The following is a 56,743-nucleotide window of genomic DNA, read 5'->3' on the forward strand; positions in this document are numbered from 1 at the left end:
GACCGCCGGCACGACGTCCAACGGCCGGTACCTCTACGGACCCGCCGGCGGCTTCCCGACCAACAGCTGGCAGGCGGAGAACTACTTCGTCGACGTGGTTTTCACACGATCCGGCTAGAGAATTCGGTTTCACCGAACCCGCGGTGAAGCCTCGCATGACAGGCCCGTCACCCGAGCGGTCCTGAACGCCCACAACACCCTGGGGGTATCAGTGAACACGAAACTTCGAATCGCCGTCGTCGGCGCCGGATACTGGGGGCCGAACCTCGCCCGCAACTTCCGAGCTAACCCGGAATGGGACCTGGTCGCGATCTGTGACCTCGACAGGGACCGCGCCCAACGGGTCGCCGACGGTGTCGGCGGCGCCCGCGTGGTGACATCGCTCAAGGACCTGCTGGAATCCGATGACATCGATGCCGTGGCTATTGCCACGCCGGCCTCCACCCACCACGGCATCGCCAGGGCCGCCCTGAGCGCAGGCAAGCACGTGATGGTGGAGAAACCTCTCGCCGACACCGGGGTCAAGGGCCGGGACATGGTTCGAGTGGCCGCCGACAGGGGACTGGTCCTCATGGCCGACCACACCTACTGCTACACGCCCGCCGTACTGAAGATCCGGGAGCTTGTCGCGGAGGGAGCGCTCGGCGACATCCTGTTCATCGATTCGGTGCGCGTGAACCTCGGCCTGATCCAGCCCGACGTCGACGTTTTCTGGGACCTCGCCCCTCACGACCTGTCTATCATCGACTTCGTGCTTCCCGGCGGGCTGCGGCCGCTGTCGGTGTCGGCCCACGGCGCTGATCCGCTGGGGGCGGGTAAGGCGTGCGTGGGATACCTCGCGCTGCCGTTGGCGAACGGGGCGATGGCCCACGTGCACGTGAACTGGCTCAGCCCCACCAAGATTCGCCAGATGATCATCGGCGGCACCAAACGAACCCTGGTCTGGGACGACTTGAACCCGCAACAACGGGTCAGCGTCTACGACCGCGGCGTCGACCTGTCGCTGCAGGCCGTCGGCGGGGAGGCGCGTCGGGAGTCGACGATCTCCTATCGGTTGGGTGACACGTGGTCGCCCGCCCTCCCCGAACACGAGGCCCTCGGTGCGATGGCGACGGAGTTCGCCCGCAGTATCCGGGAGAAACGTCCCGCCAGGACCGACGGGGAGTCGGGACTGCGGGTACTGGCGGTGCTGGAGGCGGCGACCAGGAGCCTGGCGGCGGCCGAACTCGCACCCGTTGCCGACGTCCGTGCCAGTGCCGATGACCTGAGCCTGATCGGTGAGGCGTCATGAGCGCCCTGGTCGGAGCGACTGTCCTTGTCACCGGCGGCGCCGGCACCATCGGATCGGCTATCGTCGACCAGCTCCTTGATGCCGGTGCGGCGCACATTGACGTGCTCGACAACCTGGTCAGGGGCCGGCGCGACAACCTCGCCGGGGCCCTGGCGTCTGGCCGGGTGACTCTGGTGGAGGGCGACCTACGTGACCGTGACCTGGTCCATGACATCGTCGCGGGCAAGGACCTGGTCTTCCACGAGGCAGCACTCAGGATCACTCAGTGCGCCGAAGATCCGCGCCTGGCCCTCGAGGTGCTCGTCGACGGCACCTTCAACGTCTTCGAGGCGGCGGCCGACCGGGGCGTCGAGAAGCTCATCACCGCGTCCAGCGCTTCGGTGTACGGACTCGCGGAGCACTTCCCCACCTCGGAGCGCCACCACCACCACAACAACGACACCTTCTACGGTGCGGCGAAGTCGTTCAATGAGGGCATGCTGCGCAGCTTCAGAGCCATGCGCGGCCTCGACTTCGTGGCGCTGCGGTACTTCAACGTCTACGGTCCGAGGATGGACGTGCACGGCCTCTATACCGAAGTCCTGGTGCGGTGGATGGAGCGCATCATCGACGGGAAAGCACCGCTGATCTTCGGGGACGGCCGCCAAACCATGGACTTCGTGTTCACCGCCGACATCGCCAGGGCGAACCTGCTCGCTGCGACCAGTGACAGCCGTGACGGCGTGTACAACATCGCCAGCGGGGTGGAGACGAGCCTGCTCGAACTGGCTGAGCACCTCCTGCGAGCGATGGATTCGACGTTGCCGGTTGAGCACGGCCCCGACCGGGCAGTTAACGGAGTGGCGCGCCGACTTGCTGATGTCTCCGCAGCCCGGCGGGATCTCGGGTTCGAAGCCCGGGTCGGGCTCGATCAGGGGCTCCGGGAACTCGTCGCCTGGTGGGCACCCCTCCGCGAGGAAATCGCCGCCGGCCGAACGCTGGTGACCTCATGAGCCGCATCAATGTCATGAAGCCGTGGATCGGCGCCGACGAGATCCAGGCGGTCACCGAAGTGATCGAATCCGGCTGGGTCGCGCAGGGACCCCGGGTGGCCCGGTTCGAGGAGGAATTCGCGACGGCCATGGGCGCCGAGCACGCCGTGGCGACGTCGAACTGCACCACGGCCCTGCACCTGGCACTCGTCGTTGCGGGCGTCCAGGCCGGGGACGAGGTGATCGTCCCCTCCTTCTCGTTCATCGCGACCGCCAACGCGCCTACGTACGTCGGCGCCCGCCCGGTCTTCGCCGACGTGGACCTGGCGACGGGCAACCTCACCGCGGAGACCGTGTCCGCGGTCATCACCGATCGCACACGAGCGGTGATCGTGGTGGACCAGGGCGGGATCCCGGTTGACCTCGCCGCGATCCGTGCAGTGTGCGAACTGCGCGGGATCTTCGTCATCGAAGATGCGGCCTGCGGCGCCGGGTCCACCTACCGGGGGCGCCCGGTCGGTGCCGGGGCTGACATCGCCGCGTGGTCCTTCCACCCGCGCAAGCTCCTCACCACCGGCGAGGGCGGGATGCTGACCACGTCGACAACGGCGTGGGCGACCCGCGCCCGGCAGCTTCGGGAGCACTCGATGAGCCTCTCGGCCGCCAGCCGCCAGGCAAGTGTGCTTTCACCGGCCGAGGAATACCGGGAGATCGGATTCAACTACCGGATGACCGACCTTCAGGCCGCGATCGGGATCGTGCAACTCGGACGCTTGCCGGAAGTCGTGCGCAAGCGACGGGAGCTGGCGGAGCGGTACAGCATCGCCCTGGCCGCAGTGCCGGGTCTGCGCGTGGTCAGCGACCCGGAGTGGGGAACCTCGAACTTCCAGTCCTACTGGGTCGAAGTGCTCCCGGATTTTCCGACGGATCGAGAGGGCCTCGTCGAGGCGCTGGCGCATGCGGACATCTCGGCCCGCCGCGGCATCATGGCGGCACACCGCCAACCGGCCTACCGGGATTGGGTCGAGCACAACGTTCCGCTTCCGGTCACCGAGCGCCTGAACGACAACACGCTGATCCTGCCGCTCTATCACGAGCTGGCGGATGCTGAACAGGACCGTGTGATCGATGCCGTGGTGCAGGTCTCGTCCACCCGTCGCCGGGGCGCCGCATGAGAGACGTCATCCTGCTCGCCGCCAGCGGCCTGGCGAGAGAGGTCGTCTCGGCGGAACAGCGTGAATTCCGCTGGGTGGCAATTCTCGACGACGATGAGGAGCTGCACGGCAGCCGCGTGGCTGGAATCGACGTGATCGGCGGATTGGAACTCGCTGCGAGGCACCGGACCGGGCTGCTGATCTGCGTCGGCTCCGGCGCCGGGCGACGCCGGGTGGCTGACCGGCTGGCCGCCCTGGAGGTGCAACCGGAGCGGTATGTCACGGTCATCGACGCCTCGGCACGTGTCCCCGCCTCCTGCACCGTCGGCCGGGGCAGTGTGCTGCTTGCGCACACCGTGCTCACTGCCGACGTCAGAGTCGGCCGTCATGTCGTGGTCATGCCGCAGGCAACCCTCACGCACGACGTGGTCGTCGGTGACTTTGCCACTCTCACTGCCGGAGTCTCCCTCGCCGGGGGAGTCACAGTGCACGAGGGTGCCTACCTCGGCATGAACGCCACCGTTCGGCAGGGCGTCGTCGTCGGAGCCGGAGCGATCGTCGGGATGGGCGCCGCTGTCATCGCCGACGTGCCGGCCGGAGAAACCTGGGCCGGTGTCCCCGCCCGGTCCGTCTATCAGAGGAGCGCAGTGTGAAGACCACCGAACGAGTCCCGATGCTTGACCTGGCCGGGCAGCATCAGCAGATCGCCGACGTGGTTCGGCAGGGCTTCGACCGGGTCATCGCGGCGAGTTCCTTCATCCAGGGCCCCGACGTCGCCCGGTTCGAAGGGGAATACGCGGCCTACTGCACCAGCCGGCACGTGATCGGTGTCGGTAACGGCACCGACGCGCTCGAGCTCGCACTGCGCGCCAGCGGCATCGGCGCAGGCGACGAGGTCATCGTTCCCGCCAACACCTTCGTGGCGAGCGCCGAAGCCGTTCTGCGTGCCGGTGCGCGGGTGGTCTTCGCCGACTGCGACGAGAATTTCCTCCTCGACCCCGTGAGTGTGGGCGAGCGGATGACCGCCCAGACCCGAGCGGTCATCGCCGTGCACCTTTACGGTCAAGCCGCGCCGGTCGACGAACTCCGTCTGCTGGTCGGCCCCGACGTCGTCCTGGTCGAAGACGCGGCGCAGGCCCAGGGGGCGCGGTCCCATGGTCGGCGCGCCGGGTCCCTGGGAGACGTGGCCGGCACCAGCTTCTACCCCGGCAAGAACCTCGGCGCCTACGGTGACGCAGGTGCCGTGATCACATCCTCCGACGCGATCGCCGCCGAGGTGCGCGCGCTCAGTAACCACGGCGGAGTGCACAAGTACGAGCACCTCAGCGTGGGGACCAACTCCCGGCTCGACACCCTGCAGGCCGTGGTGCTTTCCGCCAAGCTCGCCCTGCTCGACGGGTGGAACGCCGAACGCCGACGCCTTGCCGCCCGGTACACCGCCCTGCTCGACGGGGCTCCCGGAGTGGTCACCCCCCGAACCGCGCCAGGGAACGAGCACGTGTTCCACCAATTCGTGGTGCGGGTGCCGGAACGGAACCGGACGTATCAGGACATGAGCGACGCGGGTATCGGCGTGGGCATCCATTACCCGGTCCCGGTGCATCAGCTCCCCGCCTTCGCTGAGGTGGCCAGGGGGCAGGGCACGTTCCCCGTCGCCGAACGCCTGAGCGGGGAGATCCTCTCGCTGCCGATCTACCCCGGCCTCACCGACGAGCAGCAGGATCGGGTGGTCGACACCCTGCAATCATGCCTGTGACCGACGCCTCACCCGGCTCGGTCCTCGGCGATCAGGTGCGTAGGGGGGCGCTCTGGTCGGCCGGCAGCACCCTGTTCCTGCGCTTCGCCAACATCGCGATCATGGCGGTCGTCGCCCGGATCGTGGCCCCGGAGGCGTTCGGGGTGTTCGCCCTGGCCATGGTCGTGCAGGGGGTCGTCGTCAGCCTCGCCGAACTCGGCATCTCTTCGGCGCTGCTCCGTAACGACCTCGACCCCGACCGCATCGCGCCGACGATCGCCACGGTCTCGATCATCACGAGCCTCGTGCTGGGCACCGCGATGGCCGTTTTCGCCGACCCTCTCGCTGCTGCCCTCGGCTCCCCGGATGCGGCAGGGCCGCTTCGGGTGATGGCGCTCTCGGTGGCACTCATCGGGCCGTTCGTGGTGCCGGGGGCGCTGATCCAACGCGACTTCCGGCAGGATGTGATCTTTCGAGCGGCAGCGATCGCGTTCGTTCCGAGCAGCGCGGTCCTCTTATTGGTGGCACTCGCCGGTGATGGGGCGTTGGCGTTCGCCTGGTCGCGGGTCGCGGCGCAGCTGGTCACCGGGGTGATCCTCACCATGAAGGTGAAAAAACGCTACTGGCCGGGATTTCGGCGGGATCAGATCGGAATGCTGATTCGCTTCGGACTGCCGCTCGCACTGGCCAACCTGCTCAGCCAGGCGTTGCTCAATGTGGATTACGTCTTCGTCGGCCGCACCCTGGGCGTTGAAGCCACCGGGCTCTACTCTCTGGCGTTCACCATCGCCGCCTGGTCCACCGCCGTGATCGGATCCGTTCTGAACGGCATCGTTCAACCCGCGTTCTCCCGAGTGCGTCATGAAGGCGGGGACCTTCGCGGCGCCCTGCTTCAGGCCTGCCGAACTGTCGCCCTGGTGGCCTGCGCGATCGGCGCACTCACCCTCGCACTCGCCGAGCCGTTGCTCACCACCATCTATGGAACCCAGTGGACGGGAGCCGCACCGGCCCTCGTCGTCCTCGCCGTTTACGGGGTCATCTTCGTGTTGGGCCTCCTCCTGGCGAACATCATCATCTCCACCGGCCGCACCGGCGGTCTGCTCCTCGTGCAGGTCGCCGCTCTCGCGGTGCTCCTGCCCGCCATGGCGGTCGGTGTCCGATACGGCGGTCTGGTGGGCGTGGGACTGGCCCACATTCTGGTGAGCGCGGGAGTCATCCTCCCGTTGTATCTCCTGATGCTGCGACGAACGATCCCTCGACCGTTCGGTGTGATGGTTCGGGCGATTGCCTGGCCGGTGTGTGCCGGCACCGCGGCCGGAGGGACAGCGTGGGCCGTGGCGATGCTGGTGTCAGCGGCTCCGGCGAAGTTTTTGCTCGGAGGGTTGGCCGGCGGCATCCTCTACCTGGTGCTGACCGCACCGCTGCTTCTCCCGCTTGTGCCGCCGTCGCTTCGCCGTTCCCGAACCTTCGGCCGGGTTCTGGCCGGCCTCGCCTGGCCGTCCAGCTGGCTGGCCCGGCGCATGACCGGGGGGCGCGCATGACGCTCGGGGTGCTCGTCTACCCGCACGACCTCGGGATCGGCGGGAGCCAGCTCAACGCGATTGAGATTGCGGCCGCGCTGCAGCGCCGTGGTCACCGGGTTATTGTCTTCGGCACCCCGGGTGCGCTTGTGCAGCGAATCGCCGATCTGGGTCTCGAATTCATCGCGGCTCCACGACCGGGCCGGCGCCCGTCACCCCGGGTGGCCCGTGCGCTCGCCGACCTCGTGGTGGAACGGAAGATCGATGTGCTGCACGGCTACGAGTGGCCACCGGCGCTGGAGTGCGTCCTCGCCAGCCGGCTGCAGCCATCCGCCGTCGCGGTGTCCACCGTGATGTCGATGGCTGTCGCACCGTTCCTTCCGAAGTGCATGCCACTCGCGGTCGGGACCGAGGCGATCGCCGCCGCCGAGCGTGCCTTCGGTCGCTCCTCGGTCAGCCTGCTGGAGCCGCCGGTCGACCTGACGGAGAATCATCCGGGTGCGGTGCCCGCCGGGGTCTTCGGAGCCGGCGACGACGGTCGGTTCACGGTTGGCATGGTGACCAGGTTCGCCCATCAGCTGAAGCTGGAGGGAATCCTCACGGCGATCGACACCGTCGGAGCCCTGGCCCGGCACGCGGCCATTCGGCTCGTCATCGCCGGGGACGGGCCCGCCCGCGAGGAGGTGGTCGCCCGTGCCGCGCACGTCAACGCGGACTCGGGTGCCGGCACCGTGGTCCTGCTGGGCGAGGTGACCGATCCCCGGCCCGTCTACGAGTCAGCCGATGTGATGCTCGGCATGGGCGGGTCTGCGTTGAAAGCGCTCGCCTTCGCGAAACCGCTGGTGGTGCAGGGGGAGGGCGGATACTGGGAGCTTCTCACCCCGGATACCCTGCCGGAATTCCTCTGGGCCGGGTGGTACGGGGTGGGAGAATCGGCCGAAACGGGTCCGGCCCGGTTGGAGGGCATCCTCCGGCAACTGCTCGTGGACGCCGGTCTTCGAGCGGAAGTCGGCGCGTTCGGCCTGGCAACCGTGCACGGGCGGTTCTCGGTGGAGGCCGCAGCCGTGACCCAGCTGGCCATCTATCGCAAAGCGCTCCAGCTGCGGGTCACGCGCGGGCAGCAGGTCCGGCACGATGCTGCGGCCCTGACCCGGTACGCCCGGTATTACGCGGGGAAACGTGTGCGTCGGTTGATCGGAATCGAGCAGACCGACGACTTCAACGCCCGTCCGGCGAGAGTCCGGCCCGGGAGCCTGCCGGTGACGACGGGAGCGGGCTCGTGACACTGCCGTACATCGTCTACATCGCCGGCGCCGAATGGGATGCCGTTCCGGGAACCGACCGGCGTCTCACGGCGGCGCTGGCCCGACGCATCCCGGTGCTCTGGGTTGACCCTCCGGTTGCGGTGCAGCGGACATTGCGCCGGAACTACCGCTGGCCGTTGCCTCAGCTTGTCTCCGAGGGCCCGAACATCGTTCGGCTGCGCAGCGTCACCGTGCCGTTCGCGTCGAAGCGGGCAATGCTCTCCATCGCGGGTGCCCTGGGCGCCTGGGCAGTCCGCTGGGCGGTCAGGAAGCTCAACGCCGACGTGACCGCTGTCGTGGTGGCGACTCCCCGGGCACGGTTCCCGAGACGGGTGCGGGGTAGTCGGCTGCTCTACCTCACCGACGACTGGGTGGCCGGCGCTGCCCTGCTGGATCTGCCCCAGTCTGGTATTTCCCGGATCCTCCGAAGGAATGTGTCCCGGGCAGACGTCGTCGCCGCGGTCACCCCGGAGCTCGCCGCAACAGTCAGTGGTCTGGCCGTAGACCGCCCGGTCGAGGTCCTGCCCAACGGCTGCGAACCCGTTGTGTCTGACGGCCGGCGTCAACCGGACCGCGGGGACCCGGAAGCCGCTGCCGCCCTGGTCGGACAACTCAATGAGCGATTGGACTTCGACGTGCTCGAAGCGGTGCTGGCGACCGGGGTGCCGATCCTGGTCGTCGGACCGCGTACTGAGCGTGATCCCCAGATCACGGTCCGCCTCGACGCGTTTCTCGCCGCAGAGACGGTGACCTGGCTCGGGGAGGTTCCGTTTGCGGAACTACCCGGTCATCTCGTGGGGGCGGCGGTCGGCCTGACGCCGTATCGCATCACGTCATTCAACCGAGCCAGCTTTCCCCTGAAAACCCTGGAATACCTGGCCAACGGGTTGCCGGTGGTGTCGACCGATCTGCCGGCAGTCCAGTGGTTGAACACCGACCTGATCAACGTCGGGACTGATCCGCGGCACTTCGCTGAGCACGTGCAGCGAATCGTTTCCGATCCGGCACGCGGCGCGGAGGCTGAGACCGACCGCCGACGCCGGATCGAATTTGCGGCATCCCACAGCTGGGACGTCCGGGCGGGGCGGCTCCTGGACCTCGTCGTCCCCGCGGGCAGCTCAGGTGTCCCCGCGACGCCACGATCACGACCCGCAGCATCCGGCGCGCTCACCTGAGCACCCGGCAGTTCGGCCATCGCGAGGGAGCAGCACATGCCATCGGAACAGACCACCGTCATCACGGCGAGCCGCCGGCGGTGGGCGGTGATCGTCGCAGCGGGCGTCGTGGTCGTTGTGGCCGCACTGTCGCTGGTGGCCGGCGTCGCAGGACAGGCACGGGCAGAAGCCAACATCTTCGGTTCACCGACCCCCACTGTGGCCGCAGCATCGGACGATGCGTCGGTGGAAGTGGGCGTCCGCTTCACCAGCACCCGGGATGGCTGGGTGACCGGTCTCCGGTTTTACAAGGGCACAGGCAACACCGGACCACACCTGGGAACTCTGTGGGACGGTGACGGGAACCCGCTGACTCGGGTGGAATTCACCCGAGAATCCTCCAGCGGATGGCAGGAAGCCACCTTCGCCGAACCGGTGCCGGTTCACCGTGGCCACAGCTATGTCGCCTCCTACTTCGCGCCACGGGGTCACTACGCCTCGGATGCCGGCGCGCTCGCCGACCCGCATACCAACGGCGCGCTGTCGGTTCCGGCCGGCGGCGGCGTCTTCCGCTACGGGTCCGGAGGCTTCCCGACCGCGTCGTTCGAGGACACCAACTATTACGTCGACGTCAGGTTCCGCCCCGCCGCCCCGGGTGAAACGGTGCCGGAAGACCACCCGCGGGCCGCTAGTCCCTCGGCCCCGGCCGAGTCGGCCTCCACCCCGACCCCAGCTGCGCCCGACCCGATCACGGTGCCCCCGAGCGACACCGGGACCACGCTGGCCCTTCCGCGGATTCCCTGGGAAGGCGGGCCGGCCTACTGGAAACAGTTCAGCAAGGCCGACGCGGCCGGTTGGGACGACCCGACGTTTTTCCCTATCGTCTCCTGGTTCGGCAACTTCAGCACCGATGACGAGGTCGTCTACGACAAGTCACTCGGCATCAACACGTACAGCGGCATGTGGGATGGCACGCCGTACCGGCTCTTTGCCGACAACGGTGTGTTCTGGATCGGCGGAAAGCTCAACGACGGCTTCACCGCCGACAGCGGCAATTGGGTGGGCCAGTTCCTTGACGATGAGGTCGACGGCCGATTCACCCCAGCAGACGGCCACAAGCACCTCCAGGGGTTGGTCGACGCCCTCCCCGACGACGGGCGCTTCCGCTACGCGAACTTCACCCAGATGGTGATCGCAAGTGACCTCCCGCAGGAGGCAGCGCGCCAGTACGTGAACGGATACACCGATGTGGTGTCGGTGGACATGTACTGGTACAGCATCCCCTTCTGCGACCAGACCCCGTATCGGGATGTGTATCTGACCCCGGTCGCGCAGGCGACCTGTCGCACCGCGTCGAGCTACGGCGCCACTATGAACTCCCTCCGCGCCCAGGATGCCGCAGACGGAAAACTGCAACCACTCTGGCAATGGGTGGAGAACCTGAACGGCGGTCCGCCGGATGCTGCGCCGAAGTCCTACCTCACCCCGGGGCAGCTCACGGGGGCGGTGATGAACTCGATCATCAACGAAGCCCGAGGGATTGCCTATTTCAATCAGAGCCTCAGTGGAACGTGCCAAAGCAGCAACGTTTTCCGCCAATCTCAGGTCACCCCGGGCTTTTGTGGCAATGCTCAGGTCGCCGCAGTGAAGTCGGTGAACGCTCAAATTCACTCACTCGCCCCGGTGCTCAACACCCAGTCCTACGAGTACACCTTCGGTCCGAAGCTCGACACCATGCTCAAAACCCATGCAGGGTCGGCCTACATCTTCGCGATGGTCGACGGCTCTGCCGGCCCGGGGGAGCGCACTCTCACTCTGCCGCCCGGGGTCGAAGGCAAGAACGTCGAGGTGCTGGGAGAAGATCGCAGCCTGGCGGTCGACGGCAAGGGACGATTCACCGACGCCTTCGCCGAGGAATTCAGCTACCACATCTACCGGGTGCCCCTCACGGCAGGGGCGGGCAGCGAGTAGCGGGTGTCCGCGGGCTGAACCGCCGACTGCCCGGAGGAGTCCAGCTGTCCTATCGGGTCGCCACCGGCTGACCGGGCACGGGAGGCCCTGCAGCGAGCAGGTGCCGCGCACCCCCGGCCAGGCCGAGGACGAGGAAGAGCATCCCCGCAGACATCGAGAACGCGAAACCGTCGAAGAAGGCCATCAGCAGACTGCCCGCGACGAGCGCCGCGACGAGGGCCTGGGCCAGCTGCCGGTCCAGGCTGGCTGTGGCGGTGCGGCGGGCCTGCGCCGCACTGACGATGCCGGCGACGACCAGGATGAGGAAGGCGATGACGCCCAGGATTCCCAACTCGATCGCCAGGAGCAGGTACTGGTTGTCGAAGATGTGGTACTTCGCGATGAAGGTGCCGAATCCCTTGCCGACGACCGGGAACCGGCTCATGTAGTCGATGGCGATGTCGTAGCTGGTCGTTCGCGATGCGGTGCTCGGGTCCGACCCCAGTCCGGTGAACAGACCGCGGATCGTTCCGATCATCCCGGGGACGAGCACCGCGATCGCGACGGTCAGGGCGCCGCCCACCGTGACAATGAGCATCCGGACGTTGCGGGAGAGGGTCGGCAGCATGATGATCAGTCCAACGGCGAGGCCGATCAGGGTTGACCGGGAGACCGAGAGCAGTGACGCGACAGTGATCATGGCGACAGGCAGCCAGGGGAGCAGCCGATGCACCGAGCGATTCTCGACGGCCAGAGCGAGGGCGATCGGAAAAGCCATGGCTAGGACGACTCCGTACTCAAGCGGATGGATCGCCGTTCCCGACGCGCGGATGAAGCCGGCTCGCTGGTCGAGTGCGTCCGAGGTGGGGCCCTCCCACATCGTGAACGGCACGAAGTGCCAGAACTCCAGGAGCAGGTTGCCCGTCAGGAACTGAAGGATGCCCAGGGTCGCCATCGCGCCGCCCGCCCACGCGAGCCTGCGCAGCAGGACCCGTAGTTCGCCGACGCTGGGGAGACCGTCGATGCCGACGAGCAGGATCCCGGCCCACGCCAGCAGTCGCAGGAGCCCGTTGTCAGCCGGGCTGACCTCGTCGGTGGGCAGCCCGCGAAGCATGGCGCAGGCGTAGCTGAAGCCCGCCACCGCGAGGAGGGCGAAAAGTGCCGCGGATACGCGTCGCGGGCCCGGTGGCAGAGGGGACTGACGCTGCAGCTGATGCCAGCACCACCAGAGTCCCGCGCCGAGGGCCCAGAGCGTCGCGGGCCGTCCCGCCGACCCCAGGGCCGTGATCGTGAGTCCGGACGGAACCGCGAACAGCAGAACCACGTACACGGTGAGAACAGTCAGTCCGTCGATCCCCCGACGGGGACCTCGCTCCGTCGCGGCGGCGCGGGTCGCCGCGGGCGCCGGCCTGCTCATTCGGCGTGCTCGGGAGCGCGTGCGTCTGCGCCGCGCTTGACGGGGATCGTGCTGTCGTCAAAGCCGTCCGGGACGCCGGCAAGCACCCGGCGGTCGCCGGAACGGGACAGGTCCGGGTCCCTCGGACCCTGGGGTGCGCCGAGGTCGTCGTCGGAGTCCTCGGTTGCCCGGCCGTCTTCGAGCTCAACGTCATCCGGCGTGCCGGCGGAATCGGCAACGGGCGGATCCAACCGGCGTCTCCTGTCCCTGGACAGCAGCAGCCCGTCCACCAACCCGGCCAGGAGCAGGGTGAGAGCGAAGCCGGCGGCAGCTGTTGCGGCGACGGCTTCCAGCCGGCTCTTCTGGATCACCGTACTGGTTTCGTCTGTGGTGAGAGGCATCGCGGTGATGCGCTCAACCTCCGGAACGTCGGCTCGGGTCTGCAGGGAGCTGAGGTTTGTCTGCACGCCGGAGAGGGCGCGGTCGAGCACCAGGGCAACCTCACTGTTGGTGCTGCCGGTGGCGGTGACGGAGAGGAGCGGACCGCTGCTGGTCGCGATGCGCTGGACGGTGGCGTCCGCGGCCGGATGCCCATCCAACAACGACTCACGCACGGTCTGCGACGCCATCGTGTTCACCAACACGTCACTGGCCTGGCCGAGGCCACCGAGGAACAGGTAGGGGTTCTCTCCTTCGGGAACGCTCGAGGCCGCGGGCATGAGGAGCAGGGTCGCGTTGCGTTGGTAGGTGGGTTGCACCTCGGAATACACGACGCCGGCAGCGACGCCGGTGAGTACCAGACCGATCAGCACCACGTACCAGCGCCGTCCGAGGCCTCGCAGGAAGTTCTTCAATGTCATGTCACACGCTCCGTTTGCTGGGCGGTTGTGCCCGGTGAAGTAGTGGGCGGCAGGGTTTGGCCGGCCGGCCCGTCCTGGCGGCGGGGTCTGGGAGTCCGGCCGGCGAGCCGGTCGACGAGCGTTGCCGCGGTCGCGGCCACGCCGAGCCCGACGAGCCCGAGTACGAGCAGGGCCCTGGCCTGTGTTCTGCGGGATCCGCCGACGTGACTGACCGTGGCCTCGGCCGGGACCCGCTCCGTGCTGATGGCATCCCGGGGGTCCAGGGTGCTCTGCCGGTCGGCGGTGAGAACGTCGATCCGGTCGAGGAGGGTGTTGAGGGTCTCTCTGACCCTGTCGGGATCCTGACCGGCGACCCGTACCGACAACACTGGGTCGGGGAAGCTGTACTCCCACTGCCCGCCGGTGTTGGGTATGACGACCTGATACCCCTCGGACACTCCCGCGCCGAAGAGTGGGGCGTCCGGCGAGAGACGGTCGGGCAGCTTTCCGTCGTTGATCTCCTGCTCGATGGCCCCGACGAATTCCAACAGGGTGTCCCGCTGTCGGTCGTCGAAGACGCCGACGGCTGCGGCATCGGGAACCACGAAGACCACCTTCGATTGCGAGACGTAAGCGCCGCCGGCCTCATCGAGGGTGACGAACGTGACGCCCAGGACGGCGAAAACGGCCACGACGACATACCAGCGCCGCAGGAGAACTCGCAGCAGGCCGGCGGCGGTCATTCGCCCATCCCGATCGGAGAGGCGGCGGTGTTCGTCGCATGAGGAAGGGTCCTCCACCGGCGACGATCCAGCAGCACGGCCAGGGCGTAGCGATCGGCGGCCCGGTGGGCCCGGAGGGCCGCATGGAGCGTGACCGCAACGTGCACCAGCGCGGCGGCGGCGGGGGTGCCGTGCCGTTCGGCGTAGCGCACCCGGTTCACGGACATCAGCGCGGATTGCCCGGCGGACACACCTGAGCCGCCCTGGCGGTGAGCGACGGTCGCGGCCGGGTCGTACCACACCGTTGCGCCGGCGTTCCGGGCGCGGCGGAAGTAGTCGGTTTCCTCTGAGTAGAGAAAGTACCGCTCATCCCAATCACCGAGGCGCTCGGCGAGCGCCCGGTCGATCAGCAGGGCGGCTCCGGTGGCCCACTCCACGACGTGCGCGCGCCGGTAGCTTTCCTGGTCGTAGACGGTCTCGGAGAGCCAGCCCGGCCTCCGCCGGGCCCGAGAGCCGAACAGTGCTTCGCCGAACGACCGCAGCACCGTCGGTTCGCGGCGGAGCGACGCCTGGAGGACGCCGAGGGAATCCACCAGGCGGGGAACTACGACGCCGGCGCCGGTTGATTCCAAGCAGTTGAGCATCTCGCGCACACTGCCCGGCCGAACCACCAGGTCCGGGTTGAGCACCAGAATGCTGCGTGCACGGCCGACAAGCCTCAACGCCACGTTGATTCCGCCGGCGTAGCCGCGATTGCCGCCGCTGGAGCGCACGGTGATGTCGGCGTGCTCGGCAAGCACACCGAGGGTGCCATCGGTCGAATCGTTGTCGACGACGACGACGCACATCCGAACAGACGGCGTGGCCTCTCTCAGACTGGCGAGGAGCGGCCCGACGTCTGCCTCGCTGTTGTAGGTGACGATGATGACCGCGACATCGGCCGGCTGGTCAGCGCTGACGAAGGTGTCGCGCCCGGGGGCGGGCGACGGCGACCGGTCGGGCGTCAACGCGGTCATGGCAGGAACGGGCAGGGTCGACGTGATGAGTACACGCGTTCACCCCCTTGGTTCGGATCGGATGTGGCTGGTATTACGAGCCAGACCCACGGTGCAATTGACGGGACCAGGGTCCCCGTCGGAGCAGACAGTATCCCGGTCGAGGCAGACCGTCGGACCCCAGAGAGGGGGTGATTGGCCGAAGTCGTCAGGGTCACGCCGCGAGGTCCGGAGGGAGTGCTCGGCTGGACAGGTCGCGTTCCCAGCCCGCCCGGCCTCGGCTGACTACGCGGTGGGCCCTGAGCCGGCCGAGCACCGTGAGCAGCCCGTAGCAGACCACGTCGGCCGCGCTCGCCGGGCCGCGCACGGATGCGACGAGGGACCTGATGCTTCCGGCGGTCGTGGACTCGGTCCCCAATTCCGAGACCCCCCGATACTGGCGGGCGAGAACGGCGACGAGGCTGGCGACGGTCCGGGGTGTGAAGACCCGCACGGGAGAGCCGGTCGGTACGACGACCTTCTCGTCGGAGCGGAAGAGGCTGTCGACGTACGAGTCGTCGGCCGTGACGTCGGGGAAGCGGTCGAATCTGCCGTGCCCTGACGCGTTCAGGGCATAGGCACCGGCGCCCCAGACGGCGTCGCGATTGGTCGGTATTCTGCGCCGCGCGCGGTAGTAGCTCTTGACCAGGGCCGACGCGCCTGTGGTGTCATAGGTGTACTCGGGGCGTGCGGCCAGGATGCGCCCGGTCCCGAGAGAGTCGAAGATCGCGCGCACCGTGGTGGGTTCGATCGCCACGTCTGCGTCCAGGTAGAGACGCGGCCAGGCGTGGGCGGCGGCGTCGCCGACGTTGAGGGCCGCGGTCTTGGATGCTGTCTCGATGTCGTACACCGCGACGCCGGGGAACCGGCGGGCGACCGACGCCGTGCTGTCGGAGCAGCCGTTGCAGACGACGATGATCTCGGCCTGGTTCAGGGCCGCCATCGGGGCGATCAGGGCGAGGGTACGTCCGATCGTCGCGCGCTCGTTGTGGGCGGGGATGATGATGGTGCCGGCCGGCGTGGCGGACCTGCCCCACGGGCCGGGCTCTGTCGTGGTGACCGCGACCGGCTTTGGGGGAGCGGCCGGCGCCGTCCTCCAGGCAGATCCCGTCAGCAGGGTGCGCACGATCGTGCGCTGGGCGGGGTCGGTCCAGTGCCGGGCGGCGGTCACGGCCAAGGCAGCCTGGAAGGCGAGCGCGTAACCGAAGGACCGATAGCGGCGGGTGAAGCGGACCTGGTTCGCGGCGAGCAGCGCCGCCAGCGCGGGCGGGCGGACGCCGGGGCTGGCTTCGGACCTGATGCGCGCGGCAGGTTCGTACCAGATCGGCGCCCCCGTCTCACGCACGCGGCGGAAGTAGTCCGACTCCTGGGCGGCGGTGAACCGCTCGTCCCTGTCGCCGACGAGGTCGTCGACGTCCCGGCGCACCAGGAGCCCGGTGTCGAACCCCCAGCGCACTTGATGCGCATGCTCGTAGCTCTCAGCGTCGGTGTACACCGAGCTGAACCGGCCTCCAGAGCCGGAATCGTCCTTTTCGACGGTTGCGCCGAGGAGGGCCCGGCTCACCGTGGGTTCCTTGGGCAGGTGCCGACGGGTGGCGCCGTCACCGGTGAGCAAGCGGGGTACCACCGCGCCGGCGCCGGCGCGGTTCATCCGGTCGACCATGGTTCGCAGCGCGCCACGCTCCACCTCCCCGGTGCCGTCGAGCACGAGCACAGCGTCCGCCCTGCCGATGTGGGCTCTGGCGGCATTGATCGAAGCCGCATGGCCGCGGTTTCGTTCCGTTGGCACCAGGATCACGTCCCGTTGGAGCAGCAGCTCGGGCCGGGAGGTGCGACCGGGGTCCCCGCCGGTCACGATGCAGCGCAGTCGGAGGTCCTGACACTCCGCTCGGAGTTCCTCGAGCAGCGGGAGGACGCTGACCGTGCTGTCGGCGACGACAACGACGGCCACGTCGGCGTGCTCGTCCGGGTCGGCGAAGCCGACGAATCGGTTCTCTGTCGCACCATCGTGGGGGTGGACACCGATCACCGCCGGAGAGGGTGTCCAGGGGGCGGCGATCGACTCCCGCCGCCGCACCGCGAGGTAGGCAGGTGGGCCCTGCACGAGGTACCGGGTGCACAGGCGCCGGGGTTCCAGTGCGAGCCGCCACGCCCACTCCAGTCCGTGCGCGGAAATCCAGTGCGGAGCCCTGGTCACCCGTCCGGCGAGAAAGTCGACGACGGCGCCGAAGGCCAGCAGCACGCGGGAGCCCGTCGCCAGCCCGTGTTCTGCGATCCACAGCTCCTGCCGAGGCTTTCCGAGTCCGACGATCAGGAGCTCGGTGTCGGCATCGCGGATCTCGCGGGCGATCGCCTCCGATCGCACCGAATCGTTCAGTTCGTCCCTAGCGGGAGCCCAGAGACCGGCAACGCACAACGCTGGGTATCGAGCGGCGAGCTCGGCGAGGAGGCGGTCGTGGGTGTCGGCCGTCCCGCCCAGAAAGCCGATGCGGGTGCCGCGGCTTTCGCACAGCGCCAAGATCGGTCCGATCAGGTCGCTGCCGGCCAGGCGCGGCCAGGCGCGGCCGGTGATGCGGCCGGCCTGCGCGGCGAGCGGGGCACCATCGATGAGGTTCAGCCAGGTCAGCTGGCTGTGCCCCGCCTCCGGCGCCGGTACGTCGTCGTCGAGCGTTCCCGACCAGTCGGCACCCGCCCCGAAGTGATGCACATGGTCGAGGTTGATCGACGTGACCGCCAGGGGCGGGATGTCAGGCGCCTCGAGGTGCTCGGTTATCCGTTCCATGGAGTCGCTGAATTCGAGCAGGTCCACGGCGGACCCGCCGAGGACGATTCGGGCTGTATCAAGAGTCATGTTCGCACCACCGAGGGAGACCAGGCATGGATAAGGGAAGGGAGGGTGTGCAGATGCCGGACAACGAGATGTACACGGGCCTGCCTGTCAGTCCTGCGCGGTGAATGCGCCGAAGAGCACGTAACTGGACCCGCCGGCGACGGCGGTGACGGCGAGGGTGATGGAGTCGTCGCCTCGCGCGAAGCTCAGCGTCGTCGACCGTTTGGCGGCGGTGGTCGGGGACTCCAGAAGACCCAGCGGAGCGAAATGCTGCCGGTAGAACGCCAGGACGTCGGTGGTTCCGAGTGACGTCCTGGCCTCCAGAGCGGCCTGCATACGGTCGCCCTCGGTCGCGACGGACGTGTTGTCGATAACCGACTCCGGGATGCCGGGCATGACGTCCGTGGGGAACCCGCCGACCACGGTTCCGGTCGAGCTGGCGGTGGGGGGAAGCGGCAACGAAACGAGGGTGGTCCGGGGCTTCGATGGTGGCAGGATGACGCTCTCAGGCTGCTCAGGGAGCACTTCGGTCGACGTGCGCGGCGCGGCGTCGGCTTCGCTCCAGCGCTCGCCGTCCGCGCCGGTGTCCGTCGGCTCCTCCTCAACCGGAGCGGGCGTCGCACCGTCGGTGTCGGCCGGCGTCGGGGTGACACTCCGCTCGGAGGTCGGTTGCGCGGTGGGCGACGTCGACTCCGCCACGCTCTGGATCCGGTCGGTCGGGGGCAGCAGCTGCGCGACCACGACGCCGGCGCTGGCCACCAGCACCGTGAGGCCGAGCGCTGCCAGGCCGAGCTGACGCTTGTTCATCGGCGTCGCCGTCGAACGAGGAAGCGGTCGGCTGCGAGGCAGCCGGCCGCACAGAGGGGTCGACAAATAATGGTTGTGGTCACGTTCCATCCCTGCATTTCGGGTGTACAGGTTCAGCTCGGATACAGCCCGCGGCCGGAAGGGTAAGGCCCGGTACGGACTCGTGTTCAAACCTGAGGCAGGCTCAGGTCCTCACGAGCTGACCATAGCCGGGCAAGCGACGAGCCGCTGTGACCTTATCGGGGGGTAAAGTGACGCAGCTCGGGGCGGACTGGTGTCATTCCGTCGTCCCGCTGCGCCACTCCTTGATTCGGTCGACCCCGCGCTTGCCGACCAGGAATAGCAGGGTTGACTTCACCGCGGCGCGAGAGGAATCCCGCAGCAGCCTGGCTGGCCCGCTCAACAGGCGGTCGCGGAGCAGGTCGGTACGCGTCGGCTGGTCAAGATCGGTGGGCAGGGTGGGGAACAGGGCGGCGTAGCCGTTCGACGCGACGAGCCGGCCGCGAACCCGGTTGCTGACGTTGCTGCCGTGCACGACCTGCAGCCACGCCGGTGGGCCGGATACCGTAACGCTCGGCATGGACCTAGGGAGCAGCGTGTGCCAGTCCGCCCAACAGGTGACGGGATCGTTCCAGGTCTCCCTGACTGAGCAGAACGCGTTGAGCTTGTCGACGCGGAGGAACAACCCGTCGGGACCGAGGATCAGTCCCGACGCGAGGTACAGCGCCGAGCGCGGCCCCCTTGGAGGGATTCGCTGTAGGCGGTCGACAAAATCGGCGGCGAGTCCGTCGTCGTTGTCGAGATTCGTGGTCAGCAGGTCGGCGGAGGGTGTGGTTCGCCCGGCGCGGATGTCGTCGAGAATGATGGCCGGGGTGACCTCTGCCCGGTAGATCGGCTCGAAGACCTGGTCCCGCACGAACGGTGCCAGGCGTTGGACGAGCCATTCGGGGCTGTCCGGGTCGAGGTAAACGAGCCAGCGGAAGTTCTGGTTGGTTTGAGCGCGCACCGACGGCAGGCAGTATTTCTCGAAGAGGTCGGCGCGGCCGGTGAGCCATCCCTCGCGTTGGCGCACTCGACCCTCTGGGCCCGGGGTCGGCAGGTTGAACCTGGTGATCAGGACGTGATCGACCGTGGGGGGCGCCGTCGCGGGGTCATCCAGACGGGTCGCGTTCTGCCCGCGTTTGGCAGTCATGAGCGCACCACCGAGGGAGACCAGGCGTGCGGGATGAAGAGGCGAGGTTGGCTGGCCCCGTCGATGGAGATGGACCAGACATCGCTGTCACCGACGACATCGGTGCGGGCCAGCCCGTAGAGCAGTGTCGAGTCATCCAGCCATTCCACCTGGTCGTCGACGTTGCCGGGGGCGGGGAGGAGAGTTTCCGCCCCCGTCTCGAGATCGAGCACCGCGATGGACCAGACCGGCGACGCAGTGCCGGTAACGACCTTCTTGTAGGCGATATGACGACCGTCTGGGGAGAGCGACGGGCACTCGGCGCTTTCCCGGATGGCCGTCAGGGTGCGGGCGGTCAGGTCGCCCCGTACCAACCAGGTGCGTCCGGCCGAGGCCGCCGTGGCATAGAAGGTGGTGTCGTCGCTGCCGAAGGTCACGCCCCAGATGTTGCGGTCGGCCGCTGTGATGCGCTCACCGTCCACCAAGAGAGCGAAGTCTTCGAGATTGCCGTAGTCGGTGCCGTCGATTGTGGAAATCGTCGTCTGAGTCGAGAACGCGACCGTCCCATATGATTCCCCGGTCACGAACGCTGTCACGGCGACGAGGTGGGAGTTGGCGGATACCCGAGTGCGGCTGGGGATGCCGGGTAACGGCCAGGTGCGGAGCTCGGCGGCGTCCGCACCGCGCAGGGTGGCCGCGAACGTCGTGACGATCCCGCGGTCGATGTGGAGGCACATCTCCACGACTGTGGTTGCGTACACCCTGTCGCACGCCTGGGCCGTCACCGAGCGCTCACCGGCGGGATCGGCGAGCGGGACGAAGGCGACCAGCCCGTACCCGTCGCCGGATGCCGTATTGCGGAACACGATCCGGTCTCCTGTCGCCGCCGTGTCGGTGGTGACCGCCTGCACGGCGTTCCCGCCGGTCCGTCGTTCCTGGGAGCCTGCCCAGGCCACGATGCCGTAGCCTCCGGCTCCGCCGAGGAGCACCGCGCTGACCAGCACGGCGGCGATGGTGCGTTTGCGTGCGGTCATGTCGTCTGCGTCCGGTCGAACGCGCCGCGCAGGACGAGAGCGGCCAGCGGGATCAGCAGGGCGAGTGCGCCCGCGATGATCAGCATGGCGTCGCCGCGGCCCACCGCGAACCAGAGCACACCGAATCCAGTGGACGCGATCAGCCGGGTGGCGGCAACGACGGTCTGGGCGGAGGCGATGGCTGTCGCACGGCTGGCCTCAGACGTCGACTGGGCCGCGAGCGCCGCGAGGATGCCGTCGGTGGACGCACAGAACACACCGAGGGCTATCAGACAGAGAATCGTCGTTGGAAGCCCGGCAACGGGGACCGCTGCAGAGGCGTAGGCAGCCAGGAGCGCGAGGTGGCCGCAGACGAAGACCCCGGCGCGGCCGAACCTGTCGGCGAGCTTGCCCAGCGGGATCGCAAGGAGGAGGAAGACGACGTTGGTGCCCACGTAGAGCAGGGGAAACCAGGCCGCCGCGAAGGCATCCCGGCTTTGCAAGACCAGGTAGATGAACCCGTCACCGATGGTCACGATGCCCAACAGTCCCGCGGTGAGGAGCAGGCGGCGCAGCCGCGGATCCCTCAGCTGAGCCCACCTGAACGACGCCCGGGAGGTGCCGGGTGCGGCGCGCTCTGCCGAGGGACGGGTGTTCGGTACGACCAGGCCGAGCACAAAGACGCCGACGATCGCGAAGGCGAGCGATACGACAAATACAGTGTCGTAGCCGTCCGGGATGGCGAACAGGATCGCGAAGGCGAGCAGTGGCCCGACCGCGGCCCCGACGGTGTCCAGCATGCGGTGCACTCCGAAAGACCTACCGAGGTTCTCCGGGAGCGATGACGCTGTAATCAGCGCATCGCGCGGGGCGGTCCGGACGCCCTTGCCGAGGCGATCGACAGCGATGACGGCCACCAGGGACGTGAATCCGGTTGCGAAGAGAAGTCCGGTGCGGGCCAGGGCAGACAGACCGTACCCGAAGAACGCGATCCATTTCGGCTGGTCCCCCCGGTCCGCCGCCCAGCCGCCGGCGATGCGCACGATGGCGCTGACGCCCTGGTAGATCCCGTCGAGAAACCCGTAGGCGACTGTCGACAGGCCCAGCACTCCCGTGATGTACAGCGGAAGGATTGCCGACACCGACTCCGAGGAGACGTCAGTGACCAGGCTGACGATTCCCAGCGCGATGACGACGGACGAGACCCGTGTCGCGACGGGGCGTCCGGGAGGGGAGGCCGTTCCTTGTGCCGACCCCCGGTCGGAAAAAGAGATGTACACGGGCCGGCCGCCGTCAACCCTGCGCCGTGAAAACGCCGAAGAGCACGTAGCTGGATCCGCCGGCGACGGCGGTGACCGACAGGGTCACCGAATCGTCGTCGCGGGCGAAACTGAGCGTTGTCCCGCGTTCGGTCGTGGTCACCGGGGTTTCGAGGAGTCCCAGGGGCGCGAAATGGTGCCGGTAGAACGCGAGGACGTCGTCGGTGCCGAGTGTGGTCCTTGCCTTGAACGCGGACTGCAGACGGTCGCCCTGCGTCGCCACCGAGCTGTTGCCGACGAGTGAGTTCGGGATCCCCGGCATGACATCGGTGGGGAACCCGTCCACAACGTCGCCGAGGGAGTTCACGGTTGGGGGGAGTGGCAGCGAGACGAGCGCGGACCGGGGCTTCGACGGCGGCAGGGTGACGTCGACCTGCCCGGGCGGGAGCACCTCGGTTGAGGTGCGGGGGCCCACCTCGGTATCGGTGTCGGGTGCGGGGTCGGCCTGCGGTCGCTCCGGAGCAGGCGGCACCGTCTCGTCGATCCGCGCGGTCGACGTGGGGGCGCCGCTCTCGGCGGCTGTCGGTGAAGCCGTGGCCGACGGTGTGGATTCCGCCACCGGGCGAATCCGGTCGGATGCCGGCAGCAGATGGGCCACGATCATGCCGGCCGTCGCCACTGCCACGGTGAGGGCGAGCGCGGTGAGCCCGAGCTGACGCTTGTTCATCCGGACTCACGTTCTGCCAGGAGGACGCCGTCACGTTCGTGAAAGTGCTCACCGGTGGCCGGGCAGGTCAGCCGGCCGTCCTCAGCTCTCCGCAGCGGGATCCCCGACCGACCGACCCAGCCGATGCGTCTGGCCGGTACGCCGGCGACGATGGCGTAGTCCGGGACATCCTTCGTCACCACGGCGCCGGCCGCGACGAGCGCCCAACGGCCGATGCTGACCGGTCCGATGCAGACGGCCCGCGCACCGATGGACGCGCCCGTGCCGACGTGCACACCCACCGGATGCCAGTCCTCTGCCATTTTGATGCTCAAATCGGGGTTGACGGCCCGCGGAAACATGTCGTTGGTGAACACCACGGCGGGACCGACGAAGACGCCGTCTTCCAGGACCGCCGGTTCGTAGATCAGTGCGTAGTTCTGTACCTTGCAGTTGCGTCCGAGGATGACGCCGGGTCCGATGTACGAGCCACGCCCGAGGATGCAGCCGCTGCCGATGGAGGCATTTTCGCGCACCTGGGCGAGGTGCCACACGCGTGTCTCAGCGCCGACTTCCGCGGCGGGGTCCACGTCGGCGGTCGCTTCGATGAGGGGGTGCCCGGCCGTCTCCGGTGCGGGTATCACGAGCGTCGACCTTTCGCGGGGCGGTGGGAGGCTGTGGGGCAGCCGGCCGCACGGAGGGGTCGCCGCAAAGTATTTCTTTTCACGTTCCATCCCTGCATGTCGGGTGTACAGGTGCAGCTCGGACAGAGCCCGACGCCGGCAATAGCGCACCCCGGAGACGGACTCGTGACGAGACCTGGCGCACGCCCAGGTCCTCACGACGTGACCATAGCCGGGCTGGGAAGGAGTCGCTGTGACCTTATCGGGGGGCAATTCCGAGGGGGCGGAGGGTGCCGTCGTGTTCGCTGTAGTGTGCGCCGGTCACCGGGCACCTGAAGAGTCCGGGGCCGACGTTTTTCAGGCGGGCGCCGCTCTGACCGACCCAGTGCACCCTCGTGGCGGGGATGCCGTCCATCAGGGCGTACTCGGGGACATCGGCGGTCACCACAGAGCCGTCGGCCACGATGGCCCAGCGCCCGATGGTGAGCGGTGCCACGCAGACGGCGTTGGCACCGACGGATGCGCCGGTGCGCACGGTGACGCCCACGAGGACCCAGTCCGCCGCGGACTTGAGGCGTCCGGACGGCACAACGGCGCGGGGAAACCTGTCGTTGGTGAAGACGGCCCCCGGCCCGACGGACACCCGATCCTCCAGCAGGGTCGGTTCGTAGAGCAGGGCGAAGTCCTGCACCGTGCACTGGCGGCCGAGGATGACGCCAGGCCCGAGGTACGCGGCGTACCCGACCGCACAGCCGGGGCCGACCCGGGCGAATTCGCGGACCTGTGCGCGGTCAGCCACCGTGCTGCCGTCGCCGAGCACCGCTCGGGGGTCGATGTCGGCGGACGGTGCGATCCACGTCGCTCTCACGGCGCCGGCGTCTGTCGTCACGAGTATCCCTTGCAGGTTGGGAGCCGGATGCCGCGGGGCACGTGCTGTCGTCGGCCTGACCGGGGCGACAGACACGAGTGAGTTATGCTCAGTTCTGGTGTGCGCTGCAGGGAACATAGCGCGTGCCTTCCGGCCCCGCTGTGACCACTCCAGGGGGGGTCTAGGCCAGCCTGGCCGGCCTGGTGACGTCATCCCGGGGTAGCTCGTCGACGACTGCGGTGACGGTGAGCGCGTTCAGTGCCACGGCGGCGCCGGCCGAGGACAGGAAGGCGGTGTCCGCGGCGTCCCGGCCCGTGGCGATGCGCATAAGCGATTGCCGTGGAGCGAGCCCGGTCGCGTCGACGACCTGCCAGGCACCGTCGAGGAACGCCTCGGCCACGGCGTGGAAGTCCATCGGCGACAGCCCAGGGGCGTAGACCGACACCAGGCGTGCGGGCACGTCGTGCGCGCGCAGGAACGCGATGACGAGGTGCGCGTAGTCGCGGCAGACGCCCTGCCGGGCCAGCAGGGTGCGCACCGCGCCATCCGTGGGCAGGCTGGCGCCGGGCACGTAGTTCAGGTGCGTGCCCACCCAGGAAGTGATCGCGTCGAGCAGGGCGGTACCGGTGAGCCCACGGAACTCGGCCTGGGCGGTAGGCCAGAGGTGGTCGGATTCGCAGTAGCGGCTGGGTCGCAGGTATCGGACAAGGTCGATGTCGGACACTTCTGCAGGCTCGGACTCGCCCGATACCTCCACTGTGTAGTCGATGTCGATCCGGCCGGCCTGCACCGACACGAGCTGGAGTCGCGTTCCGTGCACATCGAGGCTCTCCCGATAGGCCAGCGTGGCGCCGTCCTGCACGATGCGCAGACGTTCCGTGGCGTTCGCGTCTGCGGCGACGACGACGGACAGGACCAGCTCGGCGGGCCCGAACGCATGAAGTTCCAGGTGCGCGGAGGCGGAGCGTTTCATGTCCACATCGTGGCATAAAAAAAGGCCACCTGCGGTAGAAGCCCGCAGATGGCCAAGTGGCCCCGACCGGCGTCGATCCGGTGACCTTTCGATTTTCAGTCGAACGCTCTACCAACTGAGCTACAGGGCCTCGAAGGCGACTCGAGAGATGCCTTCGAAAGGACGAAAAGCCCCTTCTTTCGAAAGGGCTTGTCGCCTTGGCGACCCTGACCGGACTTGAACCGGCGACCTCCGCCGTGACAGGGCGGCGCGCTAACCAACTGCGCTACAGGGCCAAACTTTGATGCTTTGTTTCTTGTGATTCTGCGGTGTTGCTGTCTAACTTTTTGTGCCGAGTACAACCTACAGTATCCGTAGCCCCAACGGGATTCGAACCCGTGTTAACGCCGTGAAAGGGCGCCGTCCTAGGCCGCTAAACGATGGGGCCTTGCTTACCGGAAGCTGATGACTTCCGACGCATAATCATAAGTGTTGGCAGAGCGATAGTTCAAATCGGCCCCAGCGTCCGGTGCGCGTGGTGCCGGATTGCGGGTTCGTTCGCCGCGTGATTCCGGGCCAGAACCCGAATCGGACCCGATTCTCAGCTCGGCGTGTCGCTTTTCACCGCGCCCACGAATGGGCGGCAAACCGGAGCACCCTGGGGTTAGGTTTTATTCGAACCCTGGCCACTCAGCGGGGTTTGTTATTGTGACGAGAGTTACCACAGTGACGAATGTGACAAAGCACGAGCCCGATCGGGGAGTTATGAAGCGCACGGCCACCGTGATCAGCCGCGGAGTCAACGCCGGCCTCAGCCGGCTGCGGCCGAACCGGCAGCAGCCCCGACGCGGGCGCATCAGCGTCCGCCGGGCGACCATGGGCGTGACCGGCTTCGCCGCCGCCCTGACCCTCGCGGTGACCCTCGCCAGCCCGATCAGCCCGGCCATGGCCGTGGACTACCCGAGCTGGCCAGACGTGCTGGCCGCCAAGTCCAACACCAACGCTGCCGCCGCCCAGGTCACCGAGATCCAGAACCTCATCGCCGGCCTGCAGACCGAGGTGGAACGCACCCAGGCGGAAGCCGAGGCCCGCGGAGTCGAGCTCCAGACCGCCCAGGAGAAGTTCGACGACGCCAGCCGTCGCGCCGGCGACCTGCAGGCTCAGGCCGACACCAGCAAGACCGAGGCGGACGCCGCGACCACCCAGGCCGGTCAGCTTGCCGCGCAGCTGTACCGCACCGGCGGCACCGACCTCAGCGTCAACCTCTTCATCGACGGGCAGAAGAGCGGCGAGGGTGCCGACGAGTTGCTGTCCAAGCTCGGCAGCATGAGCAAACTTGTCGAACGCAGCACCGACGTCTACGACCAGGCCCAGACCGCCAACAACACCGCTCAGGCCCTGGGCGACCAGGCCGCTGTGGCCCAGGCCGAGCGCGAGGCCCTCCGGATCGAGGCCGAAGCCGCCATGGTGGCGGCCCAGGAGGCGGCGGACGCCGCAGCTGGTGCGCTGGCCGACTCCGAAGCGCAGAGCGTGATCCTCGAGCAGCAACTGCAGTTCATGCAGGACGCCCAGGCCACCACTACCGCGGGTTACGAGGCCGGCGTCGCCGAACGGGCCCGGATCGCCGCGGAAGCCGAAAAGGCGCGCCTCGCCGCCATCGCGGCGGAAGCCGCACGCGCCGCGGCCTCCCGACCCGCCCCCTCGTCCGGCGGCTCAACCGGATCTCCCGGCGCAGGCCTCAGCGGCGGCCAGGTCGGCAGCCAGGGTTGGGGTGTTCCCGCCGGCGGACGCATCACCGACGGCTATGGCGCCCGCGCCGTGCTCTGCGGCAGCGGCGGCTGCAGCGGCGGTTTCCACTACGGCACCGACATCGGCACCGGCTGCAGCGCTCCGATCTACGCGGCAGCATCGGGAACCGTCGAATACGCGGGCCGCAAGGGCACCTACGGCAATTTCGTCCAGATCAGCCACGGCAACGGCATCATGACCGGCTACGCCCACATCCGGGACGGTGGCATCTTCGTCTCGGTCGGCCAGCAGGTCTCGGTCGGCCAGAACATCGCCAGCTCCGGCACCACCGGCGCCTCCACCGGCTGCCACCTGCACTTCGAGGTGTTCAGCGGCGGCAACCGGATCAACGCCGTTCCGTTCATGTCCGACAGGGGAGCGCCACTTGGCTGAGCACACGTCCACCCGCCGCTCGCGGCGTACCTCGGCCGCGCTGCTGTCGGCAGCGATGATCGGCTCCGTCACCGCCGCGGCCGGCGTGGCCGTGCCGGCCTTCGCCGACGAGGACTACCCGAGTTGGGACGAAGTTGCCAAGGCCAAGCTGAGCGAGGCCACCAAGGCGAAGGAAATCGAGAACCTCACCGGACTGCTCAAGGGCCTGCAGGAGTCGTCGGCGGTGGCGTCGCAGGGCTCCCAGATGGCCGCGGAGGCCTACAGGGTCACCCAGGACGACCTCGATGCGGCCACGGCCCGGGAGGATAGCCTGGACAAGCAGTCCGCGGTGGCGCAGAAGGCCGCTGACACGTCCAAGATGCGCGCCGGCTTAATCGCCGCACACCTGGCCAAGACCGGAGCCCAGGACCTCTCCCTCAACCTGTTCCTCAACGGCAACACCGCCGACGACCTGCTCAGCCAGCTCGGCACGGCCAGCAAGCTCAGCGAGCAGTCCGAGACCATCTACCGGCAGGCCGTGCAGGACAAGAACACCGCGGAATCGCTCATCGCCCAGGCTGCCGCCGCCACCGCGGAACGCAAGCGCCTCAGCGCGGAGTCCAAGGAGAAGTACGAATCGGCCAGCGACGCCGCACTGGGCGCCCAGGCCGCACTCGACGTCGAGCTGAAGAAGTCGTCGGAGCTTTACGAACAGCTGGCCCTGCTGAAGGACACCACCGCCGACGTGGAGCGCGAGTACCAAACCGGGCTGGACGCCGCCGCATCCGCCGCCGCGCTGGCCAAGGCCCAGGCCGCCGCTGCGGCCGCCGTCAAGAACAATCCGCCGGCCGCTTCCGCGCCCGATGCTCCGGCCGCTGCGGCTCCCGCGGCTCCAGCTCCCGCGGCTCCAGCTCCCGCCGCTCCGGCTCCCGCCGCCCCTGCGGCCCCGGCTCCCGCTGCTCCGGCGCCGCCGCCCGTCGTGTCCGCCCCGGCCGCACCCAACGCTTCCGCCGTCGGCACCGCCATCGCCTTTGCCCGTGCGCAGCTCGGCGACGCCTACAAGCTCGGCGGCTCCGGCCCCGACGTCTGGGACTGTTCCGGTCTGACCAAGGCCGCCTACGCGGCCGCGGGCATCTACATCGGCACGCACTCGGCGACCAACCAGTACAACACCATGGCCGGTCAGGGCAAGCTCGTCTCGTTCTCGCAGGTGCAGGTGGGCGACCTCGTCTTCTGGGGTTCGCCGGGGAATTACTATCACGTGGCCATTTATGTCGGCGGCGGACAGATCCTCGAGGCGCCGGACGTGGGCAAGCCCGTTCGGGTGCACAGCATCTGGTCGCCAGGCCAGGTCGCGCCGTACGTCGGCCGACCGTCCTAAGCAACAGACCCCGGCACACAGCAGAAGCCGCCTCCCTGATGGGAGGCGGCTTCTGTCGGTTCAGCGCGTCGCTGTGGGTCAGTGACCTTCGTCGACGAGCTTCTTCAGGCCGTCGCGCACAATCTGGTCGGCCTCGGCGGCGTCGCCCCAGCCCTCGGTCTTGACCCACTTGTTCGGCTCAAGGTCCTTGTAGTGCTCGAAGAAGTGCTCGATTTCCTTGCGGGTGTACTCCGGGATGTCGGTGACGTCCTGGATGTAGTCCCAGCGCGGGTCGCCGGCCGGAACCGCGATGACCTTGGCGTCTGAGCCGCCGTCATCGGTCATGTTGAACACGCCGACGGGGCGTACGGACACGCCGACGCCGGGGAACAACGGGAAGTCGAGCAGCACCAGAACGTCGACGGGGTCGCCGTCCAGGCCCAGGGTGTTCTCGAAGAACCCGTAGTCGGTGGGGTACACGAAGCTCGTGTACAACACCCTGTCGAGGTAGACCCGACCGGTTTCGTGGTCCACCTCATACTTGTTGCGGCTACCGCGTGGGATTTCAATGACTGCGTCGTATTCGGCCATGGCCTGATATCTCCCTTATTCGAAGTCTGCGGATAACGTTACTGGATGGAGTCCACCCGCCGCCCGCGACTGTCGCCGGCCATCGCCGACCTGCGCCGTGCCGTGCGCGAGCTGCTGCCTGAGGCCGGTCTGGTCCTGGTGGGGCTGAGCGGGGGAGCGGATTCGCTGGCCCTGGCCGCCGCGACGGCGTTCGAGGCGCCCCGGGCCGGGCTCACCGCCGGCGCGGTGATCGTGGACCACGGCCTGCAGGCCGGCTCGGCCGACATCGCCGCCGTCGCGGCCGGACAGGCTCAGTCTCTCGGCCTGGATCCGGTGCTGATCGTGCCGGTGACGGTGACGCCAGACACCGGCGACGGCCCCGAAGCCGCCGCGCGGACCGCGCGGTACGCCGCGTTCGAGCAGGCACTGGCCGGCACGGGCGCGATCGCGGTGCTGCTCGGCCACACCCTCGACGACCAGGCCGAGACCGTGCTGCTAGGCCTGGCCCGCGGCTCGGGGGCGACGAGCCTGCAGGGTATGGCGTCGATCAGCGGGCCGTACCGGCGGCCGCTGCTGGGCATCCGCCGCGTCGTGACCCGGCAGGCCTGCCTGGATGCGGGCCTGCCGGCCTGGTCCGACCCGCAGAACGCCGACCCCCGCTACGCCAGGGTGCGGGTGCGCCAACGGGTGCTGCCGGTGCTCGAGGCGGAGCTCGGGCCGGGCATCGCCGAGGCGCTCGCCCGTACCGCCGAGACGCTGCGTGAGGATGCCGACGCCCTCGACGCCATGGTGCGGGACCTCGTCGAGGAGATCTGCGAACCGGCCGAAGCCGGCATCGGGGTGTCCGTCGCCGCGCTGGCCGTGCACCCGGCGGCCCTCCGCCAGCGGATGATCCGCCTCGTGGTGGCGCGGGAGTTCGGGGTTGCCTGGGAACGCAGCCACACCTTGGCCGTCGCCAGGCTCGTCACCGACTGGCACGGGCAGAATGCGCTCGACCTGCCAGGCGTTAGAGTGGAACGTCTGGGGGGAACGCTCGTGTTTTCTGCTCCTCGACCCACCTAAACAAAGGACTCTTCCACTCCCATGGAACCTCGTGACATTGACGGCGACCTCACCGAAATCCTGATCGAAGAGACCGAGATTCGCGCTCGCCTGGCCGAGATGTCGCGGCAGATCGAAGCGGACTACGCCGGCAAGGACCTGCTCCTGGTGGGCGTGCTCAAGGGCGCGGTTATGGTCATGGCCGACCTGGCCCGCGAACTCGTGCACCCCGTCACGATGGACTGGATGGCCGTCAGCTCCTACGGGTCAGGCACCCAGTCCAGCGGTGTGGTGCGGATCCTGAAGGACCTCGACACCGACCTGCACGGCCGCCACGTCCTCATTGTCGAGGACATCATCGACTCCGGCCTCACCCTGTCCTGGCTGATGGCGAACCTCAAGTCCCGCGGGCCGGCCTCGCTCGAGATCTGCGCCCTGCTCCGGAAGCCCGACGCGGCCCGCGTCGAGATCGACGTCAAGTACCTGGGCTTCGACATCCCCAACCAGTTCGTTGTCGGCTACGGTCTGGACTACGCCGAGAAGTACCGCAACCTGCGCAGCGTCGGGGTGCTGGCTCCACACGTGTATTCCACCGGCGAGTAGGCTCCGCTGCACCACGTCCTCCAGTTCACCTTTGGGCGAACACTCGGTGTTCCCCCAGTACGAGAGCGGTAGCCTGTGACCACCATGAACGTCAAGAAACTTCTGCGCGGGCCGCTCCTCTACATCATCCTGGCTGTCATCGCCGTCTGGGTGGGGTCGAGCCTCCTGACCATGTCTGGCTTCCGCGAGATTTCCACCCAGCAGGGCCTGGATTTCTTGAAGGACGGGAAGGTGTCTGAGGCGAAGATCGTCGACGGCGATCAGCGCGTCGACCTCACCCTCAGCAAGGCCGATTCGACCTACGGGGAGCAGGTGCAGTTCTACTACGTGGCCCCCCGCGGCGAAGAGGTCGTCGCCGCCGTCACCGACGCCGACCCGAAGGACGGCTTCACTGACGAGGTTCCCCAGGCCAGCTGGTTCCTGTCGCTGCTGGGCATCCTCCTGCCGGTGCTGCTGATCGGTGCGTTCTTCTGGCTGATGCTCTCCGGCATGCAGGGCGGCGGCAACAAGGTCATGCAGTTCGGCAAGTCGAAGGCCAAACTCGTCTCCAAGGAGACCCCGCAGGTCTTCTTCACCGACGTCGCCGGCGCGGACGAAGCCATCGAAGAGCTGCAAGAAATCAAGGACTTCCTCAAGGAACCGGCCAAGTTCCAGGCCGTCGGCGCCCGGATCCCGAAGGGCGTGCTGCTGTACGGTCCTCCCGGAACCGGAAAGACCCTTCTGGCCCGCGCCGTCGCCGGCGAGGCAGGCGTTCCGTTCTACTCGATCTCCGGTTCCGACTTCGTCGAGATGTTCGTCGGTGTCGGCGCCAGCCGGGTGCGCGACCTGTTCCAGCAGGCCAAGGAGAACTCCCCGGCGATCATCTTCGTCGACGAGATCGACGCCGTCGGGCGCCACCGCGGCGCCGGCATGGGCGGCGGCCACGACGAGCGCGAGCAGACCCTCAACCAGCTCCTGGTGGAGATGGACGGCTTCGACGTCAAGACCAACGTGATCCTCATTGCGGCCACCAACCGGCCCGACATCCTCGACCCGGCGCTCCTGCGTCCGGGACGTTTCGACCGTCAGATCGGCGTCGACGCCCCCGATATGCTCGGCCGCAAGCGCATCCTGGAGGTGCACTCCAAGGGCAAGCCGATGGCCGCCGGCGTCGACCTCGAGGTGCTCGCCCGCAAGACGCCGGGCTTCACCGGCGCCGACCTGGCGAACGTGCTCAACGAGGCCGCACTGCTGACCGCGCGTTCCAACGCCCAGCTGATCGACAACCGCGCCCTCGACGAAGCCGTCGACAGGGTCATGGCCGGTCCGCAGCGCCGCACCCGCGTGATGCGCGACCAGGAGAAGCTCATCACCGCGTACCACGAGGGCGGGCACGCTCTCGTTGCCACGGCCATGCGCAACACCGACCCCGTGACCAAGATCACCATCCTGCCCCGCGGCCGCGCCCTGGGGTACACCATGGTGATGCCGCTCGAGGACCGCTACTCGGTCTCTCGCAACGAGCTTCTCGACCAGCTCGCCTACGCCATGGGCGGCCGGGTCGCCGAGGAGATCATTTTCCACGACCCCACCACCGGCGCCTCGAACGACATCGAGAAGGCCACCGCCACGGCTCGCAAGATGGTCACCGAGTTCGGCATGAGTAGTGATGTCGGACCGCTCAAGCTCGGTTCGGCCTCCGGCGAAATGATGTTCGGCCGCGATATGGGCCACCAGCGCGACTACTCGGAGCGGCTTGCCGAGCGGGTGGACACCGAGGTGCGCCAGCTGCTCGAGAACGCGCACGACGAGGCCTACACGGTCATCAACGCCAACCGGGCGATCCTCGACGACCTGGCCGCGAAGCTGCTCGAACACGAGACTCTCGACCAGACAGCGCTGGTGGAGATCTTCGCCGACGTGCAGAAGCTGCCGCCGCGCCCGCAGTGGCTCTCCAGCGACAAGCGCCCGGTTTCCGACCTACCCCCCATCGCGATGCCGACGCCGAAAGCGCCCATCGACGGTGCGGCGGTCGACGGTGGCGTCACCAGCGGCGGCGCCGATGCGGACAAGCCCAAGCGCGCCCCCGCACTCAAACCGCGCCCCGCAACCGCGTAGACCGGCCCCCGTGGGAGTCGACCAGCCACGCATCGAAGCGGCCGTCGCCGAGATCCTCGCCGCCATCGGTGAGGATCCCGGCCGGGCCGGCCTGGCGTCGACCCCGGAGCGGGTGGCGTCGGCCTACGCCGAGTTCTTCGCCGGTCTCGGCCAGGACCCGCTCGACCACCTGAGAGACACCGTGCCGGTCGGAGACCGGACCGGTGAACTGGTGCTGCTGCGTGACATCGAGTTCCGTTCCGTCTGCGAACACCACCTGCTGCCGTTCCTCGGCACCGCCCACCTGGCCTACCTGCCCGGTGAGCGCATCGTGGGACTGGGCAAACTGGCCAGCGTCGTGACGACCCTTGCCGCCAGGCCCCAACTGCAGGAACGGCTCACCGAAGAGATCGCCGACACCCTAGAGACCGGGCTGGCGCCGCGCGGGATCCTGGTGGTCCTCGATGCCAGCCACGGTTGCGTGACCACCAGGGGCCCCCGCCAGACCCACAGCTCCACCGTGACCATGGCCAGCCGTGGGGACCTGGCCTTGCCCGTTGCTCGCTCGGAGATCATCGCCCTCATCGGCGGGACGCAGGTCGTGCGGTGACCCTGGTGATGGGTGTGCTCAACGTCACCCCCGACTCGTTCAGCGACGGCGGCCGGTGGGCGAGTACCGACGCTGCCGTGCGGCACGCCGTGGACCTGCACTCCTCGGGAGCCGACCTCATCGACGTCGGCGGGGAATCCACCCGGCCCGGCGCCGACCGGGTGTCGCCCCAGGTCGAGCAGGACCGGGTACTGCCCGTGATCACCGAGCTGCGCCGGCTGGGCATCATGACCAGTGTCGATACTCTCAACTCCCAGACCGCCGAACGGGCCGCCGACGCCGGGGTCGACATCATCAACGACGTGTCCGGCGGCCTGGCCGACCCCGGTATGGCGGCGGTGGTCGCCCGCACCGGCCTCACCTACATCGCGATGCACTGGCGCGGCCACGCCCGCACCATGGACACCCTCGCGGAGTACGACGACGTGGTCGCCACCGTGGTCGCTGAATTGACCGAACGAGTCGCCGTGCTCGAGGCTGCCGGGGTGGCGCGCAGCCAGATCGTGCTGGACCCCGGACTCGGCTTCAGCAAGGACGCCGAGCAGAACTGGCGGGTGTTCGCCAGGCTCGACGCCTTCGCTCCGCTCGGCCTACCCGTCATGGTCGGTGCCTCCCGCAAACGATTCCTGGCCGGCGTGCTGCCGGAAGACGCCACCATCATCGACCGGGATCTGCCGACCGCCGTGCTCAGCGTGCTCGCCGCCCAGGCGGGCGCCTGGGCTGTTCGGGTGCACGACGTGGTGGGCACCCGGGCCGCCCTCAACGTGCTCGCCCGGGTTGATTCGGCCAGAATAGGGTCATGAGCACCGACTCGATCACCCTCACCGGGCTGCGGATCACCGCGCACCACGGTGTCTTCGACTTCGAACGCGAGAACGGCCAGGAGTTCGTCATCGACGTGACGGTCTGGCTGGACTTCCGTGCGGCGGCGTCCGGTGACGACCTGACCCGCACCATCCACTACGGCGAACTCGCCGAGGAGGTCGCCGACGCCGTTCGTCGTGACCCCGTCGATCTCATCGAGACCCTCGCCGAGCGCATCGCCGACGTGGTGCTCGCGCACGGCGCCGCCGAACGCGTGCAGGTGACAGTGCACAAGCCGCAGGCTCCCATCGAGATCCCCTTCGCGGATGTGTCGGTGCAGATCGAGCGCACGCGAATCGAACGCACGCAAACCGAAGGGAGCCGCGCATGACCGACGCCGCAGCCGCTCCGGCACGCACCGCCGTGCTCGCACTGGGCAGCAACCTCGGTGACCGCGAGGGCACCCTGGCCGCCGCCGTGCGCGCCGTCGCCGAACTGCCGGGCGCGCAACTCACCGCGATCTCCCCGGTGTACGCCTCCGACGCCGTGAAGCCCGACGGGGTGGACCGCACCGCACCCGGATACCTCAATCTTGTGGTGAGCGTGCTCTGGACGGGCGAACCGCACGCCCTGCTCGACGCCGTCAACGCCATCGAAAACGACCACGGCCGGGTCCGGGAGGAACGCTGGGGCGACCGTACCCTGGACATCGACCTGATCTGCCTGGGCGACCTCCGCATCGACGACGACAGGCTCACCCTCCCGCACCCGCGCGCGGGGGAACGCGACTTCGTGCTGGCTCCCTGGCTCGACATCGACCCCGACGCCGAGCTTCCCGGCCGGGGCCGGGTGCGCGAACTCCTGGCCGTCGCCGCACGCACCGCCAGGGCGCATCCGGTGACCGCGAGCACCGACCCCGCGCATACCGAGGTCGCCCACACCGAGACCCTGCACGAGACACCGGGCCGGCCACGACCGGGCACACCGGACGACCTCACCGACGATCTCCCCGAGAACGAGGACGATCGCCGATGAAGCGCACCCACCCCACACCGCTGATCGCGCTGGGCCTGGCCGGGCTCGTCGTCGGGTTCCTGGTCGAACTGGCGGCGACGGCTTGGAGCGCGCCGATCATAGTTCCGCCGTTCACCCTGCCCCTGGCCCTGATCCTGATCGCGGTGATCCTCGTCTGCCTGGCCTGGCCCATCCGCCAGGCCACCAGAGGTCGGGCGACAAAACGCGTCGACCCGTTCCTGGCAATGCGGATCGCCCTGCTCGCCAAGGCATCCAGCCTGTCCAGTGCGCTCCTGCTCGGCGTGGGCCTCGGCATCGTGGCTTTCATCCTCACCCGGTCGGTGGTACCGGCGGTAACATCGTTGTGGCTCGCAATCGGGATGGCGCTCGGCGCCGTGCTCCTCCTCGCGGGCGGTCTCGTAGCGGAGCATTTCTGCACACTGCCGCCGGACGACCACGATCACGACAATGGGGGACCGAACGATGGCGGAGCAGCCCGTGCCTGACTACCCCGGCAGCGATCCCATCGAGGCCGTGGCGCCCGTCGGTGCCCGCCTCGACCTGCCGGAGGCGGGCGAATGGAAGCGCGTGTCGCCGAAGTACGTCATGGTCGAAATCGTGGGGACCGTCATCTTCCTGCTCATAGTGTGCGCCGCCGCCGGGGCCCTCTGGCTGCTGCTTGACCAGGTCTGGGCCGCCTGGGTGGGCGGCTTGATCGCGCTGATCACCCTGGTCTCGCTGGCATTCGAGCCCCGCCGGGTGCGCTCGATCGGGTACCAGCTGCGCGCCGACGACCTGCTCTTTCGGCGCGGCATCATGTACCAGCGGTTCGTGTCGGTGCCTTACGGCCGCATGCAACTGGTCGACATCACCCGCGGCCCGGTCGCGCGCCTGCTCGGCCTCGCCGACCTCAAGTTCGTCACGGCCGCCGCGTCCTCCGGCGTCGCGATCCCCGGCCTCGCCGAGGCCGACGCGGATGCCCTCCGCGACCGCCTGGTGGAACTGGCCGAGAGCAGGCGGGCCGGGCTGTGACCTCCCTCGCCGACGGGGACTGGCACCGCCTGCATCCAGCGAGCCCGGTGCTGCGCGGCGGCATCTTCGTCTTCGCCCTGCTCGGCTTCGTCATCGCCAACCTGCGCGAGCGCTTCGTCGACGTGGTCTTCGGGATCCCACGGCAATCCGGCGACCCCCTCGATGAGATCTACGAGCGCGGCGCCGTGGGCTGGGCGCTGCTCATCGCCGCCGCGATCCTCATCGTCATCCTCATCGCGTTCACCCTGTCCTGGCGGATGCACACCTTCAGGGTCAGCGACGAATCCGTCGAGGTCCGCAGCGGCATCCTGTTCCGCAGCCACCGGCAGGCGCGCCTGGACCGCATCCAGGGCGTTAACATCGTGCGCCCCCTCATCCCGAGGCTGTTCGGTGCGGCCAAGCTCGAGGTGAGCGTGGCCGGTCAGGACGCAAACGTGCAGCTCGCCTATCTCGGCTCTGCGCTGGCCGACGGGCTGCGCCGCGACATCCTGCAGCTGGCCTCCGGTGCACGCCAGCCCCGGCCCGTCGCGGGCGAGAGCGTGCCAGAGGCGCCGCTGCCGGCCGGCGACCCCGCACAGATCCCCGCCGACACGGCGACCGCCGCGCACGCCGGCCGCCGCCAGGCCCTGAACGACTACGCCACCAGCCGGGTGGGCGAATTCCTCGCCCCCGAACTGGACCCTGACGCCGCCCCGCCGGAGTCGGTCGTCCGGATCCCGGTGCTGCGGCTGATCGGCTCGATAGTGTTCAGCGGCTTCACGGTCTTCGTCGCCGTGGCCATCGTCGCTCTCATCGTGAGCGTCATCGTCGGCGGCAGCGAGTGGTTGCTGATCGCGATCTTCCCCGGCCTCATCGCGAGCATCGGATACTACGTCTCCAGGTTCACCAAATCGCTGCGGTACAGCATTGCCGGTACCAGGGACGGCGTGCGGGTGGGCTTCGGGCTGCTCACCACGAGCAACGAGACCCTGCCGCCCGGACGCATCCACGCCATCGGCGTGACCCAGCCGCTGGCCTGGCGGCCCTTCGGGTGGTGGCAGATCAGCATCAACAAGGCCGGCCACTCCACCAACGACGGCGCAGCCGGACAGGCGGCGACCACGGTGCTGCCGGTCGGGTCGCTGACCGACGTGGCGAAGGTCCTCGAGCTGATCCTGCCCGGGTTCGCGCTCGACGAGCAGCGGGTCCTGATCCAGCACGGCCTCATCTCCCGCGGCGGCGACGACGGCTTCCGCAACGCGCCCCGCCGGGCGGCCTGGCTGCGACCGTTCTCCTGGCGCCGCACCGGCTACGCGGTATCCGCCGGCGCCGTCCTGCTCCGCCGCGGCGTGCTGTCCAGGGAACTCGTTCTGGTGCCCCTGGCCCGTCTGCAAAGCGTCGGCATCAACCAGGGACCCGTCCGACGCCGTCTTCGACTGGCCACCGCCAGGCTGCACACCGTGACCGGACCGGTGACCGCGACCCTCGGCGTGCTCGACGTGGGGGAGGCCGTGCGCCTGCTGGAGACCGTCACCGCCGGTGCCGTCGCGTCCGCGGAGTCAGACACCAGCCACCACTGGAGTCGCATCGACCAGGACCCAGCGCCGACCCCGCGACCCGCCAGCCCGGTCGGTCCCGCCGCCGCCGCGGAGGTGACCTCGTGACGGTGCGACCGGGCCGTCTGGGGATCGGCGTCATCGGCGCCGGCCATGTCGGACCCATCCTCGCCGCCGCTCTCGCCGGCGCCGGGCACGCCCTGATCGGGATCTCCGCGATCTCGCAGGCCAGCCGCGACCGCGCGGAAGCGATCCTGCCGGGCGTTCCCGTGCTCACGGTGCCCGAGGTGGTGGAGCGCAGCGAATTGGTGATCATCGCGGTGCCGGACGACCAGCTCGACAGCCTCGTGACCGGCCTCGCGGCCACGGGAACCTGGCAGCCCGGCCAGCTCGTTCTGCACACCTCCGCACGCTACGGCACCAACGTGCTGCTGCCCGCCCAGCGGGCCGGCGCGATCCCGCTGGCCATCCACCCGGCGATGGCGTTCACGGGCACCAGCCTGGACATCAGCCGCCTGGCCGACAGCTACTTTGCCGTGACCGCCCCAGCCCCCGTGCTGCCGATCGCGCAGGCCCTGGTAGTGGAGATGGGCGGCGAACCGGTGATCGTGGCCGAGGGCGACCGGGAGGTCTACTCCGAGGCCATCGAGACCGCCACGGCGTTCTCCAGCTCGATCGTCGACCAATCCACCCGGCTGCTCAGCGAGATCGGCATCGAGGCGCCGGGAGCCGTGATCGCGCCGCTGGTGCGCTCGGCCATCGAGAACGCCCTCACTCGCACCGGCGCCAGGCATCCGCTCGACGACCTCGCCGATCTGGGCGACACCACCCACCTGCTCGACCCGCCATACCCGCCCCACCCGTTTGACCCGGAGGACCAGTGACCGTGCTCACCAAGCCAGAAGTCATCGACACGATAGACGAGCTGCGTAATAGCCTCTGCCTCGCCAAACAGAACGCCGCGGCCAGGGGCGGCGATGCCCACGTCGTGCTCGTTCCCACCATGGGCGCCCTGCACGCCGGGCACCGGGAGCTCGTGCGGCGTGCAGTCGCCGTCGGCGACATCGTGGTCGTGTCGGTCTTCGTCAACCCGCTGCAGTTCGGGGTGAACGAAGACCTTGACACCTACCCGCGCACCCTCGACGCCGACGTGGCGGCGCTGGCGGAGGAGGGCGCCGCATTCGTCTTCGCCCCGCACGCCCAGGAGATGTACCCGGACGGCGCCTCGTCGACCCGACTGACCGCAGGCGCGGTCGGCGGTCTCTACGAGGGTGCCGCCCGGCCCGGCCACTTCGACGGCATGCTCACCGTCGTCGCGAAGCTGTTGAACATCGTCGAACCCGACATCGCCGTCTTCGGTCAGAAGGACGCCCAGCAGGTTTTCCTGGTGGAGAGGATGGTCGCCGACCTCAATCTGCGGGTGCGCATCGAGGTCGTGCCCACGGTGCGGGAAGACAACGGCCTGGCCCGCTCGAGCCGCAACCGCAACCTCGACGAGCCCGCCCGCACCGCGGCCAGGTCGCTGTTCGTGGGCCTGACCGCGGCCGCGGCCGCGGCCCACTCCGGGGTTCCCGCCGCGATCGTTGCCGCCCACGCGGTGATCGGGGCCGCGCCTCTGGTTAAACTGGACTATCTGGTTGTCGTGCACCCGCACACCTTCCTGCCGGTCGACGACGACTACCGCGGCCAGGCCAGGATGCTGGTCGCCGCGGTGGTCGGCAGCACCCGGTTGATCGACAACATTTCACTGGACATCCCCTAACCGCTTTCAACGGGGTGCCGGGCCTGGCCCGTGTACGCCCACCGACGGAGAACCGCATGAGCACCACCCCCGACGCCGTGCCCGGCGACACGCCCAGCAACGATGACGCACAGGCCGCGGCCGAACTGACCGAGCAGAAGGCCGTGCGCCTGGCCAAGCGTGACCGCCTGAACGCGGCCGCGACCAGCCCGGCCGGCGGCGCCTACCCGGTGTCGGTGCCCGTCACCCACACCATCCCCGCCGTGCGCGCCCGGTACGGCGAGCTCGAAGCGGACGCCGCCACCGGCGAGACCGTGGGCCTGGCCGGTCGGGTGGTGCATCTGCGCAACACCGGCAAGCTCTGTTTCGCGAGCCTGCAGGCCGGCGACGGCAGCCGCATCCAGGCCATGGTGTCGCTCGCCGCCGTCGGCGACGAATCGTTGGCCGCCTGGAAGGACCTCGTCGACCTCGGCGACCACGTCTTTGTCGCCGGTGAGGTCATCTCCTCCCGCCGCGGCGAACTGTCGGTCATGGTCACCGAGTGGCAGATCGCCGCCAAGGCGCTGCTGCCGCTGCCGAACCTGCACTCCGAACTCAGCGAAGAGACCCGGGTGCGCAGCCGCTACCTCGACCTCATCGCCCGTGAGCAGGCCCGCCGCACCGTGGTGCAGCGCTCCCAGGCCGTCGCGAGCCTGCGCGCCACCTTCACCGCGCGCGGCTTCCTCGAGATCGAAACGCCGATGCTGCAGACCCTGCACGGCGGCGCCTCGGCCCGGCCGTTCTCCACCCACAGCAACGCGTTCGACACCGAACTGTTCCTGCGCATCGCACCGGAGCTGTTCCTCAAACGCGCCGTCGTCGGCGGCATCGACAGGGTCTACGAGATCAACCGCAACTTCCGCAACGAGGGCGCCGACTCCACCCACTCGCCCGAATTCGCGATGCTCGAGGCCTACGAGGCCTACGGCGACTACACGTCGATCGCCGAGCTCACCCAGACCCTGATCCAGGATGCTGCTGCAGCCATCACCGGCGGCTCGCACGTGGTCACCTGGGCCGACGGCACCGAGTACGACCTGGGCGGCCAGTGGGATCGCATCAGCATGTACGACAGCCTCTCCGCCGCCGTGGGACGCACCATCAGCCCGGCCACCCCGCTGGCCGAGCTGCAGGCCCTGGCCGCCGCCGAAGGCGTCGAGGTCGACCACCCCATCCACGGCAAGTACGTCGAAGAGCTGTGGGAGCACTTCGTCAAGGGCGGCCTGATCCGGCCCACCTTCGTGCTCGACTTCCCGGTGGACACCAGCCCGCTGGTGCGCGGACACCGCTCGATCGACGGCGTCGTGGAGAAGTGGGACCTCTACATCCGCGGCTTCGAACTGGCCACCGGCTACTCCGAGCTCGTCGACCCCGTCGTGCAGCGCGAACGCTTCATGGAGCAGGCCCGGCTCGCCGCCGGCGGCGACCCGGAGGCGATGCGTCTGGACGAAGAATTCCTTCGGGCCCTGGAGCACGGCATGCCACCCACCGGTGGCATGGGAATGGGCATCGACAGGTTGCTGATGGCCCTGACCGGCCTCGGTATCCGGGAGACCATTCTGTTCCCGTTGGTAAAGTAACCCGCATGATGACTTTTCTGCCCAAGGACCAGCTGAAGCCGGATGACGACGGCAAGAAGAAGGGCCCGTCGACCAACCGGATCATGATCTGGATCGTGGTGGGTGGCGTCGGCCTGTACCTGCTCGGTTCCGGGATCTTCGGCATCCTCACCAAGTAGCCCGGCGGCGGGCGCGTCCAGATCGCGTAGGCTGAAGGGACTATGGATAGCTTCTGGGCCAACGCTTTGTACTCGCTCGCGCCCACGGTTTTGGTCGGGGTGCTCTTTTGGATCATCGTGCGCGCCATCATCCGTTCAGACCGCACCGAACGAAACGCCTACGCGCGGGTCGAAGCCGAGGAGCGGGCCAGACTCGGCCTTGACAAACCGGCCGCCTAACCGTGTTCGGTATTGACCTTTCCACCATCCTTCTCGTGGTGGCATTCCTTGTTGACTTCGCCATCCGGGTGATCGCGATCATCGTCGTACCCCGCAACCGCAGGCCCACCTCCGGCATGGCGTGGCTGCTGGCGATCTTCCTGATCCCCTACCTCGGTTTCCTGCTCTTCCTGCTGATCGGCTATCGCACCCTGCCCAAGCGTCGGGTGGAAATGCAGGCCGAGATCAACCAGTTCATCCTCGACAGCACCGCCGGCATGGAACGCGTGCAACGCGACCACCCGTGGCCGGGTTGGCTCGAATCCGTGGTCGCGCTCAACCGCAATCTCGGCGCGATGCCGCTCGTCGGCGACAACCGGGCGCGGCTGCACGGCAACTATGAGGAGACCTTCGCCGCGATGGTCGCCGATATCGACAAGGCCCGGAAGTACGTGCATGTCGAGTTTTACATCCTCTCCCTCGACCCCACCACGACGCCGTTCTTCGACGCTTTGGAGAACGCCGTCAAGCGCGGCGTGACGGTGCGGGTGCTGATGGACCACATCCAGTCGATGCGGAAGCCGGGCTTCAAACAAACCAAGAAACGGCTCACCGAATCCGGGGTGCAGTGGCAGCTGATGCTGCCGCTGCAGCCGTTCAAGGGCCAGTGGCAGCGGCCCGACCTGCGCAACCACCGCAAACTCGTCATCGTCGACGGCCGGGTCGGGTTCATGGGCTCGCAGAACGTGATCGACCGCACCTACAACATGAAGAGCAACATCCGCCGCGGCCTCAAATGGAAAGACCTGATGGTGCGGCTCGAAGGCCCCATCGTCTCGGGCCTGAACGCGATCTTCATCACCGACTGGTACAGCGAGACCAACGAGCTGCTCACCCGCGACATCGAGCCCGTGCACCCCGAGGACATCTCGGATGCCATCGACTGCCAGGTCGTGCCCAGCGGACCCGGCTTCGAGGGCGAGAACAACCTGCGCCTGTTCCTCGCGCTGCTGTACTACGCGCAGGAACGCATCGTGATCACCAGCCCGTATTTCGTGCCGGACGAGTCGATCATGTACGCGATCACGACAGCCGTGCAGCGCGGCCTGCACGTGGAACTTTTCGTCTCCGAGATCGGCGACCAGGCTCTCGTTTACCACGCACAACGTTCCTACTACGAGGAACTGCTGCAGGCGGGCGTGAAGATCTACATGTACAAAGCGCCGTACGTTCTGCACGCCAAGCACTTCACCATCGACGACGACGTCGCCGTGATCGGCTCGAGCAACATGGACATGCGTTCGTTCAGCCTCAACTTCGAGGTGTCCCTGATGGTGCGTGGGGCGTCATTCGTGCAGGCGCTGCGGGCGGTGGAGGACGGCTACCGGGCAGACAGTCGGGAGCTCACCCTCGAAGAGTGGATGAAGCAGCCGTTGCGCTCGACGATCCTCGACAACCTGGCCAGGCTGACCTCCGCCGTGCAGTAGCCGCGGCCGGCGAACCGCGGTTCAGCGGCGGGGTTTGAGCCGCACGGTGGGCAGCATCGGCGCAGGCAGCGGAGCACCATGGTACGCGACGTGGCCGAACCGGCCGGCGGCATCCGAGCCGTCGATCACCTCCGCCTGCCACCGGTCCCGCCAGGCGGTGATCTCCTCGTGGCTGCGGCCGATGAAATTCCACCACATCACGATCTGCTCGCCGAGCGGCTCACCGCCCAGCAGTAGCACCCGGGTCGGGCTGTCGCCGGTGTTCTCCAGGCGGATGACCGGACGTCCGCTGTCGATGAAGCCCAGTTCGTTCCGGTGCACTGGTGCGCCGCCGACACTGACGGTGCCGACGTCGACGAGCACCCCGTGTTCGAAAGACCGGTCGACGTCGAGGTCGATCGACGACCCGGCCGGCAGGTCGATCTGAGCGCCGACCAGCGGGGTGTCCCCGGCGGCGGCGGCGGTCTGTCCGGCCAGGGTGCCCAGGAACACGTGCAGGGTGACCGCGCCGCGCGTCACCGGTGTGATGACGTGGTTCTCGAAGTGCGGCGCCTGGTGTCGGGTGAGCTCGGGCAGGGCGATCCACAGCTGCACCCCGTGCAGCGCCGTGGTGTCTGGTGTGGACACCTCGGAGTGGCTGATACCGGAACCCGCGGTCATCAGGTTCAGCTCGCCCGGCCGGACCAGGGCGAGGCTGCCGACGCTGTCACGGTGCTCGACCTCGCCGGCGAACAGCCAGCTCGCCGTCTGCAACCCGGTGTGCGGATGCGGCGGCACCACCATCCCGCCGGTGACCGACACGTCGTCCGGGCCGTAGTGATCGACGAAGCACCAGGCGCCGATCAGGCTTCTCGCGCGCTGGGGGAGAGTGCGACGCACGCCCATCGCCCGCAGACCGCCCAGGGGAACATCCCGGGGCTGCAGGATGACAATATCCACCTCGGTGGTCGTGCTGGGGTCACAGACGAGTTCGACCGGTTCGGTTTCGAGGTTGCTCACACTGTGAGCTTATTCCGGGCGTGCCGGGGTGCGTAGCGGTTCGAGGGGCTCGGTCGGGCCGGTCTGCCCGCGCAGATCGTCGGGGTCTGCCGGCGGCAACGGGAGGGTGGGGTTGACCGGTTCGGTGCCGGCCGCGGCCGTCGGTTCCTGCGGCCCCGGGGGCGTGTCCGGCCTCGTCCCGGGGACCGTTGGAATCCCGGGCGCGACCGGCGGCCGCTGCAGCAACTCGACGAGCAGAACGGCAATCAGCGCCAGGACCGCCGTCCACATGATCACCGGTACAGCAAGCGGGCGCCAGAAGATCGCGACCGCGGCTGCAGCAAGCCCGATCAGCACGTGGGCCAGGCGCCGGTAGTGATAGAGGAAGTCCCCGAAGCTGCCCGTCGTGACCCCGGCGTTCGCCGCCGCCGCCCGGAGCCGGGCGCTGGTGCCGATGGTGGCCCGCCGCACGATCGTCGACCCACGGAACGGCCCGGCCAGGTACGCCACCACGGCCACGGTGAAGCCGACGAGCCCTACCGACAGGGCCGTGGTGTTGATGAACGGCACCACGGCGTCATACAGCGCCTGGGCCACGTTGTTGGGGAGGTACGTGGGCGACAGCGCGCTGATGAAGAGGATCCGCCCCACCGCGATCCCGGCGGCGAGCACGGCCATGGCCAGGGCCAGGGTGAGTCCGGCCCAGATCATGGTGCGGGAGCGTCGTTTGGCCACCAGCACGCCGAGGACGATCAGGCCTAGGCTCACCAGCGGCAGGACGAAACCGAGCACGTTCAGCAGCTGATACCCGGTGCGCGCCTGCACCAACGAGTCGGACTGGGCCACCACGATGGTGCGATCGACCTCGGGGATGTTCGTCGCCAACGAGAAGCCCCGGTCGACCAGTTCCTTCTTCACTTCTGCGATGATCGGCCCGAGCTGGATGCCGAGTTCGCCGGTGTCGCTGATCACCAGCGCCGTGGAGGTATCACCCTCCAGCGCCGCGATGACCTGGGTCTGGCTGGTGCGCAGCGCCTGTTCCCACAGCTCGGCGAAGGCATCCGAGGCGACGATATTGGTGGCTGCGGACTCGATCAGCTGCTGGACCCCCTGCGCGGCGGGTGTCTCGAGCAGCGCCAGGGCGTCTTTGGCGGCCTGCGGCAGGTCGAGGCTCTCCAGCCCGGTGAAGAGATCGCTGGTGATGGTGTTGATGTCGACGTTCTCGTTGACCACCGCGACGATCTCGTCAACCAGGTACGCCTGCACCGCGGGGTCGTCCGCGAGCGGGGCGAGCGAGGCGACGAACCTGTCGGTGTCATTGATGTAGCCCTTGGTCCAATAGGCCACCACGCTCACCGGGGCCAGGAGCACCCCGATCGTGATCAGCAGCGCCGCAAAAAACGCCCGCCACCTGGCGGACGCTCGGTGTTCGGCGGCCGGGCCGAGCTGTCCGCGCAGCCGAGCGTTCTCGGCGGAGAGCCGGGCGATCTCGGCGGCGGGGTCGGCGCGGCCGTTCGTGCGAGCCGGTTTGGCGAGGTTCGAGGAGCCGTCCATATGCCGCCGCCTTTCGCCTGCGGGTGCAGGTCGCAAAATCGTGGAGCCTGAGTGCTCACAGTATTTGCGCAGTCCGGTGCCCTCGCAAGGGCCTCACGCTGCTGGCCTGGCTCAGTCGGCGCGCACGAGCAGGTCGCCGACCTCGCAGTCCAGGGCGGCGCAGACCGCGGCCAGGGTCGAATACCGGATGGCCCTGGCCCGGTCGTTCTTGAGGACCGACAGGTTGACCACGCTGACTCCGACAAGCTCGCTGAGCCTGGTGAGTGTCATCCCGCGCTCGATGAGCAGCGCGTCGAGCCGGCAGTGGATGCCCGTGGCCTCGTCGTCGGCGGCGGGCGCCACTAGACGAGTCCGTCGGTCTCGCGTTGCAGACGCTGGCCGAGGGAAATGGCGGCGGCGGCGACGAGGAGCACGAGTCCGGTGCCGGCGGGTGCGAGGTCGACGAGGGTGGCCTGTGGCCAGAAGCCGTCGGGGGCGTCGCCGTTCAGCTCGCCCGCGGCGATCATGCGGCCCAGCCCGCCGAAGCCCTGCCCCAGCACGGTGCCCAGCAGCAGTGCGTAGCCGACCAGGGCGACCAGCCAGAAGACCGGACGGTTGAACGGGCGGCGGCGCAGTACGCTCCAGCAGAAATAGAAGACCGTCGCCGAGACCAGCAGCGCCGTGGCCAACGCGGTGGAGCCCTCCAGTGTGAGCAGAAACCTGGGCAGTGCGCTGAGCCCGGTGACGGTGACCTCGGCCGTGTCGAAACTGCCGCCGTGGATCTGCGCGGTGCCGGTTGACGCTGCCGACGGCAGGGGAGCATCCGCGAAGAGTGTGACGACGAACCTGTCGGTGAGGAGCTGCCGGACCAGGGTGACGGCGCCGATGCCGGTCGCCAGAAGCCCCGAGAGCACGGCCCCGATCAGTACCAGCCAGGTGAGAACCCTGCCGAGCCGGTGTTCCAGCCGGGACGTGCGTTGCGCCCTCTCGGCCTGGGCTGTTTTCATCACGAGATGCTCCTAACGATTATCGATATGAATACCGATCATGACCATATCGTTTTTCGTTGTGCTGAGCAAGGGCCTCAGTCGAGCTGCCCCGCTGCGGTCCACCTGCTCCGGTGCGCCGGCGCAACTCGTCCGAACGGGGGCAGGTCGGGGAAAATGCCGCGGAACCGCCGGTGCTGCAGGAGACGGAGGCGAGCGCGGGAGTCACATGTGTCACGCCCATGGCGAACAGAGGCACGCATCCGGGCATCCGCTGGTTACTCTCTTTGTATCGGTGCCATAACCGCCCTGGCGCCAAGGGAGTGTTCATATGTTTGAGAGATTTACCGACCGAGCTCGTCGTGTCGTCGTCCTGGCCCAGGAAGAGGCCAAGATGCTCAACCACAACTACATCGGAACCGAGCACATTCTGCTCGGGCTCATCCACGAGGGTGAAGGCGTGGCCGCCAAGGCCCTGGAGAGCCTCGGCATCTCGCTGGATGCCGTGCGCGAACAGGTGCAGGACATCATCGGCCAGGGTCAGCAGCAGCCGACCGGGCACATTCCGTTCACGCCGCGCGCCAAGAAGGTCCTCGAGCTGAGCCTGCGCGAAGCGTTGCAGCTCGGCCATAACTACATCGGAACCGAGCACATCCTGCTCGGGCTCATCCGCGAGGGCGAGGGCGTGGCCGCCCAGGTGCTGGTCAAGCTCGGCGCCGACCTCAACCGGGTGCGCCAGCAGGTCATCCAGCTCCTTTCCGGCTACCAGGGGAAGGAGCAGGTGCAGGTGGGTGCGAACGAGACCGCGGCCAACCCCGCTGGCAGCCAGATTCTCGACCAGTTCGGGCGCAACCTCACCCAGGCGGCGCGCGACAACAAACTCGACCCCGTCATCGGGCGCGAGAAGGAGATCGAGCGGGTCATGCAGATCCTCTCCCGCCGCTCCAAGAACAACCCCGTGCTCATCGGTGAACCCGGCGTCGGCAAGACCGCCGTCGTCGAGGGCCTCGCCCAGGCGATCGTCAAGGGCGATGTGCCCGAGACGCTGAAGGACAAGCAGCTCTACTCGCTCGACCTCGGCTCGCTCATCGCCGGCAGCCGCTACCGCGGTGACTTCGAGGAACGCCTGAAGAAGGTCACCAAGGAGATCCGCACCCGCGGCGACATCATCGTGTTCATCGACGAGATCCACACCCTCGTCGGAGCCGGTGCCGCCGAAGGCGCCATCGACGCGGCGTCGATCCTCAAGCCCCTGCTGGCCCGCGGTGAACTGCAGACCATCGGCGCCACCACGCTGGATGAATACCGCAAGCACTTCGAGAAGGATGCCGCGCTCGAGCGCCGCTTCCAGCCCATCCAGGTGAACGAGCCGTCGCTGCCGCACACCATCAACATCCTCAAGGGGCTGCGCGACCGGTATGAGGCGCACCACAAGGTGTCCATCACCGACGGCGCCCTCGTGGCCGCGGCCAACCTCGCCGACCGGTACGTCTCCGACCGCTTCCTGCCGGACAAGGCCATTGACCTGATCGACGAGGCCGGCGCACGCCTGCGCCTGTCGATCCTGTCCAGCCCGCCGGAGCTGCGCGAATTCGACGAGAAGATCGCCGTGGTGCGTGCCGCCAAGGAAACCGCGATCGAGGACCAGGACTTCGAGAAGGCCGCGGGCCTGCGCGACGAGGAGAAGAACCTCCTCGGCGAGCGTCTGCGTCTGGAGAAGAAGTGGAAATCCGGCGACGTCAAGACCACCGCGGTCGTCGACGAGGGCCTGATCGCCGAGGTCCTGGCCCAGGCCACCGGCATCCCCGTCTTCAAGCTCACTGAAGAAGAGTCCTCGCGGCTGGTCTTCATGGAGAAGGCACTGCACCAGCGGGTCATCGGTCAGGAAGAGGCCATCTCGGCACTCGCCAAGACCATCCGTCGCACCCGTGCGGGACTCAAGGACCCGAAGCGTCCGAGCGGTTCGTTCATCTTCGCCGGCCCCACCGGTGTCGGCAAGACCGAGCTGGCCAAGGCGCTCGCGGAGTTCCTCTTCGACGACGAGGCCGCCATGATCTCGCTCGACATGAGCGAGTACGGCGAGAAGCACACGGTCTCGCGCCTGTTCGGTGCTCCTCCCGGGTTCGTCGGCTTCGAAGAGGGTGGCCAGCTCACCGAGAAGGTGCGCCGCAAGCCGTTTTCCGTTGTGCTGTTCGACGAGATCGAGAAGGCTCACCCCGACATCTTCAACTCGCTCCTCCAGATTCTGGAAGAGGGCCGGTTGACGGATGGCCAGGGTCGCGTGATCGACTTCAAGAACACTGTCATCATCATGACCACCAACCTCGGCACCAGGGACATCAGCGGCTCGCCCGTCGGTTTCCAGCTCGAGGGCGACACGGCCACCAGCTACGACCGGATGCGCGGAAAGGTGAACGAGGAACTGAAGAAGCACTTCAAGCCCGAGTTCCTCAACCGCGTCGACGAGATCATCGTCTTCCCGCAGCTGTCCAAGCCCGAACTGCTGCAGATCGTGGACCTGTTCATCAAGCGCCTGGGCGACCGGCTGCTCGACCGCGACATGACCATCGACCTCACCCTCGCGGTGAAGGAGCACCTCATCGAGGTCGGCTTCGACCCCGCGCTGGGCGCCCGGCCGCTGCGTCGCGCGATCCAGCGTGAGGTGGAGGACCGCCTGAGCGAGAAGATCCTGCACGGCGAACTGAACGCCGGCGACCACGTGCACGTGGACTTCGTCGATGGGGAGTACGTGTTCACCACGACGAACCGCAACGAGGCCGTCTCGGTGGGCATCAATATCGCCGCGGCTGTCGGAACCGGACCGGGCACGCCCGATCTGGCCATCACCAGCGAATAGGCACAACAGCTCCACACGAACGGCCCGGCGGACATCCGCCGGGCCGTTTGTCGTCCGCCCCTAGACTTGACCTTCCGGCACAACAGAATCGGTCGCGGCTGGCGGCCAGGGAAGCGGGCGGACGTGACACACCAGGAGTTCATCGTGCGCCGGGCGCAGACCCGCGACGTGCCGCGCATCCAGGCACTCGTCGAACCTCTCGTGCAGCAACGCATCCTGCTCGGCAAGGACCGCGTCGTCTTCTATGAGGCCGTGCAGGAGTTCCGGGTGGTCGAGGACCTCGAGGGAAACCTCGTCGGCTGCGGCGCCCTGCACGTGATGTGGGAGGACCTCGGCGAGGTGCGCACTCTCGCCGTGTCGGAGGACTGGCTCGGGCGCGGTATCGGGCACGCGCTCATCGGCCGACTGGAGGCGGACGCCCGGGAACTGGGCCTGACGCGCCTGTTCTGCCTCACCTTCGAGGTGGACTTCTTCACCCGGCACGGGTTCGTCGACATGGGCACCGAAACCGTGGACCCCGCCATCTATGCCGAGCTGGTGCGCTCCCCGGACGAGGGCGTCGCGGAGTTCCTCGACCTCGCCCGCGTCAAGCCGAACACCCTCGGCAACACCCGAATGCTCAAGCGCCTGGCCTGAGTCGCCCCGGCCCGCTCAGATGTGGGCGCCGTCGGCATTTCTCTGCTCATCTGAGCATGTTGTCTGCGCCGTAACCAACCGGACATAGTCGGTCGTTAGGCTGCCCCCGAAGCACTCCGGCCGACCCGCACGGTTTGTGCGCCGCCCGCCCTGCGGGGTTCGTAGCGCGCCCACCGGCTCGTTCGGCGTGCCAGAAACCCGAGCTCCACCGCGCCTTGCCCTGCGCCCTGCCCTGCCCTGCTCTCTGTTCCGCCAGACCGTTCATCGCACCCACCCAGGAGACTCCATGTCGCTCGCCCCGCCCCGCCCGCTTCGGCTGGCCCTCGCTTCGCTGATCGGAGCGTGCCTCGCCGTCGCCCCGGTCGTAGCGTTCCCCGCCCAGGCCAACACCGCCGGCACCGGCGTCGTCATCAACGAGGCCTACCTCAGCGGCGGCAGCGCCGGCGCGGCGTTCTCGGCCAAGTTCGTCGAGCTGTACAACCCCACCAACACCGCCATCGACCTCTCCGCCTGGTCGCTGCAGTACCGCAAGGCCACCGGCGTCGTCACCGACAGCCCGGCGGCCGTCGCTCTGACCGGAACGATCCCGGCCAAGGGGTACTATCTCGTCTCCGGCGGGTCGAATGCGAACGGCGCGAACGGTGCGGCCCTACCCACCCCCGACCAGGTCTCCACCCTCAACCCCAGCGGCACCACCGGCACCCTGATCCTCGCCAACTCCACCACGCCGCTCAGCCTCGAGTCCGGCAACGCCGCCGGTAACCCGAACGTGATCGACCTGGTCGGCTACGGCGCCTCCCTCACCTTCGAAGGCGCCGTCGCGCCGGCGCCGAGCTCCAACACCGACGTCAAGTCGCTCAACCGCAGCGCCGCCGCCGACACCGACAACAACGCCGCAGACATCACCCTGTCGGCCACGATCACCCCCACCAATTCGGCCGGCCCGACCGGCGGAACACCCACACCGGCCCCGACCGACCCGCCCGTCGTCACGCCCACCCCGACCCCGACGACGGCCCCGCCCACCGACACCACCGCGATCAGCGCCATCCAGGGCACCGCGGATGCCAGCCCGCTGGCCGGCAGCACCGTGAAGACCGTCGGCGTCGTCACCGCCGCCTACCCCACCGGCGGCTTCGCCGGCTTCTACCTGCAGACCCCCGGCACCGATGGTGCCAACAATCCCGCCTCGCACGGCATCTTCGTCTACACCAAGACCCTCGGCGTCGACGTTGTTGTCGGCGACTACGTGAGCGTCACGGGCGCCGTCAGCGAGTACTACGGACTCACCCAGCTGACCATCAACGCTCTCGGCGACATCACCCGGCTCGACGGCGCCGGCATCACCGCCCCGGTCGCTGCCGAACTCCGGCTCCCGGCCGCTGACGCAGACCGCGAACGCCTGGAGGGCATGCTCGTCGCCCCCGCCGGTGCGTTCACGGTGACGAACAACTACACCACTAACCAGTACGCCGAAATCGGCCTCGCCGCCGGCACGACGCCCCTGGTCAACCCCACCGTCACCGACCGCCCCGGCAGTGCCGGTTACACGGCCGCCATCGCTGCCAACGCGGCGCGGGCAGTCACCCTCGACGACGGCGCGAGCACCAACTACCTCAGCTCGTCCAACAAGGGCCTGCCGGTTCCGTACCTCTCCACAACCGCTCCGGTACGCATCGGCGCCGCGGTCACCTTCACCAAGCCGACGATCCTGGACTATCGCAACAGCGCCTGGAAGCTGCAGCCGACAACAGCCTTGGTGCCCGCCAACGCCGCCATCGTGCAGCCGGCCACCTTCGAGAACACCCGCAGCTCGGCGCCGGAGAAGGTGGGCGGCGACATCCGCCTGGGCACCTTCAACGTGCTGAACTACTTCTCCACCACCGGGGACACCCTCACCGGGTGCCAGTACTACACCGACCGTGCCGGCGCCAAGATCACCGTCAGCGGCGGATGCGACGCCCGCGGCGCGGCGGACCAGGCGAACTTCCTGCGCCAGCAGGCCAAGATTGTCGCGGCCATCAACGCCCTCGACGCGCAGGTCATCTCACTCGAGGAAATCGAGAACTCGGCTGTCTTCGGCGCCAACCGGGACACCGCCCTGGCCACCCTGGTCGCCGCGTTGAACGCCGACCTCGGCCAGGATGCCTGGGCGTTCGTGCCGTCCCCGGCCGCGCTGCCGGCCAACGAAGACGTCATCCGCACCGCCTTCATCTACCAGAAGGCAGTTGTTGAAACCGTGGGCGGATCCACGATCCTCACCGGATCCGCAGCGTTCAGCAACGCCCGCCAGCCGCTCGCCCAGGCCTTCCAGCTGGTCGGCGATACCGACAGCCGCTTCCTCACGATCGTCAACCACTTCAAGTCCAAGGGGTCGGGCACCGGCGTGGACGCCGACATGGGCGACGGTCAGGGCGCCTCGAACGCCTCCCGCGTCAACCAGGCGACCGCGCTTGTCGCGTTCGCCGACACGATGTCGGCTCAGTCCGGCATCGACAGGGTGTTCCTCACCGGTGACTTCAACGCCTACGACCAGGAAGACCCGATCAAGGTGATCACCGACGCCGGTTACCTGAACCAGGAAGCCAAGAGCGGCGAGTACACCTACGCGTTCGGCGGGTCGGTCGGTTCGCTCGACCACGTCTTCGCTTCCCCCGAAGCGGATGCCGTCGTGACCGACGTGGACGTCTGGAACATCAACTCGGTCGAATCCGTGGCGCTGGAGTACAGCCGGTACAACAACAACGTGACCGACTTCTATGTCGCAGACGCCTTCAGGTCCTCGGACCACGACCCGGCGATCCTGGGCCTGAACCTGGCCAGCCCGACGGAGCCCACCCCGGTCCCGACGACCGAGCCCACCCCGGTTCCCACGACCGAGCCCACCCCGGTACCCACGACGGCGCCGACCCCTGTCCCGACGACCGAACCCACGTCGACGCCCACGGTCCCAGCAGCCACCGCACCGACGCTTGCCCCGACCGCGGCGCCGGAGAGTGCCCTCACCGCCGCCATGCGCGACAAGATCAGCACCAACGCGTCGCGCTACTCGGCCGGCTCGGCGATCACCATCACGGCCGGTGCCGCGTATACCGGTGACTTCGTGTCGGCCTGGGTGCGCTCCACCCCGGTCAACCTGGGTGGATGGCTGCAGGTCAGCGCTGCGGGCACCGTGACCACGGCGCTGCCGACGGACCTGGCCGCTGGCACGCACCGCATCATCCTGCAGGATGCAGCGGGCGCGGTCATCGGCTGGACCGAGATCACGATCGTCGCCCCCGGTTCTGGGGCGGCCGGCACCCTCGCCAGCACGGGTGTGGAGAGCGCCCCACTGCTGGCCGGGGCCCTGCTCCTGCTGCTGCTCGGCGCGCTGCTCGCCCGTCGTCGCCGCTCCACCCTGCCGAGCGCCTAACCGGCCGGCGCAAGCGGGCGTCCCCCAGCCGGGGGACGCCCGCTCCCCACCGCTCAGAAGTTGGCCTCGTCTGCCCTCCTGTGCTCATCTGAGCAAGTTGCCTCGCCGTAACCCGCCGGACATCCGGCGTCGTTAGGCTGCCCCCACAGTCAGTCCGTCCGCTGTTGTCGCCGATTTTCACGCGCGCCACACCGGCCCTTCATCTGCATCCCCGTCACCCCACGGCACCACTTTCGAGGAGAACAATGTCGCTCAACCCGTCCCGCCCGCTCCGGCTGGCCTTCGCTGCAGTGATCGGAGCGTGCCTGGTGGGCGCGCCCGTCGTTGCCGTCCCGGCCGTCGCGGCCCCGCTCCCGGTGCAGCTGAACCTGCTGAACATCAACGACTTCCACGGGCGAATCGACGCCAACACCGTGAAATTTGCCGGGACCGTGGAGACCCTGCGCGCCCAGCACCCCGAGAGCACCCTGTTCCTCTCCGACGGAGACAACATCGGCGCCTCGCCCTACGAGTCGGCGTCGCAGCAGGACACCCCGACCCTGGACGTACTGAACGCCCTCGAGCTGTCAGCCTCCGCGGTCGGCAACCACGAATTCGACCAGGGCATGGACGACCTCACCGGTCGGGTCTCGGAGAAAGCCAACTTCGACTACCTCGGTGCCAACGTCTACAAGGTGGGCACCCAGACGCCCGCTCTCCAGGAGTACGCGCTCCGCGAGGTGCAGGGCGTCACTGTTGCCGTGATCGGTACCGTGACCGAGGAAACCCCCACCCTGGTCTCGCCCAACGGCATCGCATCCGTCAGCTTCGGTGACCCTGTCGACGCGGTCAACCGGGTCGCCGGCCAGCTCACCGACGGCGACGACGCCAACGGCGAGGCCGACGTCATCATCGCCGAGTACCACGAGGGCGCCGGTGCCGGCACCGTGGAGAACGCCACCCTCGAGCAGGAGCTGGCCCTCACCGGCAGCGCCTTCGCCAAGATCGTCACGAAGACCTCAGCGGCGGTGGACGCCATCTTCACCGGCCACACCCACAAGCTGTACGCCTGGAACGCCCAGGTCCCCGGTGCCGCGACGGGCGTGACCCGCCCGGTGCTGCAGACCGGTAACTATGGTGAGAACATCGGCCAAGTTGTGCTCAGCTACGACACCGTCACTGGGGCCACCACCACGGTCACTAACCAGAACGTCAAGCGCAGCACGGCCGCCGACGCCGCTCTGGTCAGCGCATTTCCCAGGGTCGCCACCGTCAAGAACATCACCGACGCGGCCATCGCCAAGGCGGCCGTCACAGGCAGCGTGAGTGTCGGCACCATCTCTGCGCCGATCACCCGCGCCTCCATCGGCGGAGCGACCCCCGTTGTCGAGGACCGGGCCGCCCCGTCGACCATGGGCACCTTGGTGGCCAACGCACTGCTCGCGACTTTGTCCGACGAGAAGAAGGGCGGCGCTGATATCGGTGTCGTCAACCCCGGTGGACTGCGCAAGGACCTCCTGACCACACCGGACACCGACGTGAGCGTCTCGGAAGCAAACGCCGTTCTGCCGTTCGCGAACAACCTGTGGACCACCACCCTCACCGGAGCTCAGTTCAAGATCGCCCTGGAACAGCAGTGGCAGCGCGACAGCAAGGGCGCCGTGCCCAGCCGTCCCTACCTGCAGCTGGGTCTCTCCGACAACGTGAACTACACGTTCGACGCGACCCGTCCAGAGAGCGACCGGATCACCGGCATCTGGATCGACGGGAAGCCCATCGACCCGGCCGCCGGCTACACCATCGGCTCGTTCAACTTCCTGCTCACCGGTGGAGACAACTTCCGCGTCTTCACCGAGGGCACCGGCACCACCGACTCCGCCCTCGTCGACCGCGACGCCTGGATGTCCTACATCACGGCCAACAGCCCGCTGTCGCCGTCGTTCGCCGCCAACCAGGCTTCCGTGACCGGGGTGCCGAGCACGGCGGTCAAGCCCGGTGACACCGTGAGCTTCACCGTGTCGCAGCTCAACCTGACCTCCACAGGCGCCCCGAAGAACACCGAACTCGCCGTCACCTGGGCTGGCAGCAAGACGGTCTTCGCTCCGGCATCCGTCGACGCCACCGGCGCCGCAACGGTCACCGTCACAGTGCCCACCGACGCCGCGGCCGCCAGTGAGATCACCCTCACGGCCAAGGAATCCGGCACCACGGTGCGGGTGCCCCTGGCCGTCACCGTTCCGGTGACGGAGCCGACCCCGGTTCCGACGACCGAGCCGACCCCCGTTCCGACGACGGCTCCGACCCCCGCCCCCACCGAGCTTCCCCAGACCGGATCGTCCGCTCCCACGAGCGCACCGACGGCCGCGGCGGAGTCCGCTCTGACCAAGGCCCTGCAGAACAAGATCACGGTCAATGACTCCACGGTGGCCGCCGGTGACAAGCTCACCATCGGCGTCGGAACCGCGTTCGCCGGTCAGTACGTCTCCGTCTGGGTTCGCTCCACGCCGATCAACCTGGGCGGCTGGCAGCAGGTCAGCGCCGCGGGCACCGTCGCCGCGGTGGTGCCGGCCGGTCTCGCCGCTGGGACGCACAGCATCATCGTGCAGGATGCCGCGGGCGCCGTGATCGGCTGGACCGAGATCACCGTCGCCGGCGTCACCCCGGCCGCGACACTCGCCCAGACCGGACTGGACGCGAGCCCGTGGCTGGCCGGCGGCGCGCTGATGCTGCTGCTCGGTGCTGTTCTGGTCAGTCGTCGCCGGGTTTCGATGGATTCGTAACCGACACGCAGAGCATTACCGGCGGCGCCGGTAGACCTCGCTAGCCTTGGACCATGTCGACGATCAAGCATCCCGTCGGCCCCCAGGCCAGCACCGTCTACCGGCGCCGTCGTTTGGTGGTCGGCCTCGGTGTGCTCGCCGTGATCCTGATCGTCATCCTGATCGTCGTGCGCCCCGGCGGCGGCAGCGACCCGGCGTCGACGGCGGCGCCGACGCCGACCGGAAACGCGGCCGATCCGGCAATTGCCGCCGACCCGGCCGCCCCCGGCGCCGCC

Annotated in this window: 49 protein-coding genes, 3 tRNA genes and 1 pseudogene; 32 read left to right on the forward strand and 21 right to left on the reverse strand. The window is 68.4% G+C overall.

The window, feature by feature from the left end:
• The first annotated feature begins 211 nt into the window (after positions 1-211).
• Genes E3O57_RS15090 through E3O57_RS15130 form a run of 9 tightly spaced genes read left to right on the forward strand, consistent with a single transcriptional unit; the run spans position 212 to position 11,100 of the window.
• The gene (locus E3O57_RS15090; protein WP_103479296.1) at positions 212-1,291 is read left to right on the forward strand and encodes a Gfo/Idh/MocA family protein; all 1,080 of its coding nucleotides are present in this window, start codon (positions 212-214) and stop codon (positions 1,289-1,291) included.
• Positions 1,288-2,283, forward strand: a complete 996-nt coding sequence (locus E3O57_RS15095) for an NAD-dependent epimerase/dehydratase family protein (protein WP_088457344.1) — start codon at positions 1,288-1,290, stop codon at positions 2,281-2,283. Before E3O57_RS15090 ends, E3O57_RS15095 begins: the two co-directional genes overlap by 4 nt.
• On the forward strand, positions 2,280-3,437 hold the full coding sequence (locus E3O57_RS15100; RefSeq protein WP_088457343.1) for a DegT/DnrJ/EryC1/StrS aminotransferase family protein: 1,158 nt from the start codon (positions 2,280-2,282) through the stop codon (positions 3,435-3,437). Before E3O57_RS15095 ends, E3O57_RS15100 begins: the two co-directional genes overlap by 4 nt.
• A complete protein-coding gene (locus E3O57_RS15105; protein WP_088457342.1) occupies positions 3,434-4,069 on the forward strand; it encodes an acetyltransferase in 636 nt (211 codons plus the stop codon). The genes E3O57_RS15100 and E3O57_RS15105 overlap by 4 nt, the downstream gene beginning before the upstream one ends.
• A 20-nt stretch (positions 4,070-4,089) precedes the next feature.
• Positions 4,090-5,172 (forward strand): DegT/DnrJ/EryC1/StrS aminotransferase family protein, encoded by a 1,083-nt coding sequence (locus E3O57_RS15110; protein ID WP_103479297.1) that lies wholly within the window; start codon positions 4,090-4,092, stop codon positions 5,170-5,172.
• Positions 5,163-6,692, forward strand: coding sequence for a lipopolysaccharide biosynthesis protein (locus E3O57_RS15115; RefSeq protein ID WP_088457341.1), 1,530 nt, complete (start codon positions 5,163-5,165; stop codon positions 6,690-6,692). Before E3O57_RS15110 ends, E3O57_RS15115 begins: the two co-directional genes overlap by 10 nt.
• The gene (locus E3O57_RS15120; RefSeq protein ID WP_103479295.1) at positions 6,689-7,954 is read left to right on the forward strand and encodes a glycosyltransferase; all 1,266 of its coding nucleotides are present in this window, start codon (positions 6,689-6,691) and stop codon (positions 7,952-7,954) included. The genes E3O57_RS15115 and E3O57_RS15120 overlap by 4 nt, the downstream gene beginning before the upstream one ends.
• The gene (locus E3O57_RS15125; RefSeq protein ID WP_103479294.1) at positions 7,951-9,150 is read left to right on the forward strand and encodes a glycosyltransferase; all 1,200 of its coding nucleotides are present in this window, start codon (positions 7,951-7,953) and stop codon (positions 9,148-9,150) included. The genes E3O57_RS15120 and E3O57_RS15125 overlap by 4 nt, the downstream gene beginning before the upstream one ends.
• Positions 9,151-9,186: 36 nt before the next feature.
• The gene (locus tag E3O57_RS15130) at positions 9,187-11,100 is read left to right on the forward strand and encodes a DUF4082 domain-containing protein (protein ID WP_103479293.1); all 1,914 of its coding nucleotides are present in this window, start codon (positions 9,187-9,189) and stop codon (positions 11,098-11,100) included.
• 49 nt (positions 11,101-11,149) lie between these two features.
• On the opposite strand, the gene E3O57_RS15135 is transcribed toward E3O57_RS15130, so the two are convergent.
• The 16 genes from E3O57_RS15135 to E3O57_RS15210 form a co-directional block, all read right to left on the reverse strand.
• Entirely contained in the window at positions 11,150-12,496 is a 1,347-nt protein-coding gene (locus E3O57_RS15135) for an O-antigen ligase (protein WP_103479292.1), read from the reverse strand.
• Positions 12,493-13,335 (reverse strand): hypothetical protein, encoded by an 843-nt coding sequence (locus E3O57_RS15140; protein ID WP_103479291.1) that lies wholly within the window; start codon positions 13,333-13,335, stop codon positions 12,493-12,495. The genes E3O57_RS15135 and E3O57_RS15140 overlap by 4 nt, the downstream gene beginning before the upstream one ends.
• Complete coding sequence (locus tag E3O57_RS15145; RefSeq protein ID WP_103461340.1) at positions 13,332-14,057, reverse strand: hypothetical protein; 726 nt, start codon at positions 14,055-14,057, stop codon at positions 13,332-13,334. The genes E3O57_RS15140 and E3O57_RS15145 overlap by 4 nt, the downstream gene beginning before the upstream one ends.
• The gene (locus E3O57_RS15150; RefSeq protein ID WP_088457334.1) at positions 14,054-15,052 is read right to left on the reverse strand and encodes a glycosyltransferase family 2 protein; all 999 of its coding nucleotides are present in this window, start codon (positions 15,050-15,052) and stop codon (positions 14,054-14,056) included. The genes E3O57_RS15145 and E3O57_RS15150 overlap by 4 nt, the downstream gene beginning before the upstream one ends.
• Before the next feature lie 193 nt (positions 15,053-15,245).
• Positions 15,246-17,921: a WecB/TagA/CpsF family glycosyltransferase gene (locus tag E3O57_RS15155; RefSeq protein WP_103461338.1), complete on the reverse strand. Its 2,676-nt coding sequence runs from the start codon at positions 17,919-17,921 to the stop codon at positions 15,246-15,248.
• 87 nt (positions 17,922-18,008) lie between these two features.
• Positions 18,009-18,707, reverse strand: a complete 699-nt coding sequence (locus E3O57_RS15160; RefSeq protein ID WP_103479290.1) for a hypothetical protein — start codon at positions 18,705-18,707, stop codon at positions 18,009-18,011.
• Between the two features lie 277 nt (positions 18,708-18,984).
• Positions 18,985-19,899, reverse strand: a complete 915-nt coding sequence (locus E3O57_RS15165) for a glycosyltransferase (protein ID WP_103479289.1) — start codon at positions 19,897-19,899, stop codon at positions 18,985-18,987.
• Positions 19,896-20,912 (reverse strand): hypothetical protein, encoded by a 1,017-nt coding sequence (locus E3O57_RS15170; protein ID WP_103479288.1) that lies wholly within the window; start codon positions 20,910-20,912, stop codon positions 19,896-19,898. The genes E3O57_RS15165 and E3O57_RS15170 overlap by 4 nt, the downstream gene beginning before the upstream one ends.
• Entirely contained in the window at positions 20,909-22,171 is a 1,263-nt protein-coding gene (locus E3O57_RS15175; protein WP_103479287.1) for an MFS transporter, read from the reverse strand. Before E3O57_RS15175 ends, E3O57_RS15170 begins: the two co-directional genes overlap by 4 nt.
• Positions 22,172-22,184: 13 nt before the next feature.
• Positions 22,185-22,877, reverse strand: coding sequence for a hypothetical protein (locus E3O57_RS15180; RefSeq protein ID WP_103479286.1), 693 nt, complete (start codon positions 22,875-22,877; stop codon positions 22,185-22,187).
• Positions 22,874-23,497, reverse strand: a complete 624-nt coding sequence (locus E3O57_RS15185) for an acyltransferase (RefSeq protein WP_241990455.1) — start codon at positions 23,495-23,497, stop codon at positions 22,874-22,876. The genes E3O57_RS15180 and E3O57_RS15185 overlap by 4 nt, the downstream gene beginning before the upstream one ends.
• 241 nt (positions 23,498-23,738) lie before the next feature.
• Positions 23,739-24,368 (reverse strand): acyltransferase, encoded by a 630-nt coding sequence (locus tag E3O57_RS15190; RefSeq protein ID WP_241990450.1) that lies wholly within the window; start codon positions 24,366-24,368, stop codon positions 23,739-23,741.
• A 160-nt stretch (positions 24,369-24,528) separates the two neighbouring features.
• Positions 24,529-25,320, reverse strand: coding sequence for a transglutaminase family protein (locus E3O57_RS15195; protein WP_103479285.1), 792 nt, complete (start codon positions 25,318-25,320; stop codon positions 24,529-24,531).
• A gap of 57 nt (positions 25,321-25,377) precedes the next feature.
• A tRNA-Phe gene (locus E3O57_RS15200) sits at positions 25,378-25,450 on the reverse strand.
• 68 nt (positions 25,451-25,518) lie between these two features.
• A tRNA-Asp gene (locus E3O57_RS15205) sits at positions 25,519-25,595 on the reverse strand.
• A gap of 79 nt (positions 25,596-25,674) precedes the next feature.
• Positions 25,675-25,747 (reverse strand) — tRNA-Glu (locus E3O57_RS15210).
• A gap of 278 nt (positions 25,748-26,025) precedes the next feature.
• Between E3O57_RS15210 and E3O57_RS15215 the strand changes: the two genes are divergently transcribed.
• Positions 26,026-27,480 carry a peptidoglycan DD-metalloendopeptidase family protein gene (locus E3O57_RS15215; protein WP_133159767.1) on the forward strand — a complete coding sequence of 485 codons (1,455 nt, stop codon included), beginning with the start codon at positions 26,026-26,028 and terminating at the stop codon, positions 27,478-27,480.
• Positions 27,473-28,840 carry an NlpC/P60 family protein gene (locus E3O57_RS15220; protein ID WP_241990451.1) on the forward strand — a complete coding sequence of 456 codons (1,368 nt, stop codon included), beginning with the start codon at positions 27,473-27,475 and terminating at the stop codon, positions 28,838-28,840. Before E3O57_RS15215 ends, E3O57_RS15220 begins: the two co-directional genes overlap by 8 nt.
• A 78-nt stretch (positions 28,841-28,918) precedes the next feature.
• On the opposite strand, the gene E3O57_RS15225 is transcribed toward E3O57_RS15220, so the two are convergent.
• Positions 28,919-29,410, reverse strand: a complete 492-nt coding sequence (locus tag E3O57_RS15225) for an inorganic diphosphatase (RefSeq protein ID WP_088457321.1) — start codon at positions 29,408-29,410, stop codon at positions 28,919-28,921.
• A 45-nt stretch (positions 29,411-29,455) separates the two neighbouring features.
• Between E3O57_RS15225 and tilS the strand changes: the two genes are divergently transcribed.
• The 16 genes from tilS (at position 29,456) to cls (ending at position 43,307) form a co-directional block, all read left to right on the forward strand.
• Complete coding sequence (tilS, locus tag E3O57_RS15230; protein WP_103479284.1) at positions 29,456-30,451, forward strand: tRNA lysidine(34) synthetase TilS; 996 nt, start codon at positions 29,456-29,458, stop codon at positions 30,449-30,451.
• Between the two features lie 21 nt (positions 30,452-30,472).
• Positions 30,473-31,033 (forward strand): hypoxanthine phosphoribosyltransferase, encoded by a 561-nt coding sequence (hpt, locus tag E3O57_RS15235; RefSeq protein ID WP_088457319.1) that lies wholly within the window; start codon positions 30,473-30,475, stop codon positions 31,031-31,033.
• A gap of 84 nt (positions 31,034-31,117) precedes the next feature.
• Complete coding sequence (gene ftsH / locus E3O57_RS15240) at positions 31,118-33,130, forward strand: ATP-dependent zinc metalloprotease FtsH (protein ID WP_088458124.1); 2,013 nt, start codon at positions 31,118-31,120, stop codon at positions 33,128-33,130.
• A gap of 10 nt (positions 33,131-33,140) precedes the next feature.
• Positions 33,141-33,719, forward strand: coding sequence for a GTP cyclohydrolase I (folE, locus tag E3O57_RS15245; RefSeq protein ID WP_174776268.1), 579 nt, complete (start codon positions 33,141-33,143; stop codon positions 33,717-33,719).
• A complete protein-coding gene (gene folP / locus E3O57_RS15250) occupies positions 33,716-34,522 on the forward strand; it encodes a dihydropteroate synthase (protein WP_103461328.1) in 807 nt (268 codons plus the stop codon). Before folE ends, folP begins: the two co-directional genes overlap by 4 nt.
• Positions 34,519-34,914, forward strand: coding sequence for a dihydroneopterin aldolase (folB, locus tag E3O57_RS15255; RefSeq protein ID WP_103479283.1), 396 nt, complete (start codon positions 34,519-34,521; stop codon positions 34,912-34,914). The genes folP and folB overlap by 4 nt, the downstream gene beginning before the upstream one ends.
• Positions 34,911-35,558 (forward strand): 2-amino-4-hydroxy-6-hydroxymethyldihydropteridine diphosphokinase, encoded by a 648-nt coding sequence (gene folK, locus E3O57_RS15260; protein WP_103461326.1) that lies wholly within the window; start codon positions 34,911-34,913, stop codon positions 35,556-35,558. The genes folB and folK overlap by 4 nt, the downstream gene beginning before the upstream one ends.
• Positions 35,555-36,043: a DUF3180 domain-containing protein gene (locus E3O57_RS15265; RefSeq protein WP_088457314.1), complete on the forward strand. Its 489-nt coding sequence runs from the start codon at positions 35,555-35,557 to the stop codon at positions 36,041-36,043. The genes folK and E3O57_RS15265 overlap by 4 nt, the downstream gene beginning before the upstream one ends.
• 100 nt (positions 36,044-36,143) lie before the next feature.
• On the forward strand, positions 36,144-36,569 hold the full coding sequence (locus E3O57_RS15270; RefSeq protein ID WP_370290155.1) for a PH domain-containing protein: 426 nt from the start codon (positions 36,144-36,146) through the stop codon (positions 36,567-36,569).
• Entirely contained in the window at positions 36,566-38,212 is a 1,647-nt protein-coding gene (locus E3O57_RS15275; RefSeq protein ID WP_103461324.1) for a PH domain-containing protein, read from the forward strand. The genes E3O57_RS15270 and E3O57_RS15275 overlap by 4 nt, the downstream gene beginning before the upstream one ends.
• Positions 38,209-38,988 carry a Rossmann-like and DUF2520 domain-containing protein gene (locus E3O57_RS15280; RefSeq protein WP_103461323.1) on the forward strand — a complete coding sequence of 260 codons (780 nt, stop codon included), beginning with the start codon at positions 38,209-38,211 and terminating at the stop codon, positions 38,986-38,988. The genes E3O57_RS15275 and E3O57_RS15280 overlap by 4 nt, the downstream gene beginning before the upstream one ends.
• 2 nt (positions 38,989-38,990) lie before the next feature.
• A complete protein-coding gene (gene panC / locus E3O57_RS15285) occupies positions 38,991-39,866 on the forward strand; it encodes a pantoate--beta-alanine ligase (protein ID WP_370290157.1) in 876 nt (291 codons plus the stop codon).
• Positions 39,867-39,922: 56 nt separating this feature from the next.
• Positions 39,923-41,464 carry a lysine--tRNA ligase gene (lysS, locus tag E3O57_RS15290; RefSeq protein WP_103479282.1) on the forward strand — a complete coding sequence of 514 codons (1,542 nt, stop codon included), beginning with the start codon at positions 39,923-39,925 and terminating at the stop codon, positions 41,462-41,464.
• 5 nt (positions 41,465-41,469) lie between these two features.
• Positions 41,470-41,622, forward strand: coding sequence for a hypothetical protein (locus E3O57_RS18775; protein ID WP_165787931.1), 153 nt, complete (start codon positions 41,470-41,472; stop codon positions 41,620-41,622).
• A 42-nt stretch (positions 41,623-41,664) separates the two neighbouring features.
• A complete protein-coding gene (locus E3O57_RS18780; RefSeq protein WP_165787932.1) occupies positions 41,665-41,841 on the forward strand; it encodes a hypothetical protein in 177 nt (58 codons plus the stop codon).
• A gap of 11 nt (positions 41,842-41,852) precedes the next feature.
• A complete protein-coding gene (cls, locus tag E3O57_RS15295) occupies positions 41,853-43,307 on the forward strand; it encodes a cardiolipin synthase (RefSeq protein ID WP_088458123.1) in 1,455 nt (484 codons plus the stop codon).
• Positions 43,308-43,328: 21 nt separating this feature from the next.
• Here the strand turns inward: cls and E3O57_RS15300 are convergent, their stop codons facing one another.
• The 4 genes from E3O57_RS15300 to E3O57_RS15315 form a co-directional block, all read right to left on the reverse strand.
• On the reverse strand, positions 43,329-44,306 hold the full coding sequence (locus tag E3O57_RS15300; RefSeq protein WP_103479281.1) for a pirin family protein: 978 nt from the start codon (positions 44,304-44,306) through the stop codon (positions 43,329-43,331).
• Positions 44,307-44,315: 9 nt separating this feature from the next.
• Positions 44,316-45,839 carry a hypothetical protein gene (locus E3O57_RS15305; RefSeq protein WP_103479280.1) on the reverse strand — a complete coding sequence of 508 codons (1,524 nt, stop codon included), beginning with the start codon at positions 45,837-45,839 and terminating at the stop codon, positions 44,316-44,318.
• Positions 45,840-45,950: 111 nt separating this feature from the next.
• Positions 45,951-46,181, reverse strand: coding sequence for a helix-turn-helix transcriptional regulator (locus tag E3O57_RS15310; protein ID WP_088457306.1), 231 nt, complete (start codon positions 46,179-46,181; stop codon positions 45,951-45,953).
• Complete coding sequence (locus E3O57_RS15315; protein ID WP_133159766.1) at positions 46,181-46,828, reverse strand: hypothetical protein; 648 nt, start codon at positions 46,826-46,828, stop codon at positions 46,181-46,183. Before E3O57_RS15315 ends, E3O57_RS15310 begins: the two co-directional genes overlap by 1 nt.
• Positions 46,829-47,135: 307 nt before the next feature.
• On the opposite strand from E3O57_RS15315, the gene E3O57_RS15320 reads away from it, so the two are divergent.
• The 5 genes and pseudogenes from E3O57_RS15320 to E3O57_RS15340 form a co-directional block, all read left to right on the forward strand.
• Positions 47,136-49,661 (forward strand): ATP-dependent Clp protease ATP-binding subunit, encoded by a 2,526-nt coding sequence (locus E3O57_RS15320; RefSeq protein WP_103479278.1) that lies wholly within the window; start codon positions 47,136-47,138, stop codon positions 49,659-49,661.
• A gap of 123 nt (positions 49,662-49,784) precedes the next feature.
• Positions 49,785-50,297: an amino-acid N-acetyltransferase gene (locus tag E3O57_RS15325; RefSeq protein WP_088457303.1), complete on the forward strand. Its 513-nt coding sequence runs from the start codon at positions 49,785-49,787 to the stop codon at positions 50,295-50,297.
• A gap of 286 nt (positions 50,298-50,583) precedes the next feature.
• A complete protein-coding gene (locus E3O57_RS15330; RefSeq protein ID WP_198416853.1) occupies positions 50,584-53,709 on the forward strand; it encodes an ExeM/NucH family extracellular endonuclease in 3,126 nt (1,041 codons plus the stop codon).
• A gap of 245 nt (positions 53,710-53,954) precedes the next feature.
• Positions 53,955-56,468: a bifunctional UDP-sugar hydrolase/5'-nucleotidase gene (locus E3O57_RS15335; RefSeq protein ID WP_103479277.1), complete on the forward strand. Its 2,514-nt coding sequence runs from the start codon at positions 53,955-53,957 to the stop codon at positions 56,466-56,468.
• 53 nt (positions 56,469-56,521) lie between these two features.
• A pseudogene (locus E3O57_RS15340) lies at positions 56,522-56,743 on the forward strand (hypothetical protein); the annotation flags it as partial.

Origin of the sequence: Cryobacterium sp. TMN-39-2 (assembly GCF_004402745.1) — a bacterium.
GTDB lineage: Bacteria > Actinomycetota > Actinomycetes > Actinomycetales > Microbacteriaceae > Cryobacterium > Cryobacterium zongtaii.

Bases quoted from the DNA above. Each gene is read 5' to 3' on its own strand.
- E3O57_RS15305 (WP_103479280.1), bottom strand. From the start codon at position 45,839: ATGGACGGCTCCTCGAACCTCGCCAAACCGGCTCGCACGAACGGCCGC.
- E3O57_RS15170 (WP_103479288.1), bottom strand. From the start codon at position 20,912: ATGACCGCACGCAAACGCACCATCGCCGCCGTGCTGGTCAGCGCGGTG.
- E3O57_RS15095 (WP_088457344.1), top strand. From the start codon at position 1,288: ATGAGCGCCCTGGTCGGAGCGACTGTCCTTGTCACCGGCGGCGCCGGC.
- folK (WP_103461326.1), top strand. From the start codon at position 34,911: ATGACCGACGCCGCAGCCGCTCCGGCACGCACCGCCGTGCTCGCACTG.
- E3O57_RS15135 (WP_103479292.1), bottom strand. From the start codon at position 12,496: ATGAGCAGGCCGGCGCCCGCGGCGACCCGCGCCGCCGCGACGGAGCGA.
- E3O57_RS15150 (WP_088457334.1), bottom strand. From the start codon at position 15,052: ATGACCGCGTTGACGCCCGACCGGTCGCCGTCGCCCGCCCCCGGGCGC.
- tilS (WP_103479284.1), top strand. From the start codon at position 29,456: ATGGAGTCCACCCGCCGCCCGCGACTGTCGCCGGCCATCGCCGACCTG.
- E3O57_RS15195 (WP_103479285.1), bottom strand. From the start codon at position 25,320: ATGAAACGCTCCGCCTCCGCGCACCTGGAACTTCATGCGTTCGGGCCC.
- E3O57_RS15145 (WP_103461340.1), bottom strand. From the start codon at position 14,057: ATGACCGCCGCCGGCCTGCTGCGAGTTCTCCTGCGGCGCTGGTATGTC.
- E3O57_RS15140 (WP_103479291.1), bottom strand. From the start codon at position 13,335: ATGACATTGAAGAACTTCCTGCGAGGCCTCGGACGGCGCTGGTACGTG.
- folB (WP_103479283.1), top strand. From the start codon at position 34,519: ATGAGCACCGACTCGATCACCCTCACCGGGCTGCGGATCACCGCGCAC.
- E3O57_RS15155 (WP_103461338.1), bottom strand. From the start codon at position 17,921: ATGACTCTTGATACAGCCCGAATCGTCCTCGGCGGGTCCGCCGTGGAC.
- E3O57_RS15335 (WP_103479277.1), top strand. From the start codon at position 53,955: ATGTCGCTCAACCCGTCCCGCCCGCTCCGGCTGGCCTTCGCTGCAGTG.
- E3O57_RS15225 (WP_088457321.1), bottom strand. From the start codon at position 29,410: ATGGCCGAATACGACGCAGTCATTGAAATCCCACGCGGTAGCCGCAAC.
- E3O57_RS15330 (WP_198416853.1), top strand. From the start codon at position 50,584: ATGTCGCTCGCCCCGCCCCGCCCGCTTCGGCTGGCCCTCGCTTCGCTG.
- ftsH (WP_088458124.1), top strand. From the start codon at position 31,118: ATGAACGTCAAGAAACTTCTGCGCGGGCCGCTCCTCTACATCATCCTG.
- E3O57_RS15130 (WP_103479293.1), top strand. From the start codon at position 9,187: ATGCCATCGGAACAGACCACCGTCATCACGGCGAGCCGCCGGCGGTGG.
- E3O57_RS15265 (WP_088457314.1), top strand. From the start codon at position 35,555: ATGAAGCGCACCCACCCCACACCGCTGATCGCGCTGGGCCTGGCCGGG.
- E3O57_RS15165 (WP_103479289.1), bottom strand. From the start codon at position 19,899: ATGACTGCCAAACGCGGGCAGAACGCGACCCGTCTGGATGACCCCGCG.
- E3O57_RS18780 (WP_165787932.1), top strand. From the start codon at position 41,665: ATGGATAGCTTCTGGGCCAACGCTTTGTACTCGCTCGCGCCCACGGTT.
- E3O57_RS15120 (WP_103479295.1), top strand. From the start codon at position 6,689: ATGACGCTCGGGGTGCTCGTCTACCCGCACGACCTCGGGATCGGCGGG.
- hpt (WP_088457319.1), top strand. From the start codon at position 30,473: ATGGAACCTCGTGACATTGACGGCGACCTCACCGAAATCCTGATCGAA.
- lysS (WP_103479282.1), top strand. From the start codon at position 39,923: ATGAGCACCACCCCCGACGCCGTGCCCGGCGACACGCCCAGCAACGAT.
- E3O57_RS15100 (WP_088457343.1), top strand. From the start codon at position 2,280: ATGAGCCGCATCAATGTCATGAAGCCGTGGATCGGCGCCGACGAGATC.
- E3O57_RS15320 (WP_103479278.1), top strand. From the start codon at position 47,136: ATGTTTGAGAGATTTACCGACCGAGCTCGTCGTGTCGTCGTCCTGGCC.
- E3O57_RS15110 (WP_103479297.1), top strand. From the start codon at position 4,090: ATGCTTGACCTGGCCGGGCAGCATCAGCAGATCGCCGACGTGGTTCGG.
- E3O57_RS18775 (WP_165787931.1), top strand. From the start codon at position 41,470: ATGATGACTTTTCTGCCCAAGGACCAGCTGAAGCCGGATGACGACGGC.
- E3O57_RS15270 (WP_370290155.1), top strand. From the start codon at position 36,144: ATGGTCGAAATCGTGGGGACCGTCATCTTCCTGCTCATAGTGTGCGCC.
- E3O57_RS15105 (WP_088457342.1), top strand. From the start codon at position 3,434: ATGAGAGACGTCATCCTGCTCGCCGCCAGCGGCCTGGCGAGAGAGGTC.
- E3O57_RS15160 (WP_103479290.1), bottom strand. From the start codon at position 18,707: ATGAACAAGCGTCAGCTCGGCCTGGCAGCGCTCGGCCTCACGGTGCTG.
- E3O57_RS15180 (WP_103479286.1), bottom strand. From the start codon at position 22,877: ATGAACAAGCGTCAGCTCGGGCTCACCGCGCTCGCCCTCACCGTGGCA.
- E3O57_RS15115 (WP_088457341.1), top strand. From the start codon at position 5,163: ATGCCTGTGACCGACGCCTCACCCGGCTCGGTCCTCGGCGATCAGGTG.